Origin of the sequence: Nocardia arthritidis (assembly GCF_011801145.1) — a bacterium.
Classification (GTDB): Bacteria; Actinomycetota; Actinomycetes; order Mycobacteriales; family Mycobacteriaceae; genus Nocardia; species Nocardia arthritidis_A.
Window position 1 is genome coordinate 6,022,637 of the sequence record NZ_CP046172.1, and the last position, 57,055, is coordinate 6,079,691.

At 67.7% G+C, this 57,055-nt stretch carries 55 protein-coding genes (2 of these 55 cut by a window edge); 32 read left to right on the top strand and 23 right to left on the bottom strand.

The genetic code is table 11. From position 1 onward, the window contains the following. Both F5544_RS27025 and F5544_RS27030 read left to right on the top strand, forming a co-directional pair. On the top strand, positions 1-1,987 hold the 3' portion of the coding sequence (locus F5544_RS27025) for a TIGR02680 family protein (protein WP_167475782.1). It extends 2,201 nt beyond the left edge of the window; 1,987 of the gene's 4,188 nt are visible here — the last part of the coding sequence; the start codon falls outside the window, past its left edge; it ends in the stop codon at positions 1,985-1,987. A gap of 32 nt (positions 1,988-2,019) precedes the next feature. Then, positions 2,020-3,357, top strand: a complete 1,338-nt coding sequence (locus F5544_RS27030; RefSeq protein WP_275106968.1) for an MFS transporter — start codon at positions 2,020-2,022, stop codon at positions 3,355-3,357. On the opposite strand, the gene F5544_RS27035 is transcribed toward F5544_RS27030, so the two are convergent. Continuing rightward, the gene (locus tag F5544_RS27035; protein ID WP_167475783.1) at positions 3,264-3,935 is read right to left on the bottom strand and encodes a TetR/AcrR family transcriptional regulator; all 672 of its coding nucleotides are present in this window, start codon (positions 3,933-3,935) and stop codon (positions 3,264-3,266) included. The two genes, F5544_RS27030 and F5544_RS27035, sit on opposite strands and share 94 nt — an antisense overlap. 158 nt (positions 3,936-4,093) lie before the next feature. On the opposite strand from F5544_RS27035, the gene F5544_RS27040 reads away from it, so the two are divergent. The 5 genes from F5544_RS27040 to F5544_RS27060 all read left to right on the top strand — a co-directional run bounded on the left by F5544_RS27040 (position 4,094) and on the right by F5544_RS27060 (position 9,385). Further along, entirely contained in the window at positions 4,094-5,260 is a 1,167-nt protein-coding gene (locus tag F5544_RS27040) for a hypothetical protein (RefSeq protein ID WP_167475784.1), read from the top strand. Between the two features lie 256 nt (positions 5,261-5,516). Further along, the gene (locus tag F5544_RS27045) at positions 5,517-6,920 is read left to right on the top strand and encodes an amino acid permease (protein ID WP_167475785.1); all 1,404 of its coding nucleotides are present in this window, start codon (positions 5,517-5,519) and stop codon (positions 6,918-6,920) included. Next, entirely contained in the window at positions 6,917-8,014 is a 1,098-nt protein-coding gene (locus F5544_RS27050) for an alpha-hydroxy acid oxidase (RefSeq protein WP_167475786.1), read from the top strand. The genes F5544_RS27045 and F5544_RS27050 overlap by 4 nt, the downstream gene beginning before the upstream one ends. Beyond that, positions 8,011-8,355, top strand: coding sequence for a RidA family protein (locus F5544_RS27055; protein WP_167475787.1), 345 nt, complete (start codon positions 8,011-8,013; stop codon positions 8,353-8,355). Before F5544_RS27050 ends, F5544_RS27055 begins: the two co-directional genes overlap by 4 nt. A 25-nt stretch (positions 8,356-8,380) precedes the next feature. Beyond that, on the top strand, positions 8,381-9,385 hold the full coding sequence (locus tag F5544_RS27060) for a hypothetical protein (RefSeq protein ID WP_167475788.1): 1,005 nt from the start codon (positions 8,381-8,383) through the stop codon (positions 9,383-9,385). Positions 9,386-9,457: 72 nt separating this feature from the next. On the opposite strand, the gene F5544_RS27065 is transcribed toward F5544_RS27060, so the two are convergent. The 3 genes from F5544_RS27065 to F5544_RS27075 all read right to left on the bottom strand — a co-directional run bounded on the left by F5544_RS27065 (position 9,458) and on the right by F5544_RS27075 (position 12,838). Beyond that, positions 9,458-9,991: a M15 family metallopeptidase gene (locus F5544_RS27065; protein WP_167475789.1), complete on the bottom strand. Its 534-nt coding sequence runs from the start codon at positions 9,989-9,991 to the stop codon at positions 9,458-9,460. Between the two features lie 554 nt (positions 9,992-10,545). Then, positions 10,546-11,001 carry a hypothetical protein gene (locus tag F5544_RS27070; RefSeq protein ID WP_203217361.1) on the bottom strand — a complete coding sequence of 152 codons (456 nt, stop codon included), beginning with the start codon at positions 10,999-11,001 and terminating at the stop codon, positions 10,546-10,548. 160 nt (positions 11,002-11,161) lie between these two features. Beyond that, entirely contained in the window at positions 11,162-12,838 is a 1,677-nt protein-coding gene (locus F5544_RS27075; protein WP_167475790.1) for a fumarate hydratase, read from the bottom strand. 236 nt (positions 12,839-13,074) lie between these two features. Between F5544_RS27075 and F5544_RS27080 the strand changes: the two genes are divergently transcribed. Beyond that, positions 13,075-13,548 (top strand): MarR family winged helix-turn-helix transcriptional regulator, encoded by a 474-nt coding sequence (locus tag F5544_RS27080; RefSeq protein ID WP_167475791.1) that lies wholly within the window; start codon positions 13,075-13,077, stop codon positions 13,546-13,548. Between the two features lie 20 nt (positions 13,549-13,568). Here F5544_RS27080 and mftD read toward each other — a convergent pair whose 3' ends face one another. After that, a complete protein-coding gene (gene mftD, locus F5544_RS27085; protein WP_167475792.1) occupies positions 13,569-14,741 on the bottom strand; it encodes a pre-mycofactocin synthase MftD in 1,173 nt (390 codons plus the stop codon). Further along, the gene (gene mftE / locus F5544_RS27090) at positions 14,738-15,436 is read right to left on the bottom strand and encodes a mycofactocin biosynthesis peptidyl-dipeptidase MftE (protein WP_167475793.1); all 699 of its coding nucleotides are present in this window, start codon (positions 15,434-15,436) and stop codon (positions 14,738-14,740) included. The genes mftD and mftE overlap by 4 nt, the downstream gene beginning before the upstream one ends. 65 nt (positions 15,437-15,501) lie before the next feature. Here mftE and mftR point away from each other — a divergent pair, with 65 nt between their 5' ends. The 7 genes from mftR to F5544_RS27125 all read left to right on the top strand — a co-directional run bounded on the left by mftR (position 15,502) and on the right by F5544_RS27125 (position 22,192). After that, positions 15,502-16,149, top strand: coding sequence for a mycofactocin system transcriptional regulator (mftR, locus tag F5544_RS27095; protein ID WP_167475794.1), 648 nt, complete (start codon positions 15,502-15,504; stop codon positions 16,147-16,149). 74 nt (positions 16,150-16,223) lie between these two features. Further along, on the top strand, positions 16,224-17,129 hold the full coding sequence (locus F5544_RS27100) for an STAS domain-containing protein (RefSeq protein WP_167475795.1): 906 nt from the start codon (positions 16,224-16,226) through the stop codon (positions 17,127-17,129). Positions 17,130-17,141: 12 nt separating this feature from the next. Further along, positions 17,142-17,534, top strand: coding sequence for an STAS domain-containing protein (locus F5544_RS27105; RefSeq protein ID WP_167475796.1), 393 nt, complete (start codon positions 17,142-17,144; stop codon positions 17,532-17,534). Then, a complete protein-coding gene (locus tag F5544_RS27110; protein WP_167475797.1) occupies positions 17,524-17,937 on the top strand; it encodes an anti-sigma regulatory factor in 414 nt (137 codons plus the stop codon). The genes F5544_RS27105 and F5544_RS27110 overlap by 11 nt, the downstream gene beginning before the upstream one ends. Then, positions 17,930-18,565 (top strand): SpoIIE family protein phosphatase, encoded by a 636-nt coding sequence (locus F5544_RS27115; protein WP_167475798.1) that lies wholly within the window; start codon positions 17,930-17,932, stop codon positions 18,563-18,565. The genes F5544_RS27110 and F5544_RS27115 overlap by 8 nt, the downstream gene beginning before the upstream one ends. Further along, complete coding sequence (locus F5544_RS27120; protein ID WP_167475799.1) at positions 18,562-20,817, top strand: SpoIIE family protein phosphatase; 2,256 nt, start codon at positions 18,562-18,564, stop codon at positions 20,815-20,817. The genes F5544_RS27115 and F5544_RS27120 overlap by 4 nt, the downstream gene beginning before the upstream one ends. A gap of 1,036 nt (positions 20,818-21,853) precedes the next feature. Beyond that, entirely contained in the window at positions 21,854-22,192 is a 339-nt protein-coding gene (locus tag F5544_RS27125; RefSeq protein ID WP_167479511.1) for an STAS domain-containing protein, read from the top strand. 4 nt (positions 22,193-22,196) lie between these two features. On the opposite strand, the gene F5544_RS27130 is transcribed toward F5544_RS27125, so the two are convergent. After that, the gene (locus F5544_RS27130; RefSeq protein ID WP_167475800.1) at positions 22,197-23,234 is read right to left on the bottom strand and encodes an LLM class F420-dependent oxidoreductase; all 1,038 of its coding nucleotides are present in this window, start codon (positions 23,232-23,234) and stop codon (positions 22,197-22,199) included. A 147-nt stretch (positions 23,235-23,381) separates the two neighbouring features. Here F5544_RS27130 and F5544_RS27135 point away from each other — a divergent pair, with 147 nt between their 5' ends. Beyond that, entirely contained in the window at positions 23,382-24,011 is a 630-nt protein-coding gene (locus F5544_RS27135) for a cyclodeaminase/cyclohydrolase family protein (protein ID WP_238846687.1), read from the top strand. Between the two features lie 126 nt (positions 24,012-24,137). On the opposite strand, the gene F5544_RS27140 is transcribed toward F5544_RS27135, so the two are convergent. Further along, complete coding sequence (locus F5544_RS27140; RefSeq protein ID WP_167475802.1) at positions 24,138-25,031, bottom strand: NADP-dependent oxidoreductase; 894 nt, start codon at positions 25,029-25,031, stop codon at positions 24,138-24,140. A 67-nt stretch (positions 25,032-25,098) separates the two neighbouring features. Here F5544_RS27140 and F5544_RS27145 point away from each other — a divergent pair, with 67 nt between their 5' ends. Both F5544_RS27145 and F5544_RS27150 read left to right on the top strand, forming a co-directional pair. Then, positions 25,099-25,515, top strand: coding sequence for a winged helix-turn-helix transcriptional regulator (locus F5544_RS27145; RefSeq protein ID WP_167475803.1), 417 nt, complete (start codon positions 25,099-25,101; stop codon positions 25,513-25,515). Between the two features lie 81 nt (positions 25,516-25,596). Further along, a complete protein-coding gene (locus F5544_RS27150) occupies positions 25,597-26,349 on the top strand; it encodes a L,D-transpeptidase (RefSeq protein WP_167475804.1) in 753 nt (250 codons plus the stop codon). A gap of 1 nt (position 26,350) precedes the next feature. Here F5544_RS27150 and F5544_RS27155 read toward each other — a convergent pair whose 3' ends face one another. Further along, positions 26,351-28,108 (bottom strand): ABC transporter ATP-binding protein, encoded by a 1,758-nt coding sequence (locus F5544_RS27155; RefSeq protein ID WP_238846688.1) that lies wholly within the window; start codon positions 28,106-28,108, stop codon positions 26,351-26,353. A gap of 85 nt (positions 28,109-28,193) precedes the next feature. Between F5544_RS27155 and F5544_RS27160 the strand changes: the two genes are divergently transcribed. Next, a complete protein-coding gene (locus tag F5544_RS27160; protein WP_167475806.1) occupies positions 28,194-28,625 on the top strand; it encodes a MarR family winged helix-turn-helix transcriptional regulator in 432 nt (143 codons plus the stop codon). Positions 28,626-28,705: 80 nt separating this feature from the next. Then, positions 28,706-29,932 (top strand): cytochrome P450, encoded by a 1,227-nt coding sequence (locus F5544_RS27165; RefSeq protein WP_167475807.1) that lies wholly within the window; start codon positions 28,706-28,708, stop codon positions 29,930-29,932. Positions 29,933-30,002: 70 nt separating this feature from the next. Here F5544_RS27165 and F5544_RS27170 read toward each other — a convergent pair whose 3' ends face one another. Then, complete coding sequence (locus F5544_RS27170; protein ID WP_167475808.1) at positions 30,003-30,473, bottom strand: DUF6194 family protein; 471 nt, start codon at positions 30,471-30,473, stop codon at positions 30,003-30,005. A 128-nt stretch (positions 30,474-30,601) separates the two neighbouring features. On the opposite strand from F5544_RS27170, the gene F5544_RS27175 reads away from it, so the two are divergent. After that, positions 30,602-31,315 carry a MerR family transcriptional regulator gene (locus F5544_RS27175; protein WP_167475809.1) on the top strand — a complete coding sequence of 238 codons (714 nt, stop codon included), beginning with the start codon at positions 30,602-30,604 and terminating at the stop codon, positions 31,313-31,315. 11 nt (positions 31,316-31,326) lie between these two features. Here the strand turns inward: F5544_RS27175 and F5544_RS27180 are convergent, their stop codons facing one another. From F5544_RS27180 to F5544_RS27210, 7 genes are all read right to left on the bottom strand, one after another. Then, positions 31,327-32,466: a mandelate racemase/muconate lactonizing enzyme family protein gene (locus tag F5544_RS27180; RefSeq protein ID WP_167475810.1), complete on the bottom strand. Its 1,140-nt coding sequence runs from the start codon at positions 32,464-32,466 to the stop codon at positions 31,327-31,329. Next, positions 32,463-33,827: an aldehyde dehydrogenase family protein gene (locus F5544_RS27185; protein WP_167475811.1), complete on the bottom strand. Its 1,365-nt coding sequence runs from the start codon at positions 33,825-33,827 to the stop codon at positions 32,463-32,465. The genes F5544_RS27180 and F5544_RS27185 overlap by 4 nt, the downstream gene beginning before the upstream one ends. Continuing rightward, the gene (locus F5544_RS27190; protein WP_167475812.1) at positions 33,824-34,414 is read right to left on the bottom strand and encodes a thiamine pyrophosphate-dependent enzyme; all 591 of its coding nucleotides are present in this window, start codon (positions 34,412-34,414) and stop codon (positions 33,824-33,826) included. The genes F5544_RS27185 and F5544_RS27190 overlap by 4 nt, the downstream gene beginning before the upstream one ends. Before the next feature lie 2 nt (positions 34,415-34,416). Continuing rightward, positions 34,417-34,959 (bottom strand): thiamine pyrophosphate-binding protein, encoded by a 543-nt coding sequence (locus F5544_RS27195; RefSeq protein WP_167475813.1) that lies wholly within the window; start codon positions 34,957-34,959, stop codon positions 34,417-34,419. Positions 34,960-35,078: 119 nt separating this feature from the next. Then, positions 35,079-35,801, bottom strand: coding sequence for a GntR family transcriptional regulator (locus tag F5544_RS27200; RefSeq protein ID WP_167475814.1), 723 nt, complete (start codon positions 35,799-35,801; stop codon positions 35,079-35,081). 93 nt (positions 35,802-35,894) lie between these two features. After that, the gene (locus F5544_RS27205; protein ID WP_167475815.1) at positions 35,895-37,220 is read right to left on the bottom strand and encodes an MFS transporter; all 1,326 of its coding nucleotides are present in this window, start codon (positions 37,218-37,220) and stop codon (positions 35,895-35,897) included. 220 nt (positions 37,221-37,440) lie between these two features. Beyond that, complete coding sequence (locus F5544_RS27210; protein WP_167475816.1) at positions 37,441-38,280, bottom strand: bifunctional 5,10-methylenetetrahydrofolate dehydrogenase/5,10-methenyltetrahydrofolate cyclohydrolase; 840 nt, start codon at positions 38,278-38,280, stop codon at positions 37,441-37,443. Between the two features lie 218 nt (positions 38,281-38,498). Between F5544_RS27210 and F5544_RS27215 the strand changes: the two genes are divergently transcribed. Further along, positions 38,499-39,374, top strand: coding sequence for a YdcF family protein (locus F5544_RS27215; RefSeq protein ID WP_167479512.1), 876 nt, complete (start codon positions 38,499-38,501; stop codon positions 39,372-39,374). 87 nt (positions 39,375-39,461) lie between these two features. After that, positions 39,462-40,256: a putative protein N(5)-glutamine methyltransferase gene (locus tag F5544_RS27220; RefSeq protein WP_167475817.1), complete on the top strand. Its 795-nt coding sequence runs from the start codon at positions 39,462-39,464 to the stop codon at positions 40,254-40,256. Here F5544_RS27220 and F5544_RS27225 read toward each other — a convergent pair. The 6 genes from F5544_RS27225 to F5544_RS27250 all read right to left on the bottom strand — a co-directional run bounded on the left by F5544_RS27225 (position 40,250) and on the right by F5544_RS27250 (position 47,353). Further along, positions 40,250-40,756: a hypothetical protein gene (locus tag F5544_RS27225; protein ID WP_167475818.1), complete on the bottom strand. Its 507-nt coding sequence runs from the start codon at positions 40,754-40,756 to the stop codon at positions 40,250-40,252. The two genes, F5544_RS27220 and F5544_RS27225, sit on opposite strands and share 7 nt — an antisense overlap. A gap of 40 nt (positions 40,757-40,796) precedes the next feature. Next, positions 40,797-41,300 carry a hypothetical protein gene (locus F5544_RS27230; protein WP_167475819.1) on the bottom strand — a complete coding sequence of 168 codons (504 nt, stop codon included), beginning with the start codon at positions 41,298-41,300 and terminating at the stop codon, positions 40,797-40,799. 3 nt (positions 41,301-41,303) lie between these two features. Next, a complete protein-coding gene (locus F5544_RS27235; RefSeq protein ID WP_167475820.1) occupies positions 41,304-42,824 on the bottom strand; it encodes a hypothetical protein in 1,521 nt (506 codons plus the stop codon). 823 nt (positions 42,825-43,647) lie between these two features. Then, positions 43,648-44,820: an SPFH domain-containing protein gene (locus F5544_RS27240; RefSeq protein WP_167475821.1), complete on the bottom strand. Its 1,173-nt coding sequence runs from the start codon at positions 44,818-44,820 to the stop codon at positions 43,648-43,650. A gap of 120 nt (positions 44,821-44,940) precedes the next feature. After that, positions 44,941-45,768 (bottom strand): SDR family NAD(P)-dependent oxidoreductase, encoded by an 828-nt coding sequence (locus tag F5544_RS27245; protein ID WP_167475822.1) that lies wholly within the window; start codon positions 45,766-45,768, stop codon positions 44,941-44,943. A gap of 28 nt (positions 45,769-45,796) precedes the next feature. Further along, entirely contained in the window at positions 45,797-47,353 is a 1,557-nt protein-coding gene (locus F5544_RS27250; RefSeq protein WP_167475823.1) for a succinic semialdehyde dehydrogenase, read from the bottom strand. A 122-nt stretch (positions 47,354-47,475) separates the two neighbouring features. On the opposite strand from F5544_RS27250, the gene F5544_RS27255 reads away from it, so the two are divergent. From F5544_RS27255 to F5544_RS27295, 9 genes are all read left to right on the top strand, one after another. Continuing rightward, positions 47,476-48,153 (top strand): TetR/AcrR family transcriptional regulator, encoded by a 678-nt coding sequence (locus F5544_RS27255; RefSeq protein ID WP_167475824.1) that lies wholly within the window; start codon positions 47,476-47,478, stop codon positions 48,151-48,153. Positions 48,154-48,230: 77 nt separating this feature from the next. Further along, entirely contained in the window at positions 48,231-48,590 is a 360-nt protein-coding gene (locus F5544_RS27260; protein ID WP_167475825.1) for a hypothetical protein, read from the top strand. 452 nt (positions 48,591-49,042) lie between these two features. Next, positions 49,043-50,092 (top strand): 3-oxoacyl-ACP synthase III family protein, encoded by a 1,050-nt coding sequence (locus tag F5544_RS27265; RefSeq protein WP_167475826.1) that lies wholly within the window; start codon positions 49,043-49,045, stop codon positions 50,090-50,092. Positions 50,093-50,100: 8 nt separating this feature from the next. Continuing rightward, positions 50,101-51,000, top strand: a complete 900-nt coding sequence (locus tag F5544_RS27270) for a hypothetical protein (RefSeq protein ID WP_167475827.1) — start codon at positions 50,101-50,103, stop codon at positions 50,998-51,000. Further along, on the top strand, positions 50,997-52,670 hold the full coding sequence (locus tag F5544_RS27275) for a fatty acid CoA ligase family protein (RefSeq protein ID WP_167475828.1): 1,674 nt from the start codon (positions 50,997-50,999) through the stop codon (positions 52,668-52,670). Before F5544_RS27270 ends, F5544_RS27275 begins: the two co-directional genes overlap by 4 nt. After that, positions 52,667-53,032: a hypothetical protein gene (locus tag F5544_RS27280; RefSeq protein ID WP_238846690.1), complete on the top strand. Its 366-nt coding sequence runs from the start codon at positions 52,667-52,669 to the stop codon at positions 53,030-53,032. The genes F5544_RS27275 and F5544_RS27280 overlap by 4 nt, the downstream gene beginning before the upstream one ends. Before the next feature lie 5 nt (positions 53,033-53,037). Next, on the top strand, positions 53,038-54,081 hold the full coding sequence (locus F5544_RS27285) for an NAD-dependent epimerase/dehydratase family protein (RefSeq protein WP_167475829.1): 1,044 nt from the start codon (positions 53,038-53,040) through the stop codon (positions 54,079-54,081). A gap of 27 nt (positions 54,082-54,108) precedes the next feature. After that, a complete protein-coding gene (locus tag F5544_RS27290) occupies positions 54,109-55,302 on the top strand; it encodes a peptide synthetase (RefSeq protein ID WP_167475830.1) in 1,194 nt (397 codons plus the stop codon). A 2-nt stretch (positions 55,303-55,304) separates the two neighbouring features. After that, positions 55,305-57,055 carry the 5' portion of an MMPL family transporter gene (locus F5544_RS27295; protein ID WP_167475831.1) on the top strand. Its footprint extends 376 nt past the window's final position, so only the first 1,751 of its 2,127 coding nucleotides appear in the window; the start codon lies at positions 55,305-55,307; its stop codon lies off the right edge, out of view.

Sequence of the window (57,055 nt, forward strand, 5' to 3'; positions counted from 1 at the left end):
GGCCACCGCCATCGAGGCGGCCGAGGCCGAGCGCGACGAGGCGCTGGCGGCCGAGGCCGCCGCCGAGACCGAGCTGGCGCGAATCTCGGCCGCCGCCAAGGCCTTACCGCGCCCCGGCGCGGTCATCTCGGCGCTGCGCGCGGTCTCGGAGACCGCGGGCATGATGCGCTCGCGCGCCGAGGCCGCCGCACAGGCCGAGCGCGATCTCGACCAGGCGGTCGCCGAGGCGACGGCCGTTGACAAGAAACTGCGCGCCGCGGCGGTCAAACACCGAACCCCGCGCGAGGCACGCGAACTCGACGCGCTGGCCGCGGCCATCCGGCATTTCGAGAACACCGGCACCGCGCTGCTGCGGCTGCGCGCCGACCACGAGCGGGAGCGCGAACGCGAACGCGAGGGCAGCGACCGGCACGACGAGGCCCGCGATCTGGCCGAGGCCTTCGCCGAGGAGGCCGAGGCCGCGCAGGCGGGTTATGACGAACAGCTGCGCAAGCTGGAGACGCTGCGCGAGGCGCTCGGCGCGAGCACGGCCGATATCGATCGCGAACTCGAACAGGCGCGGGCGCGGATCGAGGCGGCCAAGGCCGAACAGAAGGCGGCCCGCAAGGCGGCCAACGAGGCCATCGAGGCGGTCGGCGATGCCGAGGCCGCGTACCGCACCGCGCACGAATCGCTCGGCACCGCGCTCACCGAGGTGCTCGCCGACGTGAAAGCCCTTGCGCCCTATGCCCGCCCGGATCTGCTCTCGCTGCTCGGCGCGAATCCGGACAGCCGGTGGCCGAGCAGCGAGGCCGCCTGGTCCACGCCGGAGCAGCTGCTCTATCGCATCAGCGCGGCAGGCCCGGAACAGGAGCCGAGCGTGCTGCCGGACGAGGTCGCCGAACTCTTCGAAAATCTGTCCGCCGCAACGGCTTCGGTCAAGGCCACCGAGGCGAACCGGAAGTCGACGCGCAGCGCGGTGACCTCGGCGCTGCAGAAATTCGATGCGGCGCTGGCCGGTTCGGGCCGCGACTACCGGCTGCAGTGGGATGCCGCCGACGGGCTCACCGTCGTCCAGGTCACCGACGACAACGGCGTCGCGGCGCTCGCCGATTTCGCGGCCCGCATCGATGCCGCCCGCCGCGATCAGGAACTGCTGCTCACCGACGCCGAACGCCGCATCCTGGAGGACGCGCTGCTCACCGGCCTGGCCCAGCAGATCCACGAACGCACAAGCGACGCACGCGATCTCATCACCCGGATGGGTACCGAGATGAAGCAGCGGCGGATGTCGTCCGGCAATACCATCGGCGTGCACTGGGTGCTCGCCGATACGCTGTCCGAGGCCGCCCGCGCCATGTGCAAGCTGCTGGACCGGGACGCCTCCGCGCTCACCCCGGAGGATCTGGCGGCCATCCGAGCGCACTTCGCGTCCGAGATCCGCGCGGCGCGGGCCGCGCACCCGGAGCGGTCGTATCCGGAAATCCTGGCCGCCACGCTGGATTACCGCGCCTGGCGGGTGTTCTCGTTCACCATCATTTCCGGCGACGGCAGCGAGGACAAGCTCACCGTCGCCCGGCACAGCGCGCTGTCCGGCGGCGAGCAGTCGGTATCGCTGCACCTGCCGCTGTTCGCGGCCGCGCACGTGATGCTGGATTCGGCCGATCCGCAGGCGCCACGGCTGCTCGCGCTGGACGAGGCGTTCGCCGGTGTCGACGATAACGGCCGCAGCGAATTGCTCGGCCTCAGCGTGCAATTCGACCTCGACCTGTTCATGACCGGCTACGACCTCTGGATCACCTACGCGCATGTGCCCGGTTGCGCGCACTACGATCTGGCCCATTCGACGGCCGAGAACACCGTCAGCGCGACGCTGCTGGTGTGGGACAGCGGCGAACTGCTCGCCGAGCACGACGGAACGGATCTGAGCAAGGCGCTCGGCTCACCGAACCGCCGCCGGGTGGCGCACACCATCGAGGGCGGACTGACCCTGCAGAGCGTCGGCTGAACGGCCGGCGCCACAACACATTTGGAACGAGTTTGACTTACGCACTACCCCGGAAGGTCGCCGCGGCGACCGTGATCGGCACCACCATGGAGTGGTACGACTTCATGCTCTACGGCACGGCATCGGCGCTGATCTTCAACAAACAGTTCTTCCCGACGCTGAGCCCGGCCGCGGGCACGCTGGCCGCGTTCAGCACGTTCGCGGTCGGCTTCGGCGCGCGGCCGATCGGCGGGCTGCTGTTCGGCCATTTCGGCGACCGGATCGGCCGTAAGGCGACGCTGGTGGTCTCGCTGCTGCTGATGGGTGTGAGCTCGACGCTGATCGGCGCGGTGCCGAATTACGCGAGCATCGGATTCTGGGCGCCCGCACTGCTTGTCGCGCTGCGGTTGCTCCAGGGCATCGGGCTCGGCGGCGAGGGCACGGGCGCGGTGGTGCTCTCGATGGAGCATGCGCCGCACGGCCGGGTCAACCGGTACGCGAGCTATCCGCAGCTGGGCACGCCCGCCGGTTTGATCATCGCCAATGCCGTCTTCCTCGGCACCAGCGCGCTGCTGCCGGATGCCGCGTTCCTGGACTGGGGGTGGCGAATCCCGTTCCTGCTCAGCGCGATTCTGGTGGGGCTCGGGTTGGTGGTGCGCCTCGGCATCGACGAATCGCCGGTATTCGCGACCGCCGCCGAACGCGGTGAGCTGGTGGCCTTCCCGCTGCGGGATTCGTTGCGGCTCGGCGTGGTTCGGCTCGTCCTCATCTCGCTGGCGACCATCGCGACCGGTGCGGTGGTCTACCTGTTCATGGCGTTCACGCTGACCTACGGCACCAAGGCCATCGGATACAGCCGGAATTTCCTGCTGCTCGCGGTGATCATCGCGTCGATCGTCTGGTGCGCGACCATGCCGCTGTGGGGTGCGCTCGGCGACAAGTTCGGCACCAGAAGGGTTTTCGCATTCGGCATGGCCGCGCTGCTGGTGTGGTGCGCGGTCTACTTCCCGCTGCTGAACACCGGTAATGCGGTGGCGGCGTATATCGCGCTGCTCGGCATGGGTGCCGTACTGCCGATCGGGCACAGCGTCGGCGGGATCATCGTCGCCGAGCTGTTCCCGGCCGCGGTCCGCTATTCCGGCGCCTCCCTGGTGATTCAGGTCTCGGTGGCGCTCGGCGGCGGTTTCGCGCCGTTGATCGCGGCGGCGCTGTGGGATGCCACCGGCGGCTCCGGCGGCGTCACCTGCTACGCGATGGGGCTCAGCGCGCTCAGTTTGATAAGCACGGTACTGCTGGCTCAGACCGGAAGGCCGAGCGCGCCCGCCACCGCCGCGGTGAGCCGGTCGGTGACCCGTTCCGGCGACCAGCCCCGGCACACCGTCAGGTCGTAGATCACCCGCTCGTCGAAGACGGTGATCCACAGCAGCACCGCGTAGGTCGCCTCGAAGGATGCGGCTTCATCCTGTGCCACAAGGGATCCCAGTACATCGGCGAGGATGTCGTGCAGCGCGGTGATGGATTCGTCACCCGCGTCGAGTCGCTCGATGAAACCCTTGTTGCTGCGGATGTGCCGCACCGCGGGCCCCCAGCGCATCGCCTCGGCCACCCAGACTCGGCAGAAGTCGTGGAAGCGCGCCGTCGGCTCGGCGGCGGGGTCGATCGCCCCGAGGGCCGCGACCAGCTGTTCGATCGCCCGCCGATGGAAGGCCTGCATGGCATCGAGCGGTGTCGGGAAATGCCGGTACGCGGTCGCGACGCCGACCCCGGCCGCCCCGGCGAGTTCCGGGACGGAGAAGCCGAGGCGGCCGGATTCGAGCAGGCCGCCGACGGCGTCGATCAGCATCGCAATGCTGCGCTGCGCGTCACTGCGCGTCTTCGCCGGTCCGCCGCCGCGGGTGGTCTCGCCGGTCGAGAGTGCCACTCGACTCAGCCGCCGGGCCGGAGGTTCGATGCCGGTCGTATCCGGCATATCCGCACGAAGTCAGCTGTCACGTTGGCAACCACCCGACCATCCTCCCTCTCGGCATGGGTTGTGCCACGCAGACCACACCTTTCGCCGTTGAGTAGAGAAGATATTCTCAATTGTTTATGCTACAGGCGAGAAGATCTCCTCAGTTAGGAGGGCGGATGCGCGCGACGGCCCCGGGTGTCCTACTCGTGCTGATCATGGCCCAGCCGAATCTGGCGACGGGCATGATGCCGTACTACCGCCACGCCTGGGGGCTCGCGCCACTGCTTATCACGGTGATCTTCGCGGCCTACCTGTTCGCGCTGGTCCCGACGCTCGCGCTGCTCGGCACCCCGCCGTCGCGCGCGGGCTGGTGGTGGCGCATCGGACTCGGCAGCGGCTGCGGCATCGCCGCGGATATCGCGATGAGCCTCGCCGATTCGGCGGCGCCCGCCTGTGTCGCGCGGATATTCGCCGGGCTGTCGGTCGGGCTGGTGACCGGATCGCTGGCCGGGCTGATCCTGGAGCGGTCCGGGGAACGCGGGCGCACCGCGATGGCCACCGCGACGGTGCTCGGCTCGGCACTCGGCACCATCGGGGCCGCCTGGGCGGCGCAATATCTGCCCCGGCCCGGCGTCACCGCATACGCCGGTCATGCCGTGTTGTTGGGAATCGTTGCGGCCGTTGTCGTTTCGAGCCGCACACCGATCGAGCGCGCACCGATCGACGCGGCGCGTACCGCACCCCCGAGCACCGAACCGCCGATCGCCGGATATCTCAACGGAATCGCCGCATGGGTTTCGGCCGGATTGGTGGTGGCGCTGCTGCCGAGTTACGGCGCGGAACTGCTCGGCACCGGCAATCTGGCGCTGCTCGCACTGCCGGTGACCCTCTACCTCGTCAGCGCCTGGGTGGTGCAGCGGGCCGTGCCGCCGAATGTCCTTCCCGCCGAGCCGATTCTGGGTCAGCTCAGCATTATCGGCGGCATCGCGCTCGCGGCCGCGGTGGCGCTGGCGCCGAATCTGTTGCTGCTGCTGGCGGGCGCCGCGCTGGCGGGCTGCGGGCAGGGCATCGCCTATCGCACCGGGCTGCGCATCGTCAGCGCGGCGACGCCGCCGGATCGGCACGCGCGGGTCGCGGCGCGCTACGCGGCGGTCGCGTACCTGTGCGCGGCCGTCGCCACCATCGGCTTCGGCGTCGTCGCCACGGCGGGCACCATGCCGCTCGCCGTCGTCGCGGCGGCGATCGTGCTGTGCGCGGTGGCCGCGGCGACCGTACTCGTCCGCGGGCGTGCGACGGCGCGCGTCCCCGTCGATTCCCCGGCACCGACTACGACAACCGCATAACCGGACTCGATCCGCATTACGCCCGAATTCCGGCATTCGCCGGATAGGGCGCGAATATTCGCGATTCGGCACATCGGCCCCGATCGCGTATTTCGCATGCCTAATTCCGGTGCCGCATAATATCTTTCATCTCGAATCCGGAAACAGGCTCGTTACTTTCGTTCATCGCGGGATAAAGACCCGATGTTTCACTTGAATACGGCCGAACGAAAAGTATTTTCGGCCTTGCTTATTCGGATAGTGAACGGACCCCGCCATGGCCGCACCGACTCGACTCGGCCCGAACAATCCCGCAGCCCCCGGCGCACCGCCGACGGCGAATAACGAACTCAAACGCTCACTCGGGCGATTCGACCTGATCGCCATGGGCGTCGGCACCATCGTCGGCGCGGGCATCTTCGTCACCACCGGTGTCGCCGCGGCCACCAAGGCCGGGCCCGCCATCGTCCTGTCCTTCGTGCTGGCCGGGCTGATCTGCGTACTCGTCGCGCTGTGCTACAGCGAACTCGCCGCCATGACACCGTTTTCCGGCAGCGCGTACACCTACACCCGGGCCACCATGGGCGAGACGCCCGCCTTCCTGGTCGGCTGGAATCTGCTGCTCGAATACGCGGTCGCCGCGGCGGCGGTGGCCATCGGATGGTCCGGATTGTTCGGTGCGGCACTGCATTCCCTTTTCGGTGTGACATTGCCGCACGCGATAAGCGCCGGACCGTCGGACGGCGGTGTACTGAACCTGCCCGCCGTGCTGATCACCGCCGCGATCGTCGCAATTCTGGTGTTCGACGTGAAAGTCACCGCGGTTGTGGTGAAAACGCTCGTCGCGGTCACCATCGGGGTGCTGGTTCTCGTTATCGCGGTCGGCGGCCCGCATATCGAACCCGGGCGCTGGTCACCATTTCTTCCGTTCGGCGTCAACGGAATCGCCGCGGGCGCGGCACTGGCCTTCTTCGCCTATCTGGGCTTCGATATCGTCGCCACCTCCGCCGAGGAGACGCGCAGGCCGGCGCGCGATCTGCCGTGGGCCATCATCGGTTCGGTCGTGGTGGCCACCGCGCTGTACGTCGCGGTGAGCGCGGTGCTCACCGGTGTCGCGCCCTACGAGAGCCTGGACAATGCCGCGCCGGTGGCCACCGCACTGGCCGCCATCGGTGCGGGCTGGATCGGCAAGGTCATCCTGGTGGCCTCGGTCGTCGCGCTCACCAAGGGTCTGCTGATGCTGTTCTACGGGCAGACCCGGCTGATCTTCGCGATGAGTCGCGACGGCATGCTGCCACCGGTCTTGTGCCGCACCAGCTCTCGCGGTGTTCCGGTGCGCACCGGCCTGGTGCTCGGCGTGATCATCGCGGTGGTCGCCGGGCTGCTGCCCATCGCAACCGTCGCGGAGCTGGTGAATATCGGCGCGCTGTTCGCCTTCGTCACCGTGGCGATCGGCGTGGTGGTGCTGCGCCGCACCGCGGCCGATCGGCACCGGCCGTTCCGGGTGCCGTTCATGCCGGTCGTCCCGATTGCCGCCGTCGCGGGATGCGCCTGGCTGGCAACCACTTTCGAGGCACTCACCTGGCTGCGCTTCGCCGTGTGGAGCGCGGTGGGCGCGGCCGTCTATTTCGGTTACGGCCGTGGTCATTCCGTGGCGGCCCCGACGAAAGGTCGAGCGTGACAGCGCAATTGGACAGCATGTATCCCACCCGGGTGGATTTCGGCACGGTCGAGGAGATCCATCGGGCAGCGGCGGCCGCACTACCGCCGGACGTCTTCGATTTCGTCGAGGGCGGCGCCGGACGGGAAAGTACGCTGCGCGCCAATCGGGCGGCCTTCGAGCGCTGGCGCATCCTGCCCGAGCCGATGAGCGGCGTCGCGGTACCCGACACCCGCACCGCCCTGCTCGGTATGCCACTCGAAATCCCGGTGCTCACCGCGCCGTTCGGCGGTGACGCACTCTTCAACCCCGCCGGTCATCCGGCCGTGGCCACGGCCGCCCAACGGCACGGTGCGCTGTCGATCGTGCCGGAGGCGGGCAGCTTCTCGTATGAGCAGGTCCGAGCCGCCGCACCGGATGCGGCCCGGATCGCGCAGATCCACCCGTTCGCGCACGCGCCCGCGGTCGCCGAGCGGGTGCGCAGGGCCGGGTTCGCCGCGCTCTGTGTGACCGTCGACTGCGCGGTCGGCGGCTTCCGCACCCGGAATATGGGTAACCGCTTCGATCCGGATATGCGGCATTTCGGCGGCAATCTCACCGGGCGCGACGGCGCGCCCGGGGTCGCCGAGGTGTTCGGACATCTGCTGAAACACGGTGCCACCGCGTGGAATTGGGCCGATCTGCGGGCGGCCGCCGCGGAATTCCGGCTGCCGTGGATCGCCAAGGGCATCTTGACGCCCGCGGCGGCCGAAATCGCGGCGGCGGCCGGTGCTGCGGCCATCGTCGTCTCCAATCACGGCGGCCGCCAAGTGGATCCGGCTCCGGCGAGCCTGGAGATGCTGCCGTCGATCCGGGCAGCGGTGGGACCGGACATCCCGATCCTGTTCGACAGCGGAATACGCACGGGCAGCGATATTTTCATCGCCCTCGCACTCGGCGCCGACGCCGTGGTGCTCGGGCGCGCCACGATATACGGCCTGGCCGCCGCGGGCGAGGCCGGGGTGAGCCGGGTACTCGAACTGCTCACCGAGGAGCTGCGCACCCTGATGATCCTGTCCGGCGCGGCCACCATCGCCGATATCGACGGCTCTCGGCTGCTGGCGGTGCGGGAATGAACGCCCCGTTCCCCTCGGCCCGGCTCGGCTCCGGCCTGGTGTTCACCTCCGGACTCGCCTCGATCGACCCGGCCACCATGACGCCGAAACACACCGAATTCGCCGATCAGCTCGAAGACGTACTGCACCAACTGGATTCGGCGCTGATCGGGGCGGGCAGCTCGCGTGAGCGCACCCTCAAAATCGACTGTTATCTGGCGGATCGCCGCTGGTTCCCGGCCTGGAACGCCGCATTCGCCGCGTTTTTCGGGGCCACCGCGCCCGCCCGCACCACCACCGTCACCACGCTGCCCATCGACGGGCTGCTCATCGAAATCCAGGCCGTCGCCGTCGCGGGCTGACCATCGAAATACAGGAGAATCCACCATGACCGCAGCAACAACGATCGCACTGTTCAACCAGCCCGAAGCGCCCGGTCTCACCATTCGCGATGTGATCGAGGGCCAGACCGCCGCCCAATTGGTCGTCGCCGCCGACGACTGGGGTTGGTGGGCAACGCTTTTGAACGGCGACTCGATCGCGCCGACCAGCGGTATCCAGCACACCGTCACCGAGGGCCTGGTGCGCGCCGGATTCCTGACCCGGCGCGGGCACCGCTTCCAGCTCACCCACACCGGCCACGACATCGCGAAGAATCGCGGCTTCATCCGGGTCGCGACCCGCGGCTGGGAGCCGACGTTCCGGCAGCTGTCCGGCAACGGCGACCGGCCATACATACCCGCCGCCACCGAACCGGCCGAGGTGGCCCGCGGCTGCACCGATATCGCGCGGCGACGCCCGGAAATCCTGCAGGGCATCGGACGTGCCATCGCCGCGCGGGAACCGGGCTGCACCATCGATCTCGGCTGCGCGGGCGCCGGGCGGGTGCGGGCGCTGGCCGAGCTCGCGCCCGCCGAACGGTTCATCGGAGTGGATATCGAGGACGAGGTGATCGCCGCTGCCGCCGCCGAAATCGCGGAATCGGCGGCGGCCGACCGGATCCGGCTCTTCACCGGATCCGTGCAGCCCGGCGATGCGATGCCCGACTGGCTCGCGCTGATCGACCGCGACGCGGTGACCACCGCGATGTCGTTCTTCCTGCTGCATCAGCTGGCCAGCGACGGCGGCGGCATCCTGGCGGTGCTCGGCGCGTGGATGGACTGGTTTCCGAATCTGCGCCGACTCGTCGTCGGGGACGGATATCTGCTCGACGCGCCGCAGTGGACGGCGCAGCCGTGGTTCGCGCCGACCTACGAGATCTACCACACCATCACCGGTGTCCGGCTGTGGACGCGGGAGGAGTACGAGCAGGCCTTCCACGCGCTGGGCTGGTCGGTCGCGCGCAGCTTCGATGATCACACCATGCTGGTGACGACCATTCTGGAGCGCTGAACCACCGTTGCGCGGGTGCGCCGGCATCGCGCAGCGATTCGATGAGGGGTGGTGGTCGGGTGACGGGTGGGCCTAGCGGTCGTGCGCGTCCGGGCGCATCGGCGGGCAGGCGCCGCCGGGGATGGTCGCGCGTTCGAAATGCCACCACTCGTTGGCGTACATCCGGCACAGGCCCCAGCGGGTGCCGTTGGCCTCCAGCCATTGCGCGCCCGCCTGCGGGCCGACGTCGACCGCCTGCCCGGAGACGTGTGTCGATTCGCCGGGCGGCAGCACCCAGCGGCGGGCGGCATCGGGACTGCCGTAGGTCCGCACCCCGTCGTCCCAGAGTCGCTGCTGTTCGGCGGGGGTGCGGTAGCCGGAGGTGATGGACAGCGGCACACCCTCGGCGTGCGCAGCCCGCTCGGCGAGGGTGTACGCCACCGCGAGGCCGGGTTCCAGTCCCTCGGTGCCCGCCGCCGATCCGAGCGCCGCGCGCGGATCGATCGGTAGGCCGGGTGCGGCCTGCGCGGCGCCCGCCGCCACAGTGGCCGCGACCACCGCGGGCAGCAGGACCGTGGGCAGTCCGAGCCGAATCCGATTCGCCGAGCCATCGTTCGTCAGCAACATGGTGGCGATGTTAGCGGCACAGTCCACAATTCCCCAGGAAAGGTCGTTGTCCACAAACCTATTCCAGTGTTGTGGATCACCATGCACACGAAATGGACATATATGAGTAACCGGAAAACTCCTGTGCTTTCGCAATTTTCGTGTTAGTCGCGTCATCGAATCGGACAATCGAGCCCAATCCCTCGCCAACGGCGGCGTGTCGGTCTCGATCGGGATGTCCCACATCGCCGATACCGCGCAGGACCAGGCCGTATCCGCCGCCAAGCCAGTGGTCCAGGCCCGCACGGTTGCCAATCCTCTTGGCGCACAGGACTTATCGCAACGACCGAGATCGATCGGCTATTCCGCACTCCCCCAACGATTTCCGCCTCGCCCAGAATGGCTGGTAGCTGGCCGGACATGAAAGATCCGGCGAAACAGCGCAGGGCGGACATTCGAAACCGACCGCCCCGCTTCAAGATATCCACAGCTTGCGGAATTCCACAATTCACTCCCCAACCATGTGAAGAGTGAATACATCTGAATTGCCGGCACGTCGCACGGCAGCCCCCGTGCTACCCCTCCGCGCGCCCCTCGAGCGCATGTCTGCCGTACGTTTCGGCGGCAGGCTGCATCCGGGTGCCCAGCCCGCGCTGGGCCGTCTCCGTCGACTCCCGATTGCGCCCGATGCGCGCCCCGATCTCGCTGCCGTGCTCACGCGCGTAGGCGACCGCCAGCTCGATTTTGCGCGAGTGCAGATCGGACTGGGCGCTGAGCACCGCGATGCGGCGCTCCACCGGGCCGTCCAATTCCTGTAGGCGCGCAACGATTTCCCACACATCCGGACCCGCCGCCAATGCGGCGCGGCGATCGCCGATGGGTCCGCGGAAAACGATGCCAGGATGTTCCAGCTGCGCGACACCCTCGCGGATGAGGCGGTTCAGCAACACCTGGGCACTGGTACCTTCCCGGGACGCTCGCTCGGACAACCAGCGGCTGGTCGCGTCCGAGATACGAATAGACGTACTCATTACCCTCCTCGACCTCCATTGGCACTTCCTCGGCAACATGGGTTCGCCATCCAAGGGTGCCGCGAAAACGGCGATGCCGCCCCGGTGATCGGGGGTGACATCGCCGTGTCCGCACGGATGTCAAAGCGGTCGAACGCCCAGTTCAGCGGCCCGAAGCGGCTCAGACGCGCTCTTTGGACCGGGTGCGCACCCGCAGCGCGATCGGCTTCTGGGTTTCGGCGAAGAAGTCGTTGCCCTTGTCGTCGACGACGATGAAGGCCGGGAAGTCCTCGACCTCGATCTTCCACACGGCCTCCATGCCGAGCTCCGGATACTCCAGCACCTCGACCGATTTGATGCAGTCCAGCGCCAGCCGCGCCGCGGGCCCGCCGATGGAGCCGAGGTAGAACCCGCCGTGCTCCTTGCACGCCTTGGTCACCTGCGCCGAACGGTTGCCCTTCGCCAGCATGACGAACGAACCGCCCGCCGCCTGGAACTGATCGACATAGGAATCCATCCGGCCCGCGGTGGTGGGACCGAACGAACCGGAGGCATAACCCTCCGGCGTCTTGGCCGGGCCCGCGTAGTACACGGCCATATCGCGCAGGTAGTCCGGCATCGGCTCGCCGGCGTCGAGCCGCTCCTTGATCTTCGCGTGCGCGATATCGCGGGCGACCACCAGCGGGCCGTTCAGCGAAAGGCGGGTCTTCACCGGGTATTTCGACAATTCGGCGCGGATCTCCGACATCGGCCGGTTCAGATCGATCCGCACGACGTCACCGCCCAGGATGGCGTCGGTCTGCTCGGGCAGGTACTGCGCGGGTTCGCGCTCGAGCTGTTCGAGGAATACGCCCTCCGGAGTGATCTTCGCCAGCGCCTGCCGGTCCGCCGAACACGAAACCGCGATGGCCACCGGACAACTCGCGCCGTGCCTAGGCAGGCGTACGACGCGCACGTCGTGGCAGAAGTACTTACCGCCGAACTGCGCACCGATGCCGAAGGATTGGGTGAGTTTGAACACCTCCTCCTCCAGCTCCAGATCCCGGAAGGCATGGGCCGCAAGGGATCCCTCGGTGGGCAGGTGGTCCAGGTAATGCGCGGACGCGTATTTGGCGGTCTTCAACGCGAATTCGGCACTGGTGCCGCCGATCACCACCGCGAGGTGATAGGGCGGGCAGGCCGCGGTGCCGAGCGAGCGGATCTTCTCGTCCAGGAATTCCAGCATTCGCGCCGGATTCAGGATGGCCTTGGTCTCCTGGTACAGAAACGACTTGTTGGCCGAACCGCCGCCCTTGGCCATGAATAGGAATTTGTATGCCGGATGCGCGGGATCGCCCGGGGTGGAATACAACTCGATCTGCGCGGGCAGATTCGAGCCGGTGTTCTTCTCATCCCACATGGTGATCGGCGCGAGCTGCGAATAGCGCAGGTTCAGCTTGGTATAGGCGTCGAACACGCCCCGGCTGATCCATTCGGCGTCGTCGGCGCCGGTGAGCACGCCCTCGGACTTCTTGCCCATCACGATCGCGGTGCCGGTGTCCTGGCACATGGGCAGGATGCCGCCCGCGGAGATGTTCACGTTCTTGAGCAGGTCGAGCGCGACGAAGCGGTCGTTGCCGCTGGATTCCGGATCGTCGATGATCTTGCGCAACTGGGTGAGGTGCGCGGGCCGCAGGTAGTGGCTGATGTCGTGCATCGCCTCGGCGGTGAGCAGCCGCAGCGCCTCCGGCTCGACCTGCAGGAAGGTGCGGCCGTTGTGCTCGAACGTGCTGACGCCCTCGGTGGTGAGCAACCGGTACGGGGTGTCGTCGGCGCCGATCGGCAGCAGATCTGAATAGCGGAACTCCGGGGTCGTCACGGGTCGCGCACTCCTTCGGGGTGGGTCGGTGGGCTCGCGCCCGGCGCGGCCGGAACCGAAATCGGCCCGCTGGGACAGAGCACAGCGAGCGTATCCGGCCATTAACCGCACCAGCTTGCTTAGGCAAGCCTTATCGACGCCGCGGAATGTCCGCGGCTGGGACCCGTCACAAAAGGTTGCACGTTCAACCCCGGGGGTGTTACCTCTTACCTGACACGTCAGAGTTTGGAGCGACCGTGACAGAACCCCACTGGCTCGATGACGTCGAAATGCGTGCCTGGGTGGGTTTCGTGCGCACTCGGGATCTGATCGCCGCCGCCGTCGGTCGCGACTCCACCCGCGAGTCCAACCTCACCTATATCGAATATTCCGTTCTGGCGAACCTGGCGAATTCCGCCGACCATCGACTCACCTTCGCCGACCTGGCCGCGCGACTCGAATGGTCGCAAAGCCGGTTGTCCCATCAGATCACCCGGATGGAGAAACGCGGATTGGTGGTGCGCGAACCGATTCCGGATGACGCCCGCCGCACCGCCGCCCGGCTCACCCAGCGCGGAACCGATGTGCTGACCGCGGCCGCGCCCGCGCACGTGCTCAGCGTGCGCAGGCACATGATCGATGTGCTCGACCGCGAACAGCTGGCCGCGCTCGCCGATATATACGACGCGCTCCTCGCACACCACCGCGGCACCGCGACCGGAAACGACTGAGGCCCGGAAACGACTGGGGTTCAGGGCAATCCGAGCGCGCGCTCGAATCCGTCGGGCACCACGATATCGCCCCGATCCAATTCCGCCACCGTGGTTTTGCGCAGGCCCAGCAGCGCCGAATCGATTCCGCCGCGCAGGATGTCGAGCACATTCTCGACGCCCGCCTGGCCGTTCGCGGCCAGACCCCACAAATAGGCCCGCCCGATCATGACCGCGCGTGCGCCGAGCGCCACCGCCTTGACCACATCGCTGCCGCGCCGAATTCCGCCGTCCAGCAAGACTTCCAGCTGCCCGCCGACCCGATCGGCCAGCACCGGGAGCGCGCGGATCGCCGCCGGTGTCCCGTCGAGGTTGTTGCCGCCGTGATTCGATACCGAGATCGCGGCGGCGCCCGCGTCGACCGCGCGCAGCGCGTCGTCCACCCGCATCACGCCCTTGAGCATGACCGGGCCGTCCCACTGTTCGCAGATCCAGCGCACATCGGACCAGTCCGGCGGCGGGGTGCCCATCCATTCGCCGTACGCGCCGAAAAAGCCGGGCGCAGGTCCGTCGCCGACGGCCATATTCGGCGCGGTGAGATCCGGAATATGCCTGGCGCGCAGGTACGTTGCCAGCCAGCGCGGCTTCGCCACGGTCTGCGGCGCGAATTTCAGCATGGTGCGCAGGTCCAGCTTTTCGGGAATCACCGGGCTGCCCCAGTCCCGGCCGTGTGAGAAGGACCAGTCGAGGGTGAGGATGAGGCCCACCGCGCCCGCGCTTTTCGCGCGCGACATCCGCTGCAGGATCTCGTCTTTGCCGCCGCACCAGTACAGCTGGAAGAAGGTGGCCGGGTTCGCGGCGATCACCTCCTCGACCGGTTTGCTCGCGAACGAGCTGAGCCCCATGGCGATTCCGCGCGCGGCGGCGGCCCTGGCCACCGCGACCTCACCGTCCGGGTGCACCGCCTGCACGCCGGTGGGCGAGATCAGCACCGGCATCGAAAGCTTTTGTCCCAGTACGGTGGTCGATTGGTCACGGTCGCCGATCGGGCCCGCGATGTGTGGGGCGAAGCCGAGTTCGGCGAATGCGCGCTGATTGTCCTCGATGGTCTGGCCGCGCTCGGAGCCGGCCACCAGCGCGCCGTAAACCGATTTGGGCAGGCGCTTTTTCGCGCGCCGCTGCGCCTCGGCGACGGATTCGAACCACGGGTTCATCGGGGATGTCCTTCCGCGAGTGTGTCCGGCCACGACCGCCGGATATGTGCGACGAGGTCGGCGGTCAGCCGATCGAGCAGCTCGCGGCCCTCGATCGCGCAGGCGCCCACCGGATCTCCGAGCACGCCGTTCGGGCTGACGGCGCGCACGCCGCCGGACCGCAGCAGCGGCATGATCTCGGAAAGGGCTCTGGTGTCGCCCTTTTCGGCACGCTCCAGGCGCACCCTGGCCGGGTCGATGGCCAGTTGCAATGCGGTCTCGGACCGGCCCGCATGCGGATCACCCTGCCAGCGCGGTAGATACAGCCGGACGTCGCGAGATTCCCCGCGCAGCACCGCCACCGCCCGGTCGAGCGGTTCCAGGTTGCCGCCGTGCCCGCTGACCAGCAGGATGCGCTCGAATGTCGCGGTGGCCGACCGGCACAGCTCGACCACCAGCAGCTCCAGCGCCGCCTGCCCGATCGAGACGGTGCCGGGAAATCCGGCGTGCTCACCGCTGGCGCCGTACGGAATGGCCGGTGCCACAAGGACATTCGAATATCGCCCGGCCACCCGGCGGCAGAGTTCGACGGCGATGTCGGTATCGGTGGACAGCGGCAGATGGGGGCCGTGCTGTTCGGTCGCGCCGAGCGGTACGAGCAGCACCGCCGCGTCCAGGGCGTCCGCCTCCGGCCATGTGAGATCCGCCACCAGCATGCCGGGAGATTATCGTCAGTCGCTGACATAATCAATATCCGGCAATCGCGCCATAATCATCAGCTGTGACGGCAACGCGCGGCCGCCCCCGCGGCACCACCAAACGCGAACTCGAACTCATCGCCATGCGGCTGTTCACCGAGCAGGGCTTCGACGAGACGACGGTCGATCAGATCGCCGCGGCCGCGGGTATCAGCGGGCGCACCTTCTTCCGTTACTTCCCGACCAAGGCCGAGGTGCTCTGGTATCAGTTCGACGACGAAGTAGCGTCATTGCGCGCGGCCTTCGCCACCGTGCCCGACGATATTCCGATGATGACCGCCGTGCGCCGAGTCGTGGTGAACGCCAATCGATATCGCGCAGAGGACGTCCCCGAGCTGCGCACCAGGATGCATCTGGTGAGCGCGGTGCCCGCCCTCGCGGCCACCGCGGGTGCGCACTACGACGCCTGGGAGCGCGCCGTAAGCGCCTTCGCCGCGCGCAGACTCGGCGAACCCGCGGACGCGCTGATCCCGCTGGCCGTCGGCCGGACCACCCTGGCCGCCGCGCGGGCGGCCTTCGACGCGTGGCTGGCCCGCGCCGACGCGGACCTCACCGTCTATCTCGACGCGGCGCTGGCCGCACTCGCGCGCGGCTTCGACCCGACCGACGCCGAAACCGATCAGCTATCGGAGCTACCGGAAGGTTTCGGCGGCAAACGGCTCGGGGTATGACTAGGCTCGGTAACGGCTCGCAGCCGACAAGCACGAACGACCCGACAGATCCGTCGAAAGGGGCAGGAATTTCCATGTCCGAGGTTTCCATGAGCGTTTCGGCGGATTCGCTGCCGGCGGGCCCCGTCGACAACCTGCTCCCCGAACTCGTCGAGCATCTGCGGCAGAACCGCACCGCGCTGCGCGAGGAATGGGCCCGGCGCATCGGCGACGCCCAACTGCTCACCGCGATGACCCCGGAGGAAATCTTCTCCGAGGCGACCTCCATCTACGACAACTACGTCGAGGTGCTCGAGACCGGTAGCGCCGAGGCCCTGCAGGCCTACGCGCGCGACCTGTCCGAACGCATCATCCCGAGAGGCGTCGAGATCGAGGAGGTCATCGGCATCGTGCTGCTGCTGCGTGACGTGCTCGCCCGCTCGCTGTTCGAGAAGTACCAGGCCGATTTCGAATTGCTCAACGCGGTGCTCGACGCCTACGAGCCCGCCGCCAACCGCATCGCCAACACACTGGCCGTCTCGTTCGTGCAAGAGCGCGAACGCGTTATCCGCCAGCAGCAGGAGGCCATTCGCGAACTCTCGACTCCGGTGTTGCAGGTGCGCGAGCAGCTGCTCATCCTGCCGATCATCGGCGTGCTGGACGGCCAGCGCGCCCGCCAGCTCACCGAGCAGCTGCTGCGCGCGATCCGGGCGAACCGCGCCAAGGTGGTCGTCATCGATATCACCGGTGTGCCGCAGATCGATTCGACGGTGGCCAACCACCTGGTGCAGACGGTGGACGCCTCGGGCCTGATGGGCGCCAACGTCATCATCACCGGCCTGTCCTCGGAGATCGCCCTCACGCTGGTGACCATCGGCCTCGACCTGTCCAAGATGAACGCCGTCGGCGACCTCCAGGGTGGTATCGAGGAGGCGGAACGGCTACTCGGATACGAAGTTTCGCGGGTCACCGAGCGTGCCGGCGAGCGTGACGGTCGCTGATCAGGCGGGCTCATGCCGGTTCCTATTCTCAAGCAGGGTAACTATCTCATAGCGTCGGTCCAGTCAGCATTGACCGACGCCGATACCGAGCGCCTGCAGGACGACCTGATGAAGCAGGTCAGTAGATTTCGCGCACAGGGGATCATCGTCGATGTCACCGCGATCGACGTGATGGATTCCTTCGCCGCGAGATCGCTGCGCACCATCGCGCATATGACGCGGCTGCGCGGCGCCGATACGGTAATCGTCGGGCTGCAACCGGAAGTCGCGTTCGCGATGGTGCAGCTCGGGTTGACGTTCGAGGATATGCACACCGCCCTCGATCTCGAAGAGGGTCTCGCGTGGCTGAATCGCAAGACGCCGACCCGCCGCGCGCAGCGAGACGGTCGTGACAGTGGCCGCTGAGAATGTGGTGATCGCGGTGCAGGTGTCGGGTGACATCGTGACCGCACGTCAAGCCGGACGTGAACTGGCAGCCAAACTCGGTTTCTCGCTGACCGATCGCACCATGATCTCCACCGCCATCTCCGAAATAGCCAGGAATATCACCAGTTACGCGGGCAGCGGCGAGATCCGGCTGCTGGTCGACGATCGCGAGGGCCGCCAGGCGCTGGTGGTCCAGGCCGAGGATCAGGGTCCCGGCATCCGCGATATCGCGCGGGCGCTCGAGGACGGCTACTCCACCGGGCGCGGGCTCGGCCTCGGATTGCCCGGCGCGAAAAGGCTGATGGACCGGTTGACCATCGAATCCTCGCCTGGCCGAGGCACGTTGGTGGAGATGTGGAAGTGGGTACCCAACGGTGCATGAGGACGGGTTCATCGGCCGAATCGAATGGGCGGTGGCCGGTCGCGCACTGCCGGGTCAGCGGGTCTCCGGTGATCGCGGGGTCGTTCTCGACGCCGGTGGCGGTTCGGTGCTCTTCGCGGTGCTCGACGGGCTCGGGCACGGTGCGCCCGCGGCCGACGCGGCCGACCGGGCCGCGCAGGTGCTCGCGGAGAACCGGGCCGAACCGCTGGACGTACTGATGGTGCTCTGTCACCGGGCGATGGCCGATACCCGCGGCGCCGCGGTGTCTTTGGCGCTGTTCGGCTCGGGCGATACGGTGCACTGGCTCGGGGTCGGCAATGTGGAGTCCCGGGTGCTGACGGCGGGGCCGGTCGGCCTGACGGTGCGCGCGAGCGCGCTGCTGACCGGCGGCATCGTCGGCTATCGACTACCGCAGAACCTGCAGACACAGACCGTTCCGGTGCGCCCGGGCGATCTGCTGCTGATGTCCACCGACGGCATCGTCCCCGAATCCGCCGACGGCATAGATCTTTCCAAGTCGACCGCGGAGATCACCTCGGAGATTCTGGCCAGGCACGCCAAGGACACCGATGACGCGCTGGTGCTCGCGGCCCGCCACCGGGGCGGAACGGTCGCGGTGCCGTCATGAGCGAGGTCTTGGCGGCGTTTCTGGAGGATTACGCGAAAGCGCTACGGCGCCATCTGGATTCGCCGTCACAGGCCGGACTCGGTGAGGGTTACGAACTCGGCAGGCGGGCGCTGGTGGAGGGCATCAGCCTGCTCGATCTCACCGAAAACCATTACCGGGTAACCCATTCGGTGGGCGGGCTGGATCCGCGGGTGACCGAGACGGCGCTGGAATTCCTGTTGCAGACGCTGGCGGCCCTCGATATCGCCACCCGCGGCTACCTCGACGGCGCCCGCCGCTACGAGCAACAGCGCACGCGCGCGGACGATCTCGCAGACCGTGACGCATTCCGCACCGCGCTGGTGGAATCGCTGCAGGACGGCTTCTTCGTCGCCGACGCGCGCGGCACCATCGTCGAGGTCAATTCGGCCTTCGGCGCGCTGACCGGCTACGGCCCGGCCGATGTGCCGTATCCGCTGCCGCATCCGTGGTCGGTGCCGGATGGGCCGCGCTATCCCGACCTCGTCACCGCGGCACAGCGTTTCGTGCTGCCGATCCGGCACCGGGACGGGCGCCCGGTGTGGCTCGCGGTGAGCACGAGCGCGCTGATCAAACCGGAGAACAACGAGCGGATCTTCGTCGGCACCATCCGCGATGTCACCGCGGAACACGATGCGCAGGCCCGGGATCAGGCCGCGTCCCGGCTGGCCACCGCGGTGGCCTCGGCGACGAGTGTGGTCGAGGTGCTCGCGGTCGGCCTGGACGAATTGCGGCGCACCGTCGGCGCGCAGAGCGCGGTGGTCTCGGTGTGGCCGAACCGGCACACCGGGCCCGAGGTGTATGTCTCGGGCACGCAAGAGGATTCGGGTGACGCGGCTGGCGCCGGGCTCAGCGCGCGGGCGCGCGCGCTGCTCGACCGGGCGCGCAGGCAGCCGGGCCGCAGCCTGTTCGCGATTCCGGAGGGCACCGATTTCTCGGAGGGCATCGTCGCCCCGCTGGGCGAAACCGGCGATGCCGCACTGTGGTTGCGCTTCGCCGCGCCGCGCGCGATCAGCGCCGCCGACTGGACCCTGTTCTCGCTGCTCATCGGGCATCTCAGCCTGGCGGTGCAGCGGGCGCGCAACTTCGATCAGGCGCGGTCCACCTCGCTGACGTTGCAGCGGGCCATGCTCGGCCCGATCGAACTGCCGCCGCGCTTCTCGGTGCACTACGAGCCCGCGCTGCCGCCGCTGGAGATCGGCGGCGACTGGTACGACGTGGTGCCGCTGAAGGACGGCACCATCGGCGTCGTGGTCGGCGACTGTGTGGGGCGCGGCCTGTCCGCCGCCGTGGTGATGGGTCAATTGCGCACCGCGGCAAGGGCTTTACTGCTGCGCGGCGCCGGGCCTGCACAGCTGCTCGCCGAACTCGACACCGTCGCGTCGCGGATACCCGGCGCGATGTGCACCACGGTGTGCGCCGCCGTACTGGATCCGGTGCGCGGGCTGGTCCGCTACAGCAGCGCCGGACATATGCCGCCGATCCTCGCCGATGTGAATTCGACCGGCAGGCTGCTGGAGGGCGGGCGTTCGGTGCCGCTGGCCACCTTCGATCCGCCGCGGCGGCCCGAGGCCACCACCGCGCTGTCGCCCGGTTCGACGCTGGTGCTGTTCACCGACGGCCTGGTCGAGCAGCGCGGCGTCGATATCGATGACGGATTCGCCAAGATCGCCGCGGTGCTCGCCGACACCTCGGGCAAACTGCCGCGCGAGGTGGCCGATGCGGTGCTGTCGCGGCTGCGCCCAGCCGCGGGCTACGACGACGATGTCGCGATGGTGGTGTATCGGCAGCCGCCCGCCCCGCTGCATCTCGACGTGCCCGCCGAGGCGCGGCAGCTGGCCGGGCTGCGCCGCAGGCTGAAGGCGTGGTTCGCGGCGGCCGCGGTGCCACACGAACTGGCCGCCGATCTGGTCGCCGCGGCGAATGAGGCGTGCAGCAACTGCATCGAACACGCCTACCGCGACGGCGCCGCGATAGGAACCGTTGTGCTGCATGCCGAATGCGATACCGAGAAGGTGGTCATCACGGTCGTCGACACCGGGTCGTGGAAGCCGCGCGCGGCGGATCCCGGCCATCGCGGCCGCGGCATCGATATGATGCGGGCGCTCACCGAGGAACTCGATATCGACCACACCGGACCGGGCACCCGCGTCCGCATGTCGGTCACCTTGCCCGCCATCGCGTTTCCGGTGGCCAATCCACTGCGCGGGACGGGTCGGCGGGTACCCGGGTAATCCGAGCTATCGAACGACGCTCCCGAGGCCGGGAATACCGGCCTCGGGAGCGTCGACCAATTCGGAACTACTCTGCTACGCGGACTGCGACAGCTGCTCGAGTATCTTCAACAAAAACATGAATGTGGACGAACCACTATCGATGCCCGCACCGATCATCATATTGTACAAAGAGTGCATTTTCGCTCCTAGCCATCAGTGCTTCGAATCGTTGCCACGATTCCGTTCAGAAATGCTAGAGCTAAGTGAAGCATGTCACAGTCACAATTAGATGTGATGTAAGTCACTCATTCTCCGTAGTACGCATAACTTAGTCAGCCGAACGTCGCACCGCGGATTCCTGCCGGTCGCAGGCCGGAACTTCCCTGCGGGCCAGCATATTTCAGTCGCCAACGGCGACCGCGGCCACACCTCGGTCCGGCGACGGGAAGGGCAGGCAATGTCGCAGCAAAGCATTCTTCAGCAAATTTCGAGAATTTCATCGACCTGAAGTAAGCCGCTGGCGAAAACCGCACCGCGTACCCATTTGCCAGAAATAAGCGAGTACCGGGAAGAATTTTCGGCCACCTGTGCGACAACTCCCCCGACCGGGCGAAATACACATCTATTGCGCGGATCGAGCCACCCGAGTTTGCGAGCTCGACGCGGCCTCGACCGAATGACCCGAGTGCGGGCGAGGCTCGATGCGGCGACACCCCGGACCACGACGTGACAACCGTCCACGATGGACAGGCGTCGTATAGGTTCGGTTACGGTGAGTGTGGCACGGTCGGTGCGTAGCCAGCGGTCGACAGGCTGTCCACCAGGCCCGAAGCCATGAGACGGATGGAGGAGATGCGGAAATCCGGCGCCGCGCCGACTGGAACGCCCCGGTTTCACCGGGATCGGACAGCGATCGGCATATGCTCGAAAGATCTTGTCGCGCAGGCTGTTACGACGGAATATCCCTGGTTGGGGCCGTTTTCGTGAACCATCAATAGTAGATTGGGATGCTGTGACCAACACTTCCGGAGATGCGTATCCCCTGGCGGAAACGATGACCACCTCGGTGGTGGAGCACGAGGGCGCGACCGTACTCGCGGTAGCAGGCGAGGTCGACCTGGCGACGGCCCCCGCACTGGAGAGCGCGATCGAGGGGATCCTGAGCGGTAAACCCGCTGCGCTGATCATCGACCTGAGCGCCGTCAGCTTCCTCGCCTCGGCGGGTATGGCGGCGCTGGTGGCCGCGCACAAGCGGGCGGGCGCCGCCACCGTGATGGCGGTGGTCGCCGAGGGACCGGCGACCAGCCGTCAGCTCAAGATGACCAGTCTCGATCAGGTCTTCGCGCTACACGCGACCCTGGACGATGCGCTCGCGGGGCTGCGCTCACGCTGATCGTTCAGCACAATTCCCGCAACTGCTCGACCAACTTCACCCGATCGGCCGGGGTGGCCGCCATGGGGACGACGTTCAGCGTGGTGACACCCGCTTCGGCGAAGGCCGCGATCCGCTCCTTGACGTATCCGGCCGGGCCGACCAGCGAGATGTTGCGGACCAGTTCGTCCGGCACCACCTTGGCCGCCTCCTCCTTCTTGCCCGCCAGGTACAGCTCCTGGATGCGGTCGGCCTCGGCGCCGTAGCCGTATTTCGTGGCGAGGGTGTGATAGAAGTTCTTGCCCTTCGCGCCCATGCCGCCGATGTAGAGCGCCAGATGCGGTTTCACGAATTCCAGCAGCGGTTCGACATTTTCGCCGATGGCCAGGGCCGGGCCCGCGAAAACCTCCAGCTCGCCGAGCTGCGGGTCGCGCTTGGCCAGGCCGGCCTCGAGCGCGCCGCCCCAGATCTCCTTCGCCTTCTCCGGCAGGAAGAAGATGGGCTGCCAGCCCTCGGCGATCTCGGCGGCCAGCTCGACATTCTTCGGGCCGAGCGCGGCGAGCAGCACCGGAATGCGTTCCCGCACCGGGTGATTGATGAGTTTGAGGGCCTTTCCCAGACCGGTGCCGCGCTCGGCGGGCAGCGGGATCTGGTAGTACTTGCCCTGGTATTCGAGGCGTTCACGCCGCCACACCTTGCGGCAGATCTCCACCAGCTCCCTGGTGCGGCCGATCGGTGCGTCGTAGGGCACGCCGTGGAAACCCTCGATCACCTGCGGGCCGGAGGCGCCGAGGCCGAGGATGAACCGCCCGTCGGAGACGAAATCCAGACCCGCGGCGGTCATCGCGGTGAGCGATGGCGTGCGGGTGTAGATCTGCAGGATGCCGGAGGCCAACTGCAGCGTGCTGGTCTTCGCCGCGAGGTACCCGAGCGCGCTGACGGCGTCGAACGAGTAAGCCTCCGGGACGAAGACGGTGTCCAGACCGGCCCGTTCCAGGTCGGCGACCTCGGCCGCCGCTTCCTTGAAACCGCCCGAATAGTTGATGCCCAATCCGATCCGCATAACCGCGGAGTCTAATTTGCCGCGTTGTCCCGCAACCGCCGGTACCGGCCGACTCTCCGGACTCACCGGACGCGCGGGCGGGGTATGGATCGGGAACCGGTAGCGTGGAACGGCATCCGACGTCGCACTCCGAAAGGCAAACCACCCGTGTCGCAGTCGTTCGCCGAGGCCACCCTCGCGCAGTACCTGTCCGATCTGGCGGCGAAGGTGCCCGCGCCGGGCGGGGGCGCGGTGGCCGCACTGCACGCCGCGCAGGGTGCGGCGCTGGTCGCGATGGTGGCCCGCTACACGACCAGGGCCAAGGACGCCGACAACCGTCCCGTGGTGGACCGGATCATCGAGGCCGCCGACGCGGCCCGGCAGCGGGCGCTCGCGCTGGCCGACGCCGACGCCGCGGCGTTCACCGCGGTCGGCGCGGCGTACAAACTGCCCAAGGACACGCCAGAGCAGGTCGCCGCCCGCACCGCCGCGATCAACGACGCGCTGGTGCAGGCCGCCAAGGTGCCCGCCGCCGTGGTGGACGAGGCCGACGAAATCCTCACCCTGGCCGCCGAACTGCTGCCGATCGGCAATCCGAACGTGGTCACCGATATCGGCGCGGCCGCCGACGCCTGCCGCGCCGCCGCGGGCAGCTCCCAGCTCAATATCGAGATCAACGTCGGCTCGCTGCCCGCGGCGGAGGGCGACCGCTTCGCCCCGGTTCTGATTCGCATCGACGAACTGCGCGCCCGCGCCGACGCGCTGCACGCCGACGTCCTGCACGTCGTACGTAGCTGAAAGGCGTTGCGGCACAGGCTCGGTCCTGTCACGGACGCGGCCGGTCCGGAGCGGCCGAAAGGCGTTGCGACACATCGACGACCTTGCTACGGCGGGTCCAGAACTCGCCGGGTCGATCGAAAGGTGTTACGGCACAAGCACGATCTTGCCGCGTACCTGCCCGGATTCGCTGAGGCGGTGTGCCTCGGCGGCCTCGGCGAGCGGCAGGGTCCGATCGATTTCGGGGCGCAGAACGCCCTGGTCGACGAGGTCGGCGATGGTTTCCAGGTCGGCACCGGACGGGTTGACGTACAGGCGTTCATAGCGCGGGTCGGATTCGGCGTCGTTGCCCTGCGCGTCGATGAGCCTGCCGCCGGGGCGCAGCACCTTCAGTGAGCGGGAACCGTATTCGCCGCCGACCAGGTCGAAGACGATATCGATATCGCCGGTGACCTCGGTGAAATCGGCGGTGCGGTAATCGATCAGCTCGTCCGCGCCGAGGCCGCGCAGGAATTCGTGCTTCGCCCCGCTCGCGGTGCCGATCACATGCGCCCCATGGTATTTCGCGATCTGCACGGCGAGATGGCCGACGCCGCCTGCCGCGGCATGGATCAGGATCCGTTGTCCTGGAAGCACATTCGTGAACGCCTGCCATGCGGTGAGCACAGCGGTCGGCAGCGCCGCGGCATGCGGATGGTCCAGGGTCTTCGGCTTGGCCGCGGCAAATTCCGCAGGGACGACCACATATTCGGCGTACGCGCCGCTGCGACTGAACACCATCGAATACACCTCGCCGCCGACCGCGAACCGGTCGACGCCCGCACCGAGCTGCGCGACCACCCCGGACACGTCGAAGCCGAGGGTGAACGGCGGCTCGCCCATCTTCCGGATCTCGCCGGAGCGCAACTTCCAATCGGCGGCATTGACGCTGGTCGCGGCGACCCGCACCAATAACTCACCGGCCGAGGGCGTCGGCCGCTCCACCTCGGCCAGCCGCAGCACCTCGGGACCACCGAACACATCTTGCGTAATCGCGAACATGACGACGATTCTCCGGTGACCTAGTATCCATTGGAAATAAGGCACTTTTATGATACCGAGGTACCTGATGGATACCGTCTGCGGCTGGGTCGAGTCCGACAACCTGGTCGAAAGCTATGTGAAGCAATGCCCGGCCCGGGAGGTACTCGGCGTACTCGCCGACAAATGGGTGCTGCTCGTGCTCGGCACGCTCCGAATGAACGGCGGCCCGATCCGCTTCAACGAGCTGCGCCGCAGGCTCGACGGCATCACCCAGAAGATGCTCACCCGCACCCTGCGCAATCTGGAACGCGATGGGCTCATCCGGCGCACCGTCTATCCGACCGTGCCGCCGCGCGTCGAATACGCGCTCACCGAACTCGGCGCCAGCCTCGGCGAGGTCAGCCACGCGATGGGCGTTTGGGCGGTGCGGCATCAGGGTCAGATCTTGGCCGCGCGCAACGAATTCGACGCGCGCGCGGAGCTGGAGCCGCAACCGCTCTGAGATCTTTGCCCAGGTCGGCGCGATCATGGACGGCGTAAACTGGAGTTTTGCGTACCACACCAGCTCAAAGGGGTGGAGCCAATGAGGAGCGCTCTCCGAAATCTGTTTCTCGCGACCGCGGTCGTCGCGTTCGGCGTCTTCGGATCCGGTGCGGCAACGGCAGCCATGATCGATGCGCCACCCGGCCCCGCGGTGGTCGGTATCGCACCGTCCGCCGGTCAGACAGTGGGCATTGCCGCGCCCGTGACGGTGACATTCGCCGCCGCCGTCCAAGACCGGGCCCGCGCCGAACACGCCTTCACCATCAGCGCGCCGAAACCGGTGACCGGAACCTTCAGCTGGATAGACGACCGCGACCTGCGCTGGAATCCCAGCGGCTTCCTGCCCGCCGACGCCAGGATCAATGTCGGACTAGGACCGGTGCACACCCAATTCCAGACCAACGGCGGCGTCTCCGGTGAGGGCGATATGTCCGCACACACCTTCAGCATCCTGATCGGCGGACAGGTGGTGCGGACCATGCCCGCCTCCTACGGCAAACCGGGTTGGGAAACACCGCCCGGCACCTGGCCGGTGCTGGAGAAGGCCCGCAGCGTGGTATTCGATTCCCGCACCATCGGCATCCCGCTCAGCTCGCCGCAGGGCTACATCATCAACGGTGAATTCGCCGAAAGGCTCACCTGGGGCGGCGTTTACATCCATTCGGCACCGTGGTCGGTCGAGCAGCAAGGTAATTCGAACGTCAGCCACGGCTGCGTGAACCTGGCGCCCGGCGACGCCGAATGGGTTTACAACACCATCAACGTCGGCGATCCGGTGAACCTGCACTGGTGATTCAGGCCGCCACCCGCACCGCGTCGTCGCGGGAAACCAGTGCGGCGTAACGACCTTCGCGGGCCAGCAGCTCCTCGTGGGTGCCGCGTTCCACGATGCGGCCGCGGTCGAGCACCACGATCTGGTCGGCGTCACGGATGGTGGACAACCGGTGCGCGATGGTGATCGTGGTGCGGCCCGCCGACAGCGCGTCGAGCGCGGCCTGCACCTCGTGCTCGGTCTGAGTGTCGAGCGCGCTCGTCGCCTCGTCCAGCACCAGGATCGGCGGATCGCGCAGGATCGCCCTGGCCACCGCGAGGCGCTGCTTCTCACCGCCGGAGAAGCGGTAGCCGCGCTCGCCGACCAGGGTGTCGTAGCCGTCGGGCAGGCTCGCGATGTGATCGTGTATCCGCGCGGCCTTGGCGGCGGCGTGCAATTCCTGGTCCGTCGCATCGGGTTTCGCGAAACGCAGGTTGTCGGCGACCGAGGCGTGGAAGAGGTAGGTCTCCTGGGAGACCACGCCCACCGCTGCCGCCAGATCCGCGAAACTCAGGTCGCGCACGTCGATTCCGTCGATCGTCACCCGGCCCGAGGTCACATCGTAGAGGCGGGCCACCAGGTAGCCGAGAGTCGTTTTCCCGGAACCGGTTTCGCCGACCACCGCGAGGCTCGTACCCGCCGGGACCGTGATATCGATATCGGTGAGCACCGCACCGGTGCCGCCGCCGTAGCCGAATCCGACGTGGTCGAACGCGATCTCGCCTTTAATATCCGGCGCGGGCACCGGGTCGGTGGGTTCCGCGAGATCCGGTCGCAGATCGAGATATTCGAAGATCCGGCCGAACAGCGCCAGCGAACTCTGCACCTCGACGCCGGTCGAGAGCAGCTGCACCATCGGGCGCAGCAGGCTGGTCTGCAGGGTGGTGAACGCGACGAGGGTGCCGATGGAAACCAGCGGATGCCCTGCGGCAACGGTCATTCCGGCCGCCCAGTAGATGACGGCCGGCATCGCGGACATGATTATCTGGATCGTCGACTGCCGCCACCGGCCCGCCATATTCGACCGGATCTCCAGATCCACCAGGCCGCGGGATTCCCTGGTGAAATCGCCGACCAGTTCGGGTGCGCGACCCATGGTGCGCCCCAACAGGATTCCGCTCACCGACAGCGATTCCTCGACGATCGCCGACATGCTCGCCAACTGCTGCTGGCGCCGGCCGGTGATCCGGCGGCGCTCATCGCCGACCCGGCGGCTCACCCAGACGAAGAAGGGCAGCATCACCAGCGAGATGATGGTCAGCCGCCAGTCGAGCGCGACCATCGCGACCATCGCGGCGATGACGGTGGTGAAATTCGAGACCAGCGAGGTCGCGGTGGAGGTCACCGTCGACTGCATGCCGCCGATATCGTTGGCGATCCTGGACTGCACCTCACCGGTGCGCGTTGTGGTGAAGAACGCCAACGGCATTCGCTGCAGCTGCGCGTAGACCCCCGAGCGCAGGTCGTGCATCACCTCCTGGCCGACGGCGGTCGAGAGGTAGGTCTGTAGCACGCCGAACACGCTGGTGAGCGCGGCGACACCGATCATGCCCGCGGCGAGCAGGGTGAGCAGACCGGTGCGGCCGTGCGGCAGCGCGTCGTCGAGTATGCCGCGCAACATGAACGGTGATGCCAGGGCCACCACCGAGGACAGGCCGACCAGTGCCGCGACCACGGCCAGTCGGGCGCGATAGGGATGGAAGAGCCGGACGATCCGGCGGAGTTGATGCGGTGACTGCACGGGCGCCTCCTTCCGCGACGAGTTATCCCATAAAACTGAGTATTGCTCATAATTGTCCCCCAAACAATGAGCTATGCTCAGAAACATGGACACCGCTCCCGACCTACCCGAGCTGTTCCTGCGCACCGCCCGCCGCATCCGCCGCAACCAGATGACCAGGCTCGCACCCATCGGCATCACCCCGGGGCAGGCCCGAGCGCTGCGCATCATCGGGCATCAGGACGAACCGCCGCGGATGGCGGCGCTGGCCGAACGCCTCGGCATCGTCCCCCGCTCCGCCACCACCGTCGTCGACGCACTCGAGGCCGCGGGACTCGTCACCCGCGCCGCCGACCCGAACAACCGGCGCTCCACCCTCGTCTCGCTCACCGCAGACGGCCGGGAAGCGCTGCGCCGGATCGACGGAGCCCGCCGCGCCGCGGCCGAGGAGATCTTCGCCACGCTGTCCGAGAACCAGCGGGAGACCTTGCGAAACCTCTTGGCCGCCTTGGAATCCGTCGAATTGTCTCGCCCCTGACACCATGTCAGGACCGTGTCGGTCCCGTGTCAGGGCCGTCGCCGATCGTGGCGTAACAACCAGCCACGAAAGGTAATTCGATGACTCAGACGGTTCCCGTCCCACAGGGCCTGCCCATGGCGCGCAACGCCGGTCCCTTCGTTCCGCCGCTGGAAATCACCCGGCTACGCGCGGCGCGCCCGGTCAGCCCCATGGTGTTCCCCGATGGTCACGAGGGCTGGCTCATCACCGGGTACGAGGAGGTCCGCCAGGTGCTGGCCGACACCCGGTTCAGCTCCCGCCAGGACATCGGCATCATCCACGTGCCGTTCGAAACCCCCGGCATGCCAAGACCCACCGAACCATCCCCGCAGACGCCGGGCCTGTTCGTCGCCATGGACCCGCCGGACCACACCCGGCTGCGGCGCAAGCTCACCGGCGCCTTCACCGTCAAACGCATGAAGGAGCTAGAGGAGCACATCGTCGAAATCGCCGAGCGGCAGCTGGACGCGATGACGCGGATGACCCCGCCGGTCGACCTGGTCAAGGAGTTCGCGCTGCCGGTGCCCTCGCTGGTGATCTGCGAACTGCTCGGCGTCCCCTACGCGGACCGGGCGAACTTCCAGGTCAACTCCGCCAAGTTCCTGGAGCGGGAGGTGACGCTCGAGGACAAGATGGCCGCGTACGGCGCGATGACCACATACCTGGCCGGACTCGTCATGGGCAAACGCGCCGAACCCGGCGAGGACATCCTGTCCGACCTGGCCCGCGATGACGATCTCGGCATCGATGAATTGGTCGGCATCGCCTTCCTGCTGCTGCTCGCGGGGCACGAGACCACCGCGAACATGCTGGGGCTCGGCACCTTCGCGCTGCTGGAGAATCCGGAACAGCTCGCCGAACTGCGCGCCGACCCGGACCTGTTGCCGGATGCCGTCGACGAACTGCTGCGCTACCTGTCCGTCGCCGACATCTTCTATCGCTACGCCACCGAAGATATCGAGCTCGGCGGCGAGACGATCGGCAAGGGATCGACCGTCGTCATCTCGCTGCTGGCCGCCAACCACGACCCCAAGCGCTTCCACGACCCCGACACCCTCGACATCCACCGCAGGGCCCGCGGCCTGGTGGCCTTCGGACACGGCATACACCAGTGCCTGGGCCAGCAATTGGCCCGCGTCGAGATGCGCGCCGGATTCGCGGCACTGCTGCGCCGCTTCCCGACCCTCGAGCTCGCCGTCCCCGCGAACGAGGTGCGACTGCGCACCGATATGAATATCTACGGCGTCCACGAATTGCCGGTCACCTGGACGGAAACGGCCCAGTAGACGACGCCGAAGCATCAACCCGCACGGCCGATTTCGATCGAATTCGGCCATCCGGATCGGCGGCTGCGGATTACGCGGTGGCGGGCCTGCGGCGGAGCCAGTTGGTGTGTTTGCGGACCGCGAAGTCGTAGGCCTCGGCGAGGAGGGGGCGCAGGGTGGGGAACGTTTCGGCGGCGGGGTCGATGATGGCGACCCAGTGCTGGGCGGCGTAGAAGGGGTTGGGTATCAGGGTGTTTCGAGCCTTGTAGTCGTAATCGGTGATGAGGACGCCGTTTTCGTCGCGCTTGGTCGGGGCCGGGCCCAGCAGGGATGTGTAGGTTTCCTTGGTGAGGCCGATGTTCAGGCGGTAATCGCCGGGAGCGGTCAGTGCGGAGACATTGTCGTAGTGGTCGCCGGTGACGATCGTTGCGAACGGCTGCTGACGCTTGGGCGGCAGATCACCGGCCGGGTCGTAGATGAAGAAGCTGTCGCCGAGATTCGTCGCGACGGTCGTTCCGGGGAATTCGTCGGCGATGTACTGCTTGATGATTTCGGGGTCCATACCGGAATCCTTTCTTCGAAATATCGACGATTAAATCTTCTCATTGAATTGCTTATTGAGACTTTTCGGCGATATCACGGAATAAGGTCTCGGAAACACTCAAATCCGGTAGCAGCTATGGTTGAGGGGTGAGCGCACGGGCGACGCGGCGGTGGCGGGTGACGGAGCTGGCCAGGGCGGCCGGTGTCTCGGAACAACAGGTACGCAACTATGTCGACGCCGGGGTGCTGCCGCCGGTCGAGCGCACCGCGGCCGGATACCGGGTATTCACCGATCAGCACGCCGACGCCTTGGCCGCAGCGCGGGCCATGGCCATCGGATACGGCTGGACATGCACTCGAAAAGTGTTGAGCGCCATACACGATGACGACCTGTCTGGCGCACTGGCCGCGCTCGACGAGAGCCACGCCGAGCTGGCGCGGGAGCGCGACAGAATCGCCGCCGCACTCGCCGCGTTCACCAAGGCGGCGAAAAGCCAAGCGCCACAGACCCGCAAGACCGCGCACATCGGACAGGTCGCCGCCGATTCCGGGGTGCGAACGCCCGTGCTGCGGCTGTGGGAGCGGCGCGGACTACTGCGCCCGCAACGGGATCGGGCCACCGGCTACCGCACCTACGACCCGGTCGAACAGCGCGCCGCCCACCTCGTCGCGGTGCTGCGCCGCGGCGGCTTCGCCTTCCCGGATATCACCGCCGCGCTCGACCACCTACGCACCAACGGCAGCGTCGAGAAGGCCCGCACCGAACTCGCCCGCCGCGAACATCAGGTGACCGAGATCAGCCTGCAACGCCTGCGCGGCTCGGCGGCGCTGCACAGCTATCTCGAAAACCATTACGTCTGATCGACCGAGACCTATGCCGCCTCGACGAGGTACTTGGCCACCGCCGCCTCGTCGAGCTCGATGCCGATGCCCGGACGCTCTGAAATCCGAACCTTGTTGTCCCCATATGTCATTCGCGTTTCCGGGGTGAGCAGTTGCTCGAAGTTGTAGATCCCCTTGTCCAGCGCGAAGAATTCGACGACGAGGGTGTTCTGGGTGGCGCCGCACAGGTGGACGTGCAGGTTGTGATGCCAGTGCGGTGCCATTCGCAGGCCGAACGAGTCGGCGGTGTGCGCGATGCGGACCCATTCGGTGACACCACCGACGACGCCCGCATCGGCCTGCAGGATCGCGGCGGCCCCGGATTCGATGAGATGGCGGAATTCCCAACGGGTTTGGTGGATCTCTCCGGTGGCGACCGGGGTGCGGATCCGCCGGGCCAGCTCGGCATGCCCCGCGACGGCGTCCGGGGTGAGCGGTTCCTCGAACCACCAGATGCCCGCATCGCCCGCCGCCCGCTCGAAGGCCTCGATCGCCGACTGCGCCTCGGGCACGGATCGGTAGGCGTTGTTCGCGTCGAGCGCGAGTCGCCCCGTGTCGCCGATGGTTTCGATGGCGGCGGCGACCCGGCGGGCGTCCTCGGCGACCGAGAGCCCGCCCACTTTGATCTTGTGGTCGGTGAACCCCTGCGCGGCGTTGAACCGGATCTCGGCGCGCACGGCGTCGGTCCACGCGCCGTCGTCCGGGCGGTAGTAGCCGCCGGACGCGTACGCGGGCAACGCGGTCACCGCGCCGCCGAGCAGATTCACCAGCGGCAGCCCGGCGCGCTTGGCGCGCAGATCCCACAGCGCGATATCGATCGCCGACAGCGCGCGCAGCACCGCGCCGCGACGGCCCGCGAGCAGGGTTTCCTGATAGGCGCGGCCCCACAGCCCGTAGACATCGTTGACATCGGCGCCGAGATATACCGGCGCGAGCAGGTCGTCCACTGCGCGCTTGGTGAGCGCTCCCCCGGTGACGCCCGCGTAGGTGTAGCCCAGACCCGTTGCGCCCGAGTCGTCTTCGAGTTCGACGAGCAGATATTGCCGGTCGTTCAGTTCGCGGTTGGACATCCGGGTCGGCCGGTCGACCGGAATCGCGACCACGCGGGTGCGGATTCGGGTGATGGTCATGCTCTGCTCCTCGGAACCTGGGCGGTGCGCACCGCCTGGATATTGGCGAATTCCAGCGCGCCGTAGGCGCTCAGCTCGCGGCCGTAACCGCTGGCCGCGACGCCGCCGACGGGCAGCCGCGGATCGGATTCGGAGATCCGGTTGATGAATACCGATCCGGCCGTGACCCGGTCGGCGAGCCGATCGATCCGCGACCGGTCGGTCCCCCAGATGGCGCAGCTGAGGCCGTAGACGGACGAATTGGCAACGGCCAGCGCATGTTCTGCGGAACCCACCGGGAACACCGCACCGAGCGGGCCGAACGTCTCCTCGCGGAAGGCCGGGCAGTCCGGACCGGGCACCTCGATCAGCGTCGGGGTGAACCAGGCGCCGGGACGGTCATCGAATTCGCCACCGGACAACACCTTCGCGCCCGCCGCTACTGAAGCGTCGAGCTGACGGCGCAATTCGTCGCGCAGATCGATTCGCGCCATCGGGCCGATGAACGTCTCGGGCAGCGCCGGATCGCCGTAGGCCAATGTGCCGAGCGCACCGGTCAATTCGGCGACGAACTCGGAAAATACAGAGCGCTCCACGATGATCCGTTTGGCGGCGAGGCAGCTCTGCCCGTTGTTCAGATATCGCGACCGGGCCGCGGCCGCCGCGGCCAGTGGCACGTCGGCATCGGCGAGCACGATGAACGGATCGGATCCGCCGAGCTCCAGCACGGATTTCTTCACCGCCCGCCCGGCCCGCGCCCCCACGACGGCGCCGACCCGATTGCTGCCGGTGAAGGCCACGGCCGCGACGGCGGGATCGTCGATGAGCCGTCCGATCCGCTCGGGTTCCAGCCGGACGCCGGTCAGCACGCCGGGGCCGAATGCCTCGTCGAACAGTCGCTGGACCGCGACCGCGCACCCGCTGACATTGTCGGCGTGCTTGAGCAACACCCGATTGCCGATGGCGATGGCGGGCGCCATCGACCGGAACACCTGCCAGAACGGGTAATTCCACGGCATGATCGCCAGAACCACACCGAGCGGCCGCATTCGGATGCGGCCGGTGTCGGGCAGTACGTCGACCGATTGCGGCGCAAGCAGTTCCGCCAAGTGGTCGGCGTAGTACTCGCAGGTGACGGCGCACTTCTCGAGTTCGGCGGCGGCCTGGGTGATCGACTTGCCCATCTCCGCGGTGATCAGCGCGGCCAGCGACACCGATTCATCGCGGAGCCGAACCGCCAACCGCCGCAGGCCGTTCGCGCGTTCATCCACCGATAATTCGCGCCGCACCGCCAGCTCCAGTGCGGCCGCGAGTTCCGCATCGGTGGTGAAAGGGTAAGTGTCCAAAGGCTTCCCGGTGGCCGGGTCGATCGTGGTGATCACCGGACCTCCGCGGAATCCGTCCGCGCGGCGAGCCAGTCCTGGAATCGCCTGCCCAGCACCACCGGATGCTCCAGCAGCTTCGGCACATCCGGCGCGTTGCCGACGGCCAGCCGCACATGGAGCAGCACCGGTCCGTCGATCGTCAGCACCTCGCGCATGCCCCGCTCGAGCTCCCGCTCGTCCGCGGCCCGGCGCACGGTCCAGCCCGCCGCTATCGCCAACTCCCCCAGGTCGATTCGCGAACCGTAGGTCGGCAGGTTCGCGGTGGCGCCGTATACGCCGTTGTCCAGCAGCACCAGCACAAGTTTCGCCGGGCGCAGAAAGCCCGCCGTGGCAAGCACATTCGGATTCATCAGCAGCGAGCCGTCGCCCTCGACGGTGACCACCTTGGGCACCGGCCGGTCGGCCAGCCCGAGCGCGATACCGGTGCCGACCGATCCGGCCAGACCCATCGAATCCAGCAGATAAAGGTGATTCGGCCGGTCGGCCACCGCCGCCAGTTCCCGGCTCGACGCCGCACAGGTGACCACGACCGGCAGGTCCGCGGTGTGCGCGGCGATAATGCGCAGCGCGTCTATGCGTTTCACGATCAGGCCGCCTTTCCGTCGGTGGACCAGAAGTGCGCGAGCACGACGACGGGCCGGAAGGTCATGCGCGCGTGCACGCCCGCCTCGGTGACCACCGCCCGCCAGTCGGATGGCCCACTGCGCCGGTCCAATTCGAAATATCTGATGCCGAGTTCGTCGAGCAGGCCGGGCACATGCTGGCTGAACGTGTGGATCATCGAGTTGTACTCACCGAGCCCGCCGCGGGTGTTGGCGACGATCAGCAGCGGCAGCTGATAGGCGACGTTGAAGGTGGTCAACGCGGTCAGCGCATTTCCGAAACCATTGTCCTGCATGATGATCGCGCCGAATCGGCCGGTCAGCGGCAGCGCGCCGAGCACGCCCGCGGCCTCCTCCTCACGGGAGAGCGGGAAGACGGTGGCCGATTGCCCGTCGCGCCCACCGCTGGTTTCCACCAGCGCCGAGATGACGGGCGCGACGCTGACCGACGGAACGTAGCCGACCAGATCCACCCGCGCGGCCCACACACCCTCGGCGACCGCCGCCGCGTACGCATTGGAATTCACGAAAGCCCCTTCGCCGGAACCGACTGGTGATAGCCCACCAGGTGATAGAAACATACTACCTATCCTGAGTAGCATGCAACTAGCAGATAGCAGCGAATTCCCAAGCGCCGAAACGCGGTTCAGTAGACGATCTGCTCCCCCGCAGGCACCGATATCGATACCCAACGCCGCCACTCGGCGACCAGCCCCCGATTGTCCTCGCTGCTGTGCGCGACCAGCAGATCCCCCGAACGCACCAGATGGATGCGCATCGCGCGCTCGGCGGCCACCCCGTCGCGGGCGCGTAGCGCATCGATGATCGCCTTGTGATCGCCGAGCGCCGTCTCCACCGACTGATATTTCGGCACGCTGTAGCGCCCGTCGAGGGAGAGCGTCTGGCGTAGCTCGGCGACGAATTTGGCCAGCCGCCGATTGCCGCTGGCCCGCAGGATCAGATCGTGCAGCCGCTCGTCGGCGGCGAAGTATTCGGCGCTGCCGTCGGCGGTGGCCGCCATGATGTCGTACTGCTCCCGCAGCTCGGCGTCGTCGCGGCTGGTCAGCACCGCGGCGGCGCTGCGGCAGGCGGGCGGTTCCAGCAGCACACGCAGGCTGCACAGGTCGACGATGCCGCGGCCGTCCTGCCCGAGCACCCTGGCCCCGCGATTGCGCTCGATCCGCACCAGGCCCAGATCGGCGAGCTTGAGCAGCGCCTCGCGCACCGGCGTCCGCGATGCGCCGAAGCGCTCGCCGAGCTCGCGCGACGAATAGAGCACGCCGCGTTCGAGCCGACCCTGCCGGATCGCGTCCCGGATCTCCTGGGCGATCTGCTCGGATTTGCTGTCTACCGACTCATCCTGGGACAAGACACCTCTTCATGGACCCGTGAGCAAGCGGAAATCGCCCGTGGCACAACCGCCCCGGGCGATTCCTCAGCATAGTCGCTCGGCGAGCCGCCCTTAGGCACCCGCCCGCACCGCGTCGCGCGCCCGCCACCGCAGCCCCAGGATGACCAGCAGCGCACCGACATTGGCCGCGATCATCACCCCCATCGCCAGCCCGGTGTCACCGCCCGACGCGTCCTCGATCCAGCCGAACGCGTACGGGCTGACAAATCCGGCCGCGTTACCGAGCGAATTGATCAGCGCGATGCCGCTCGCCGCGCCCGCGCCGGCGAGGTAAGCCGTTGGCACCGACCAGAACAGCGGTTTCGCGGTCTGCGCCGCCATGGTCGCGATGCTGATCGCGATGAACGCGACGGCCGCGGTGTGCAGATTCCCGGCGGTGACCACGAAGGCGACCACCGAGACGGCCAGTGCGACGAGAACCGGTTTGGCCGAACGCTCGTCGCGCACCAGCCGCCCGCAGACGTACATGCAGATCGCGGCGAGCAGGAACGGCACCGCCGACAACCAGCCGACCTGGGCGCCGGTCAGCCCGTGCCCGACATCCTTGATCACCGACGGCATCCAGTAGGTGAGCGGGTACGCGCCGCACAGCAGCAGGAAGTAGGCCAGGCAGAGGGCGATCACCCGCTTGTCGAGCAGCGCGGCCCGATGTCCGGCCGGCGCGACGAGTGCCCGCTCGGCCTCCTCCGCGGCGAGGGTGCGGCACAGCCAGTCCCGCTCCAGGTCGGTCAACCACTTTGCGTCGCTTGGCTTTTCGGTGAGCAGGAAGAAGAAGGCGACGCCGAGCGCGACCGCGGGCAGCCCGCCGACGACGAGTACCCAGCGCCAGCCGCTGAATCCGAGCGCACCGTCGAAGGCGTCGAGTATCCAGCCGTTGAGCGGGCCGCCGAGCACGCTGGCGATCGGGATGGACACCATGACGGTCGAAATCACTTTGGTGCGATGGTCGTTCGGATACCAGCGGGTGAGATGGACGATGATGCCCGGAAAGAAGCCCGCCTCGGCGACGCCGAGCAGGAAACGCAGCGCGTACGCCGTCGGCAGATTGGGCGCGAAAGCCGTTGCGGTGGCGATGATTCCCCAGGTCACCAGGATTCGGCTCAGCCAGAGCCGGGCGCCGACCCTGGTCATGATCACATTGCTCGGCACCTCGGCCAGCACGTATCCGATGAAGAAGATGCCCGCCAGGAATCCGTATTGGGTGGCGCTCATCCCGAATGTCTTCTCCATGCCGAATTTGGCGAAACCGATATTGATCCGGTCGAGGTAGCTCACGATGTAGCCGACCATCAGCAGCGGGACCATCCGCAGCGTGATCTTGCGAATCGCGTTCTCCTGCAACGGGTCCGCCGCGATGCGGGACGTCGCCTGATTCATCTTTCCTCCACAGCGCAGAGCCAGCCGTGTTGGCATGCAACCCTGTGAAGTGACATGCCTTATTTGATGTGTAGCATGCTACTTATGTTGTGACCTGGCGCACAAGGGTTTTCGCGAAGATCCCGGAACGCGGACATCCCCGCCGTCCCGGTTCAGCTCGGGACGACGGGGATGTCGTTGCGGTGTCAGCGGTTCCGTCGCGCGACGGAACCGGATGCGCTCAGCGTGACCGCTCCGCGGCGACCACCACATGCCGCAGCAGCAGCGCCGTGGTCACCGGGCCGATCCCGCCGGGCACCGGGGTGAGCGCGGAAGCCTTGCCGCGCACCGAATCCGCGTCGACATCGCCGACGATGCCGCCGTCGGCCGCCTCGTTGGTGCCGACATCGATCACCACCGCGCCCTCCCGCACATGCTTACCGGTGACCAGCCCGGCCCGGCCCGCCGCGGCGACGACGATATCGGCGGCGGTGGTGACGGCGGCCAGATCCGCGGTGCGGGAATGGCACACCGTGACCGTCGCGTCCTCGGCCAGCAGCAGCTGGGCCAGCGGCTTGCCGACTATGTTGGACCGCCCGACGACCGCGACATGCCGACCCGACAGCGGGATTTCGTAATGCTTCAGCACTTCGACGACGGCCTCGGAGGTGGCGGCGACGAAGCCCGGCAGACCCGAGGCGAGCAGGCCGAGCGACAGCGGGCTCACGCCGTCCACATCCTTGGCGGCGACGATCGCGGACGAGACATCGTTCAGGGTGACGCCCGCGGGCAGCGGGGTCTGCAGCATGATCCCGTCGGTCGCGGCGTCGGCACTGCGGGCCGCGAGTTCGGCGCGGATCGCTTCCGCGCTCGCGTCCGCACCGAGATCGACCGTGTCGCAAGCGATTCCGAGCCGCTCGGCGGCCTTGCGCAGCGAGTTGACATACCAGGCGCTCGCCGGATCGGCATTGGCGACGACCAGGGCCAGGCGCGGGGCCGGGTCGAGCGCGGCCGCGCGCTGCTTGGTATCGGCGTTGACGGCGGCGGCGAGTTCCTTGCCGGTGAGCGAAACGGTATCCACGTTGTCACACCTTATCCGGGGCCGCCGGACCGCGGGCACAGCGGATCGCCCCGGTTCGCCCGCTTTGTCGGCAATTCGAAAATTCATCCACCGAATACGGCGAGCAATTACGTGTTCATCGGGGTAACCGGTCGTATCGTGTTGGGTGCTGAGCCACCGGCTAACTGCCAGCTGACGTACCTGAAGATCGCTCCACGCTCGGAAAGGTGTCGACTGTAGTGAAGATCTCGGAGCATGTGAAAACCGTGGTCGCCGCCACCGCGGCGGCCATCGCCCTCACCGGACTATCCGGCCTGCCCGCTCAGGCCGCACCACCCGATACCGACGCCCTCTACAACTCCGCCCAGCGCAATTTCACCGACGGCGACGACGCCGCGGGCCGCGCCGACCTGCGCACGCTGCTCGGCGCCGATCCGCGCGACGCGGAGGCGCTTGCGCTGCAGGCCATCTGGTCCCACTACGCCAACGACCTGCCCGCCATGGCCGATGCGATGGCCCGGCTCAACGCGCTCGACCCGGCCATGGCCGCCGGAACCACCAACGTGCTCAACGCGATCGGCGCCGCCGTCGGCACACTGCCGAATCCGCTGCCCGCGCTGGTCGGCCCGCAGACCGGCATCGTGGTGCTCGGTTACGGGCTGCTGCCCGACGGCGCGCTGCGCCCCGAACTGGTGAACCGGCTGCAGGCAGCCTGGCTGCAGGCGGTCGCGTCACCGTTGTCCCCGGTGGTCGTCACCGGCGGCAATCCGCAGAACGGCGTCACCGAGGCCGAGGCCATGCGCGCCTGGCTGGTCGGGCACGGGCTGCCCGCGAACCGGGTGAGCGTGGAGAACCGGGCCGGATCCACAGTGCAGAACGCCCTGTACAGCGCCGGACTGCTGCGCGATCTCGGTGCGAGCAGCGCCGTCGTGGTGACATCGCCGAACCACATCCGCCGCGCCGTCGCCGATTTCATCGTCGCCGGGGTCCGGGTGGTGGGCGCGACGACCTCGCTGGACCAGTTGGTCTCGCAGCTTCCGCCGCCCGCCCGGCAGAGTCAGCGCGGCATCTACCTCGATGCCACCCGCACCTTCCGGTTGGCAACCGCTCGTTGATCCGCGTGCGTCGTGCGGGCGAGTCATCGCCCGCACGGCGCGTGTTAATGATTGGCGTCACCGGACGACGGTGGCGAGGATGTGCGGATGATGTCGACGGATGACGCCGCGGTGGTCGCGCGGCTGCGGGCGGCGGGGTGTGTGTTCGCCGAGGACGAGGCCCGGCTGCTGATCGAGGCGGCCGCTACCGGTGCCGAGCTGGAAAGTCTTGTCGCGCAGCGGGTTTCCGGGACGCCGCTGGAATATCTGGTGGGGTGGGCGGAGTTTCGCAAGCTGCGGGTCGCCGTCGCGCCGGGGGTTTTCGTACCGCGGCGGCGGACCGCGCTGCTGGTGGACGAGGCGGTGGCCGCGGTGACCGGTCGCACCGAGGTGGTCGCGGTCGATCTGTGTTGCGGTTCGGGGGCTTTGGGGATGGCGTTCACGACCGAGCTCGAGGGGATTCGCGTCGAGCTCGTCGCGAGCGATATCGAACCGGCCGCGGTGGACTGTGCTCGGCGCAATCTGGAACCACTCGGTGGGCGGGTCTACCAGGGCGATCTGTTCGCCGCGCTGCCAAGGGAACTGGCGGGGCGCATCGATATTCTGCTCGCGAACGTGCCGTATGTGCCGACCGCGGCGATCGCGGATATGCCGCCCGAGGCACGCGATTACGAACCGCGCATCACCCTCGACGGCGGGGATGACGGGTTGGCGGTATTCCGCCGGGTCGCGGCGGCGGCGCCGGACTGGTTGGCGCCGGGCGGCAAGGTGTTCGTGGAAGCCGGTGCGGCGCAGGTCGAATCGGCCGCGGCGTATCTCGAACGATGCGGATTGACCGCGCGGGTGGCGGAATCGGATGAGTACTACGCGACCGCCGTGATCGGCACTCGACCGAATCAGTAAGGGCCGAAACTTCTTTGGATTTCGGCGACCATCGCGAGTTGTTTGCGCACCTGGTCGAGCTGGGCGACATTGCCCTGGGTGACGGCCTCGGAGTACTGCGCGACACCGGCTTCGATCGCCTGCACCGCGTGCAGGGCGGTCATCAGGAGGTTCCCGCGCAGGGCGGGCGCGACGCCGTAGAGGGCGACGATGTGATCGTCCACCGCCAGCGCCGACTGTTCCAGATCGGCGCGTAGGTTCAGGCCCATTCCGTTGTCGAAGGGGATGACCGTGCGCAGCGCCGCCATCGCGTCGCGCAATCGACGGTGCAGCAGTGCCTCGCGTTCGTTGGAGGTCAGCCAGTGCAGCGGGGCGCGGGTGGGGCGGCCGGGGATGACCTCGTTCGCCTGGTTTGCCTGGGCCTGTTCGCGCTTCCTGATACCGCTTTTGCTCGCCACGATCATGATCACGATGAACGAAATGATCCCCACCGGTATAAGTGGGCCTAGCACGGCTTGCATGACCTACCTCCCCTTCAACGCACCGCGCGTCGCGACCGGATCACCGAGAGCCCAGGCTCTTCTCGATCTCGGCGATCAACGTCAGCTGGTCGCGCACCGCTCCCAGACCCGACTCCAACTGCGCGGTATCGGCCCTTGTCGCCGACGACGCATATTCTGCTACACCGGTCTCGACGGCTTCCACCGCCTTCGTCGCCGCGGCCAGCAACTCGGCCTTGTTCGCCTGCGGCAACCCGGAGATGGCGACGAGATGGTCGTCTATCGACAGCGCCGTCTGCTCCAGATCCGCGCGCAGCACGATGCTGGTGCCGTTGTCGATGGCGCTCACCGTGCGCAGCGCTGCCATCGCGTCGCGCAACCGGCGGTGCAGCCGCGCCTCCGGATCGTGCGAACCCGCCCAGGAGATCGGCGCGCGGGTCGGACGGCCGGGGACGACCTCGTTCGCCGCGGCCTGCGAACGCTGTTGGTTGCGCGAGAGCACGACCACCGCACCAACCACGCCCGCGATGATCAGCACCACCACGATCAGCAAGATCACGATCATGCGCTACCTCCTGGTATGCGTCGAATGACTGGTCGAATGTCCGTGTGCGCGTAAATAACTGAAGATCGCGATGGCGATGACGACGATCACGACAGCCGCGAGCACCGCGAGCGCGATCTTCACCTTGCTCCACGGCCGATCGCCGGACACCTGCCCGGTGAGACCGTTGATGTACACCTGGAACGGCTTCTCGTTGTATATCACCGTGAGCAGCCAGATCGGCAGCAGCAGATGTTTGAAACCCAGGTAGCGCCAATCGATTTGGAGATTGTGGATGCGCTGGTGGTCGCCGCCGATATCGGAGCGCACCGTCGATTCGATGGCGTGCTCCATCCGCTGCTGCGCCTCCGGCAGCGACTGCTCGGCATCCTTGTCGTAGGTGCGGCACAGGTGCCCGGCCACGAATTCCGGTGAATACGAACGGGCCTCGTCCACCGGCCACGGTTCCAGCGACGCGATCCGCTTGCGGTCCAGGTTCTCGCCGTCGTTGGCCAGCACCGGCAGATCCGCGAAATCATTGGCGACCTGCCCGGATACGTGATACCAGTTGGTGCGCGTCTCGTATATCGGATCGCCGTCGTCATCGGTGCCGACCCGCACCTGATAGTCGTCGCCGCGCTCACCCTCGTACCAGGTGCTGGTGTCGGCGTCATAGGTGAAGTAGGCGGTGTACAGGCTGGAGAACGCGCCGACACGTCGGTACTTCTTGAAATCGCTCGGCGCGAACCACCGCCTGGTGACCCACTTTTCGATGAGCTGCCTGGCCTGCTTCTCATCGATCCGGAACGGCACCAGGCCGTCCACCGGCAGGCGGGCCGGGGCGTTGTGCACATCGTCGCGCTGGATCGGCGTCGCGCAGTAAGGGCATTTGGTCGCGGTCAGGCTGCCGTTGAATTCGGTTTTACCACCGCAGTTCTGGCAGACCACCTCCCACTGCCCGCTCACCTGCGGACCGGATCGGTTCGCCTGCAGCTCCCGCAATTCCGCCATGGCCGAATACAATTCGCGCGTCTGCGGCGGCGTATTCGGCGCGGTGATCTCGGAATAGTTGCCGCAGTTCGGGCAGCGCAACTTCTGGCTGGCGATATCGAAGGCCAACTGCCCACCGCACGCCGAACACGGATAGGTGCGCGTCAACTCGGTGCGATGCAGCATCGCCCGATCCGCCACCTCCGGCGCGGACTGATCCTGTTCCTGTTGCCTGGCCGGAACAGGTTGCGGCGCAATCTGAATCCCGATCGCCGGAGCGACATTCGGCCCCGCTGTGGCGACCGGCGCAGCCGCGTAGCCCGGCTGTCCCGCGAACTGCGGCCCGCCCGACTGCTGCTGCGGCAACGGCGGCGGACCGGCCGGACGCAGCGGCGGCGGGCCACCCATCCCCGGACCGCCCTGCGGCGGCAGCGGCGGCGGACCACCCACTCCGACACCGCCCGGCGGCGATGGCGGCGGACCGGTTGGTCGCAGCGGCGGCGGACCACCCATCCCCGGACCGCCCTGCGGGGGCAGCGGCGGCGGACCGGCCACCCCGACACCACCCTGCGGCGATGGCGGCGGACCTGCCGGAACCTGCCCAATCGGCGGAGCGGAACCCGCACCCCCCGATTGCGCTGGCGGCAGACCATCCGACGACACGCCAACTCCCTGCGGCGGCAACGACATCGAACTGCCCGGATAAGGCATGCCCGACTGTGCCGGATCAGCAGGACCAGTGCCCATCCGCGGGGACGGCGGCGTCGCACCATACGGATCGGCCGATCGCGGCGGCAGCGGCGGTGGACCGGCCGGAGCGGCGGATCCAGCGGGCGGCGACATCGGACCGGCTCCGAAGTTCTGGGGCGGGTAGGGAGTTGCCGACGGCGGACCGGCTGGGGCCTGGCCTATCTGTGGGCCGGATCCCGGGAATGGCGGGCCATCGTTGCGAGGACCCGGCAGCGGCGGTGGACCGGAAGGGGTCCGGTCCGGGGCCGGGCCGGTGGGCGGCGGGTTACCCGGGAGTGGCGGCGGTTGCGGCGGTTGGTAATTCACGTTTGTTCACTGGTTCTGTGCGCGCGCCACATCGGGCGGGTGGTGCGGATTATGCTTGAGGGCCGGGTGCTCGACAGCGCCGCCGAGGACCTGGGCCGGGCGAGCCGGATGCCGCCGCGTCGGAGCGGGTAGCTCCGTCCGCGGAACCGTATGTTCTCCCCCTGACACGGATGTGTCTCCTTCGCGAACTGTTCGGTCCCGACTTCGAGCGAAACCCTCGGGATACGGCTGCTCGAGCTGCCATATCGCCGAATGGACAACGCTCGGCCCCGGAGCCGAATCCGTTGATATGCAACAAGATTCGACTCCGAGGGCCGAACACTCAGTGCGGCAGCGGCGGCGGGTTGCCCGGCAGCGGCGGCGGCGCGGCGAACAGCGTCTGTAGCGCGGGCACCGTCGACGCGGCGGCCCACCCGGCCATGCCCTCGCTCCACACATTGGTGTCGCGGGTCAGCTGATCGCTCGAAACATATTGGCGCAGTTGGTCGATCGGGAACGGCCCGGCCGCCTGCCCGTTCAGCTCGAAATGGAAGACCTGCTGCTGCGGCAGCGGCGGCGGGGCCTGCTGCGGCTGCGGCTGGTAGCCCTGCTGCTGGTACCCCTGCTGCGGGAAACCGCCTTGCACCGCACCCGCCATCTGACCGCCGAGCACCACGCCGAGCCCGGCCTGCATGGCCGCGCCCGCGACACCGCCGCCCTCGTTCTGCGCGGCGGCGAGCATGGCATCGGCCGCCCGCACCTGGGTCAGGCGGTTCACATCACCGATATTGTTGATGTAGCCGCTCTCCTCCAGACCGCGCGCGACACCGCGGGTCATGGCCTGCTGGATCTCCTCCGGCAGCGAGATGGTCATGGTGACCGCGTCGATGCCGAGCCCGAACGACTGCACCCGCTGTGCGACGAATTCGCGCAGCTTATCGGACAATTCGACCTGACGGCCCTGTAGGTCGATGGCGCCGAGCCCGCTGGCCATGACCATATCGGAGAAGGCGAGGGCGATATTGCGGCGGATCATCTCGGTGATCTGCTCCATATCGACAACGCTCTCGGTGCCGATCACCTGACGCAGGAACGTCGCCGGATCGATCACCTTCACGATGGTGGTGCCGTTGGCCCGCACCTGCACCATGCGGAAATCGGGGTCGCGAACCGTGACCGGTTGCGGTGTGCCCCAGCGCAGATCGGTGACCGGGCGGGTGTTGATGTAGTAGACCTCCGACCGGAACGGGCTGTTGAACCCGTACCGCCAACCCTGCAGCGTCGACATGATCGGCATGTTCTCGCTGGTCAGCGTGTAATGGCCGGGACCGTAGGTGTCGGCGAGCTGACCGCGGTAGACGAAGATGGCCTGCTGACCCTCCCGGACGATCAGCTCGGCGCCGTTCTTGATCTCGTTCTCGTAGCGGGGAAAGCGCCAGGCCAACGTCGTATTCGTATCATCGAGCCATTCGATGATGTCGACGAATTCGCCCCTGATCATGTCCATCAGGCCCATGTGTGTGTTCCGTCCTCCCTCGGGCACAGCTTACCCGCAGCGCCAGAGTAAACCACGGCGCGGTAAGCCTGCGCCCCTTGCGATGTCAGTATCCATCGGAGCACAGGCCGCGTTAATGTCTCATGAACGGGTGCGGCCGGTGAAGTCGTCCATCGAGTGGTATACGCCGACGCTGTTGAGGAACATATCGCGCAACTTGATGGGTAGCAGTCCGGAGATGGCGCGGTTCAGCCGCGAGGTCCACGGCAACACCACCAGCGGGGTTCCGTCCTTCATCTCGCGCCACGCGGTGTCGACCACCGAGTCGGCGTCCAGGATCGGGGTGAACAGGAAACCCTTTGCGCCGTCGAACATTCCGGTGTTGATGTAGGTCGGGCACACCGTGGTGACGGTGACGTGCGTATGCCCGGCCTGCTCCAGTTCGATGCGCACCGAATCGGACCAGCCGAGCGCGGCCCATTTGGAGGCGGCGTACACGCTCATCCTCGGGTTGGCCACCAATCCCGCCGAGGAGGCGATGGTGAGCACACAGGCGTCGCCGGTCCCGGCCACCATGGCGGGCAGGAATTCCAGCGTCACGTACATGGGTGCGAGGGAGTTGATCGCCATCGTCTTATCGATGTCGGTGCGATCCTTCGTCTCCCAGAAGTAGTTGTTGCCGCGCACGATTCCGGCGTTGTTGACCAGGATGTCGATATCGCCGACGTCCGCGCGCACCGCAGCGGCCGCCTCGGTGATGGCCTCGGGCCGCGCGACGTCGACGGTGTAGTGGTGCACAGTGCCGCCCCGCGCGGCGAGTTCGGCGGCGGTCTCGCGCAGCGCGACTTCGTTGATATCCCACAGCACGACGGCGGCCGCGTCCTCGCTCACCGCGCGCTCGGCGAACAGCCTGCCGAGACCCATCGCCGCACCGGTGATCAGAACCCGTTTGCCCGCAACCGTTTTCATTACGCTCCTGTTCGATGTGGTGGGAAGGCTATTTCTGGCGCAGCGTTTTCATCACGCCGAAGTAGGCCGTCATGGCCTTGGCCCACAGCTCCTCGGACATGCCGGGCAGCGGCGCGATCGGCAATACCCGTTGCACCGCAATGGTTTGCGTATCGATGTACTTGAGCAGCCCCTCCGGACCGTGCCTGCGCCCGGTGCCGGAGATGCCGAGCCCACCGGATGGCGCGTCGGCGCTGCCCCAAGCGGCGATGAAACCCTCGTTGACGTTCACCGACCCGGCGTTGATCCGGGCCGCGACCGCGCGGCCGCGCGCCGTATCCCGGGTCCACACACTGGCGTTCAACCCGTACGCGGTGTCGTTGGCCTGTTCGACGGCCTCGTCGTCGCTGCCGACCCGGTAGAGCGAGACGACGGGTCCGAACGTCTCCTCCCGATAGACGGTCATGCCGGGCCGGACGCCGGCGAGCACGGTCGGTTCGTAGAAATAGGGGCCGAGGTCGGGCCGCGCCTTACCGCCCGCGAGCACGGTCGCGCCCTTGGCCACCGCGTCGTCGACATGCGCGGCGACCGTGTCGATTTGGCGCTGGAAGGTGAGCGAACCCATATCGCTGTCGAAGTCGAGGCCGCCGCCGAGCCTGATTTCCTTGACGTTGGACACGAATTCGGCGGTGAACGCGTCGTACACCTTGTCGTGCACGTAGATTCGCTCGATCGATTCACAGAGCTGCCCGGCGGAGGCGAAGCAGGCGCGCACCGCGATCTTGGCGGCGCGGGCGATATCGGCGTCGTCGAGTACCAGCAGCGGATTCTTGCCGCCCAGTTCGAGCGAGTAGCCGATCAGCCGCTCCCCCGCCTGCCGCGCGATGGTGCGGCCGGTCGCGCTGGATCCGGTGTAGTCGATGTAGTCGGCGCGGGCGATCACCTCGCCGCCGATGGCCGAACCGCGGCCGAGCACCGCCTGCCACAGTCCGCGCGGCAGGCCGGCGCGCTCGGCGGCATCGATGGCCCACAGCGCGGTGAGCGCGGTCTGGTTGTCCGGGCGCGCCACCACGGCATTGCCCGCGATCAGGGCGGGCAGCGCATCGGATGCGGCGAGGGCGAGCGGATAGTTCCACGGCGAGATAACCGCGACAACGCCTTTCGGCCGGTGCCGCACATCCACCCGGGTGAGCACCGGGAGCACGCCGCGCGGCCTGCGGGTGGCCAGCAGCCGCCCGGCGACCGACGCGTAATACCTGGCGTTCACCGCGACATCGCCGACCTCGTCGAAGGCGTGCGCCCTGGACTTGCCGGTCTCGGTCTGCACGATATCGAGGATCGCGTCCTGTTCGGCCAGCACGATGTCGTGGAAGCGGCGCAGCACCGCGGCCCGCTCGGCGACCGGCGTACGGGCCCAAACCTGTTGCGCGCGACGGGCTTCGGCGAAGGCGCGGTCGATATCGGCGGTGGACGACTGGGGCAGGTCGACGATTTTGCGCCCGGTGGCGGGCGCGTACACCTCGACGGCGGGCGCACCGCCCGCGACGGCGTGCCGCAGCAGCGACGCCACCTCGGCGAGCGCCCGCGGTTCGGCCAGCTGGGTCATGGTTCCGCCCTCTCCCACAATTAACTGAACAGTGGTGTTAGATTAATGTGCCCGCCGGGATCCGTGTCAAGCTCTTCGGGTGCGGCACAGGTATGACAAGCTCCGGGTTGTGAGGCGCCACGATGGCAACTGATACCGCCGCACCGAAACGCGGCCGCCCGCCGCAGACGCCGGAACAGGCCGGCGAGGTGCGGGCCAGGATCGTGCTCGCCACGGCCGAGGTCTTCACCAGGGTTGGGTCGCGCGGGCTCAGCGTCGCACAGATCATCGAGCAGGCCGGTCTGGCGCGGCCGACCTTCTACCGCTATTTCGGCAATGCCACCGAACCGCTGCACGCACTGCTCACCGCGTCCAACGAGGGGCTGGTCGGCGGGATCAGGGAGGCGCTCACCGGCTCCGACGAACCGGTGCAGCTCGGCATCCGGCTCATCGACGCCTATCTCGACTGGGCCCGCGGGCACGGACCGATGCTGCGGCCGTTGTTCGCCGAACTCCACGACCCGGCCTCACCGGTATCGGCGTACCGCGAGCGGGCCTTCGACGATATACGCGCGCTGGTCCGCGAAACCTTCACCGCCCTCGGCCGTCCCGTGCCGAGCCCGCTGGATCTCGATGCGGCACTGCACGTCTGCGAATACGTGGTCTACCGGATCGCCTCCGGTGCGACGCCGGGCGGCGAGCCCGACGCGGAAATCGTTGCCGCGGCACGGCTCACGATGATCCGGGTGCTGCTCACCACCCTCGGCACCCGCGACGACCTCGCCTACGCGATGGAACTGCCCGGCATCTTCGCCGATTGAACCCCGGCCGCGCGATCCGCGTGATCTCAGGTGTGGCCGGATGAAAATGCCCGGCCCCCAATCGAATCGGAGAGATCATGGGCAAACGTGCCATGCCGCTGTTCGCCGCGGCGATCACCATCGCCGCGGGACTGCTGCTGACCCCTACCGCGAGCGCGTCGGCCGAGGCCCAGGGCTGCTCGGTCACCGCCAGTTGGGGCATGGTCGACGGGAGCCGGTCACGCCTGCTCCTGCACGGCAAGAACGTTTGTCCCCCAGGGGTAACGAACAATGTGATCAGCGCCCGCATCTTCGCCAACGGGGTGGAAGTAGCGCAACGGAGCAGCAGCACAGGCACTCTCGACTGGGTGCACTTCTGCACCGGAGCCCTGACCACCGACTGGAAAGCGGTGTGGAACAGCGGACAGGTCACCGAGGGCACCTTCGACTGCAACTGACGGCGCAGTGGGTCTCGTTGCGCCGCAACGGAGTTCATTTCCGTTCCGAAATGCGGGATGTACGCGAGAGTACGCGGACGAGCCGTAGTGAGGTCACTCACATCGATTCGCTATGACCACACCCCTAGGGCCACAGGCCCTAGGGGCACAACACCATTAGCCGCGCGTTCGCCATTGCGCGCCTTGCACCACGAAACTTGCATCGACGCGAACCACCGCACATGCTCCGAGCGGGCAGTGCCCGGATGCGAGCGCACGGTAAGCCCCATCATTGCCAGCAAACGCACCATTGGTGCGACTCGCTGAAACAGCTATCTCGAAAGGGTAACTGTCCCAGAAAGATTCGTCCGAGTTGTGCATAGCCGTTCCTAGTTACCGTCGGGTAGTGTCCGTCGCACCGACGATCAGAGACGATCCGGAACCGTAACAATCAACGATTCCCAGGAGCGCACGTGTCGCATTCTCGGTTCGAATCCATCGGTGCCTATCTGCCCGAGAAAGTCGTTACAACTCAGGAGTTGCTTTCCCGCCTGAAGGAGCCCCCTACTTTCGATCTCGAAAAAATCACGGGTGTCAAGGAACGTCGGGTGCACGCCACCGATCCGGACGATTACGAGGACTCCTTCGCCATCGCGATCAAGGCCGCGACGGACTGTCTGTCCAGGTCACGGTATGAGGCCGGGGAGATCGACGTGGTGATCTCCAGTTCGATCACGCGCAGTAGGCACGCGACCCGGATGTACATGGAACCGTCCTTCGCCGGGGCCATCGCCCGGCATATCGGCGCGAACAATGCCATTACGTTCGATATTTCGAATGCCTGCGCCGGAATGCTCACCGGCGCCTACATTCTCGACCGGATGATCCGTTCCGGCGCCGTCCGGAACGGTTTGGTGGTAAGCGGCGAGGCGATTACCCCTATCGCCGATACCGCGGTGGACGAGATTTCCGAGAAATACGATCTGCAGTTCGCCTCGCTGTCGGTCGGCGATTCCGGCGCGGCCGTGGTACTCGACGAGGCGGTCGACGAGAACGATGTCATCCACTACATCGAGCTGATGACCGCGGCGGAATATTCGCTGTGCTGCCTGGGCATGCCGAGCGATCGGACCCAGGGTATCGCGCTCTACACCGACAACCGCCGGATGCACAACGAAGACCGGTTCCTGCTCGGCACCGATGCGCAGCAGACCTTCCTGGCCTCGCGGGGGCGGGTATTCGCCGACGAGAAGTTCGACTACGTCATCCACCACCAGTTCGGCGCGGCGGCCATCCCGTGGATGAACGCCATCTGCGAGCGCGAATTCGGCAGCCCGATGCCACCGGACCTGCGGGTTATCGAGAAGTACGGAAACACCTCCACCACTTCGCATTTCATCGTGCTGCACGACCAGCTGAGCGAGCAGGCCATCCCGGCGGGTTCGAAGCTGCTGCTCATCCCCGCGGCCTCCGGCATCGTCACCGGATTCGTGTCAACCACCATCTCGTCGCTGAAGGTCTGAGGTCGATCATGGGCATTCGTATCGAATCCGTCGGGGTGAGCACCGGCAACGACACGCACAGCGCGGTCGAGCACGGTGGGCGCGCGGCTCGAAAGAGCTTGGAGCTGGCCGGAATCCGGCCCGATCAGGTGGGCGTGCTGATCAACGCGGGCATCTTCCGCGACTCGAATACGGTCGAACCGGCCGTCTCGGCGCTGATCCAGCGGGCGGCGGGGATCGGGCTGGAGTACGCCAAGGACGATCCGCGCACCTTCTCCTTCGATCTGATGAACGGCGCGACCGGTGTGCTCAACGCCGTCCAGGTGGCCGCGTCGATCCTGGAGACCGGCAGCGCCGAGCACGTCCTGGTCGTCTCCGGCGACACCCACCCGTCGCTGACCCGTTTCGCGGCCGCCGACGACTTTCCTTACCGCACAGCGGGTTCCGCGCTGCTGCTGGCGCGCACCGACGAGCCGGAGGGTTTCGGCCGGGTGCACACCGTGGCAGGCGAGGGCACCCCGGCGGTGCAGGCCTACGTCGACACCGCGACCATGGGTCCGATCGGTCGCGGCCTGATGACCGTGGAGCGGGAGCCGGATTTCGCGCAGCGGCTGCTCGACGTCGCGGTGCGGGCCGCGCGCGGCGTGCTGATCGATACCGACGGCGTCGCGCTCATCGCCTCGACGCCGACTGCTGAATTCCCGCTGCGGTTGGCGGAAAGCCTTGGTATCGAGGCGGATTCGGTGTTCACCCCGGATCTCACCTACGGTGACCCGCACACCGCCGCGCTGCCGCTGGCCTACGCGCGGGCGCTCGCCGGGGGTGGATTCGGTACGCACACGCAGGTGTTGTTCGTGGCGGCGGGCGCGGGTCCGGCCGCAGCCGCATCCCTCTACCGCCTTCCGGCGCTCGTGGGAGCCCCCGCGTGACAACGGGAACCTATTGGCAGGCCATCGACCGGTTCCGCGAGGTCGTCCGGAGCGAGCCCGACCGCGAGGCCGTGCTCTACCCGGACGGCACGAATCCCGATGGCCTGCCTGCCTACCGGGATATCACCTACCGCGAGCTCGACGCCTGGTCCGACGCCATCGCCGAACATCTGCGGGCCGCGGGCGTCGGATCCGGCACCCGCACCATCGTGCTGGTGCTGCCGAGCCCGGAGCTCTACGCGATCCTGTTCGGGCTGTTGAAGATCGGCGCGGTACCGGTCGTCATCGATCCGGGCATGGGTGTGCGAAAGATGTTGCGCTGCTTGCGCGCCGTCGACGCCGAGGCGTTCATCGGCATACCGCAGGCACATGCGCTGCGGGTGCTGTTCCGCGGCGGCTTCCGCCGGGTGCGCACCGCGGTCACCGTCGGCAGGCGGTGGTTCTGGGGTGGTGACACGCTGCGCGAGTGGGGCCGGGTACCCGCTGGGACACTGCCCGCCGCGACACCGGCGCCGGACGGCGATCTGCTCGTCATCGGATTCACCACGGGCAGTACGGGTCCCGCCAAAGCGGTGGAGATGACGCACGGCAACCTGGCCGCGATGGTCGAGCAGGTGCACGTGGCGCGCGGTGAGATCGCGCCGCAGACCTCGCTGATCACCCTGCCGCTGGTCGGAATTCTCGATCTGCTGCTCGGATCGCGGTGCGTGCTACCGCCGCTGATCCCGAGCAAGGTCGGCGCGACAGATCCGGCGCATGTGGTGCACGCTATCGAAACATTCGGCGTGCGAACCATGTTCGCCTCGCCCGCGGTGCTCATCCCGCTGCTGGCGCACCTGCGGCGACACCCGGCGGATCTGAAATCGTTGCGCAGCATCTATTCCGGCGGTGCGCCGGTGCCGGACTGGTGCATCGCCGGACTGCGCGAGGTGCTGCCCGAGGAGATCCTGATCTTCGCGGGCTACGGCTCGACCGAGGCGCTGCCGATGTCCACCATCGAATCCCGGGAACTGTTCTCCGGTCTCACCGAGCGGACGCACCGCGGTGACGGCACCTGCATCGGACGTCCGGCGCACCGGGTCGAGGCGCGCATCATCGCCGTCACCGACGATCCGATACCCACCTGGGAGCGGGTCGACGAGCTCGCGGCCGAGCTCGAAAAAACCGGTGGCATAGGCGAACTGGTCGTCGCCGGGCCGAATGTCAGCAGCAGGTACTACTGGCCGGAATCGGCGAATCTGTTCGGCAAGATCGCCGAGGGCGACCGGATCTGGCATCGCACCGGCGATCTCGCCTGGATCGACGACGACGGCCGGATCTGGTTCTGCGGGCGCAAGAGTCAGCGGGTGGTCACCGCGGCGGGGCCGATGTTCACCGTGCGGGTGGAGCAGGTCTTCAATGTCGTCGCGGGCGTCGCCCGCACCGCGCTGGTCGGCGTCGGGCCGCGCGGCGCGCAGCGGCCGGTGCTGTGTTTCGAACTCGAGCCGGGGGCCGATGCCGCCGCCGTCGAGGCGGCGCTGCGGGCGCGCGGCGCGGAATTCGAGCTCACCAGGACGATTTCGGATTTCCTGTGCCACCGGGAATTCCCGGTCGATATCCGGCACAACGCCAAGATCGGGCGTGAACAGCTCGCCGTCTGGGCGGCGAAGCAGCTCGGGGTCGCGCGATGAAAACCTATGCGCTGCGGGCGATTCCGGTGCTCGGATGGGTGTACCTGGCCGGTGGCGTCGCCGCCGCGGCCACCGGCAACGCGCCGGAGAGCAGGGTGCTGCGTGCGGTGTTCTGGATCGACGCGTTCCTCAGCGTCGTGGTGCACGCCGCGCAGATACCGGCGGCGCTGCGGGCGGCCCAAGGGTCGGGACGGCCGCCCGCACGCACCGCACTGCTCACGCAAATATTCGGAATGACTTGGCGGGCTGAGCACGACGACGCCTCGCTGGCGCTCGGCTTTCGTCGTGCTCAGCAGACGCTGGTCCGTTACCGGGGGCGCTTCGCTTCCCCGGTAAGCGTGGAGTCGGGGAAGGGAGCGTAGAGACGATGAGAGTGTTGGTAACGGGGGCGTCCGGGTTTCTCGGCGGGGCGTTGGTGCGCAGGCTGGTCGACGACGGCGAACACGAGGTGGCGATCCTCGTGCGCGGCAGCAGCAGGCTCGACGATCTCGGGCCCGCCATCGACCGGGTGCGGGTGATTGTCGGCGACCTCGCCGATCCCGCGTCGCTGGACCGCGCCACCGTGGACATCGAGACCGTATTCCACAGTGCCGCAAGGGTCGACGAGCGTGGGACGCGGGAGCAGTTCTGGTCGGAGAACGTGCGCGCCACCACCCGTCTGCTCGGCTCGGCCCGGGCCGCGGGGGCCGCGCGGTTCGTGTTCATCTCCAGCCCGAGCGCGCTCATGGACTACCACGGTGGGGATCTGCTCGATGTCGACGAGTCGCTTCCCTATCCGCATCGCTATCTGAACCTCTACTCGGAGACCAAGGCGGCTGCCGAGCGCGCCGTATTGTCCGGGAACACCGCGGGATTCAGCACCTGCGCGCTGCGGCCGCGCGCCATCTGGGGTGCGGGTGACCGGTCCGGGCCGATCGTGCGGCTGCTGAGCCGCGCCGCAGCGGGACGGCTGCCCGATTTGTCGTTCGGCCGACAGGTGTACGCCTCGCTGTGCCACGTGGACAATATCGTCGACGCCTGTGTCAAGGCGGCGGCCTCGGATGCGGTGGGCGGCAAGGCATATTTCGTCGCCGATGCCGAAAAGACCGATGTCTGGGAGTTTCTCGGACAGGTCGGCGCCGACCTCGGCTATCCGCCGCTCCGCCGCGAACCGAACCCGCGGGTGATCGCCGCCGTGGTGAACGTCATCGAGACGATCTGGCGGGTGCCCGCCGTCGCCACCCGCTGGTCGCCGCCGCTGTCGCGCTACGCGTTCGCGCTGCTCACCCGCAGCGCCACCTACGACACCTCTGCTGCCACAAGGGATTTCGGCTATCAGCCGATTGTCGACCGGGAGACCGGGCTCAAAAGCTTTTTGGACTGGCTGCAAACGCAGGGCGGCATCGCCGCACTCACCCGCGACCTGCGCTGAACCGCACACTCGCCGATCGGAGCACCGATGAGCACTGACACCGTTTTCCGCAGGCGGATCTCGCCGACCGAACGCATGTATCTGTGGGCGCGCGAACTCGCGCCGCCGTTCCTGATGCAGATAGTCATTCACGGCTCGGGTGACCTCGACCCGGGTGCGGTGCAGCGGGCCGTCGATATCGCCTCGGCGGCGAATCCCGGCTCCCGGCTGATCCGCGACGGCCGGTATTGGGTGGACAGCGGCCAGGCCGCCGCGGTTCGCGTCGTGCCGGGCGCGACGGTGAAATACCCGCTGCTGGAGGAGGATCCGGTGCTGACCAGCCCGATCGGACCGACCTCCGATCGCACCTGCGAGGTGCTGCTGCTCACCGGCGCGCCGGTCACCCTGGTGGTGCGCACCTTTCACGGCGTCATGGACGGTATGGGCACGGTGATGTGGGTGCTGGATATCTTCCGTGCGCTGCGCGGCGAGGAGCCGATCGGCGCGGCCGATCCGATCGCGGACGCGGAACTCGTCTCCCGGATCGGCGCGCCAGGCAAGCCGACGCCGATACTGCCGATCTATCCGGCCGCGACCGGTCACGGCAGGCAGCTGCCCGGTATGAAGCGACATCTGTTGCGGCAGCGGACCATCGATATCGCCGGGAAGAGCCCGCTCGCCCGGGTGGCCGCGATCCTCGCCGAAACCGCGGGCGCCACTTCACGTTTCATGATTCCGGTCGATCTGCGCAGGCACGCTCCGGAGCTGCGCTCCACCGCGAATCTGGCACTGCCGCTGTTCGTCGACGTCGCACCCGGCGAGGATTGGCGCGCGATCAACGCGCGGATCCGCACCGGGCTCGCGGAGAAGCGCGAGCTGAACCAGATGAACAACGGCGGCCTGCTGGCGTTCCCCGACGGCGTTGCGCACGCGATCATGCACGCGGGCAACTGGATCGGCGCACGGCTCGGCCGGAATATGGTCTCGGCCACCGTCAGCAATATGGGCCGCTTCCGCCTCGACGACCTGTCCGTGCCCGGCTGGCGGGCCACCGATATCCGGATGCTGCCGCAACACAGCGGGATGATGCCGCTGCTGTTCGGGGTCGCGGAATACGATGGCCGAACCCATATCACCGTATCCGCCCGCAACGGCGTCGGCGTCGAGGAGCGGCTGGAGGCGCTGCTGGACCGGATCGCCGCGACGCTGGAACGCGAATTCGCACCCGCCGCGGCGGACTGACCATGGTCACCTGGGCTCGTCTCGTCATCTCCAGGCCGCGCACGGTGCTGTGCATCGTCGCCGGCGTAATCACACTGCTCGGCCTGTTCGGCGCGGATACCGCGAAGCGGGTGAGCGCGGGCGGATTCATCGCTCCCACAAGCGAATCCGCGCAGGTGGATCGCCTGGTCAAGGAACACCTCGGACCACAGAATCCGGATGTGATCGCCATATACACCGCGCCGGACGGCAAATCGCTCGACGATATCGGGCCGGATATCGGCCGTGCGGTGGGCCGGATCGCTCCCGGGCTGCTGGCGCGGCCGGTCCAAACCTATTGGAACAGTGTGCCGCCGCTGCGGCAGTACCTGCGTTCGGCAGACAACCGGCAGGCGGCGGCGGTGGTCTTCCTGGCCGGTGACGACAGCCGCCGGGTCACCGCCTATCCGGATATCCGTGCGGCGCTGGATATTCCGGGCGTCACGGTGCGATTCTCCGGATACAGCGCGCTTTCCACCGAGATCACCGCGCAGTCGGAACACGATCTCGTTGTGGCGGAATCGATTTCGCTTCCGGTAACGCTGCTCGTGCTGGTGCTCGTCTTCGGCGGCGCGGTGGCCGCGGCGCTGCCGGTGGCGGTGGGTCTGCTCGCCGTATTCGGTGCGCTCGGGGCGCTGCGCGCGATCACCGAATTCACCGAGGTGAGCACGTTCGCGGTGAATATCGCCTCGCTGCTCGGGCTCGGCATGGCGATCGACTACGGGCTGTTCCTGGTCACCCGGTTCCGGGAGGAGATCGCCGACGGATATCCGGTGCCGGTGGCCATCGAGCGCACCTGCGCCACCGCCGGGCGCACGATCGCCTTTTCGGCGCTGCTGCTGATCTGCGCATTCGCCGGAACCTTCGCCTACCCGCAGGCGGTGCTGCGTTCACTCGGTTTCGGCGCCATCGCGGCGGTGGCGCTGGCCGCGGCGCTCTCGCTCACGGCGCTGCCCGCGCTGCTGGCGCTGTTCGGGGCGCGGGTCGGCCGCTCGCGGGTGTCGGCGCGGACCGAAAACCTCTGGGGCCGAGTGGTCGACGGGGTGCTGCGGCGGCCGGGGCTGGTCGCGATCGCGGTCGGTGCTGCGCTGTTGGCGCTCGCCACACCGCTTTCCGGCCTGCGGCTGGGCGATATCGATCAGCGCGCGCTGCCGCCCGGCAATGAAATGCGCACGACCGTCGAAGAACTCACCGCGAAGTTCCCGGCGGCGAGCAGCGGCGTCACCGCGGTGCTGCGCGGAACCGACGGCGCCGCACCGCAATCCGCCGCCGTGGACGCGGCTGTGCGCGAACTCGGCGCGGTTCCTGGCGTGCGTCAGGTGGCACAGGTGGGCCGGGCCGGCGATTTCGTTGTGCTGCACGGCTTCCTGGACGCCGCAGACCGCAGTGAACGGGCCACCGCGGCGGTCCATTCGATGCGCGCGCTACGTCCGCCCGCCGGAACCGAACTCCGGTTCGGCGGCGATACCGCCGCGACGGTGGACAGCGTCGATTCGATCGTCGCGCGGATGCCGCTGATGGTGCTGGCCATGGTCGCGGCGACCGTCGTCCTGCTCACCGCGGCCTTCCGCTCGATCGTGCTGCCGATCAAGGCCGTCGCCATGGCATTCCTCAGTCTCGCGGCCACTTTCGGCGTGCTGACCTGGATCTTCCGCGACGGTCACCTGGCCGGGCCGCTCGGCATCAGCCCTGGGCCGATCGCCGCCGGAATGATGGTGCTGATCATCGCGGTGGT

What these genes read in the sequence shown, in the direction of transcription:
- F5544_RS27035 (WP_167475783.1), bottom strand. Translation starts at nt 3,935, where the DNA reads ATGCCGGATACGACCGGCATCGAACCTCCGGCCCGGCGGCTGAGTCGA.
- F5544_RS27040 (WP_167475784.1), top strand. Translation starts at nt 4,094, where the DNA reads ATGCGCGCGACGGCCCCGGGTGTCCTACTCGTGCTGATCATGGCCCAG.
- F5544_RS27045 (WP_167475785.1), top strand. Translation starts at nt 5,517, where the DNA reads ATGGCCGCACCGACTCGACTCGGCCCGAACAATCCCGCAGCCCCCGGC.
- F5544_RS27055 (WP_167475787.1), top strand. Translation starts at nt 8,011, where the DNA reads ATGAACGCCCCGTTCCCCTCGGCCCGGCTCGGCTCCGGCCTGGTGTTC.
- F5544_RS27060 (WP_167475788.1), top strand. Translation starts at nt 8,381, where the DNA reads ATGACCGCAGCAACAACGATCGCACTGTTCAACCAGCCCGAAGCGCCC.
- F5544_RS27065 (WP_167475789.1), bottom strand. Translation starts at nt 9,991, where the DNA reads ATGTTGCTGACGAACGATGGCTCGGCGAATCGGATTCGGCTCGGACTG.
- F5544_RS27070 (WP_203217361.1), bottom strand. Translation starts at nt 11,001, where the DNA reads ATGAGTACGTCTATTCGTATCTCGGACGCGACCAGCCGCTGGTTGTCC.
- mftD (WP_167475792.1), bottom strand. Translation starts at nt 14,741, where the DNA reads ATGAACCCGTGGTTCGAATCCGTCGCCGAGGCGCAGCGGCGCGCGAAA.
- mftE (WP_167475793.1), bottom strand. Translation starts at nt 15,436, where the DNA reads ATGCTGGTGGCGGATCTCACATGGCCGGAGGCGGACGCCCTGGACGCG.
- F5544_RS27100 (WP_167475795.1), top strand. Translation starts at nt 16,224, where the DNA reads ATGTCCGAGGTTTCCATGAGCGTTTCGGCGGATTCGCTGCCGGCGGGC.
- F5544_RS27105 (WP_167475796.1), top strand. Translation starts at nt 17,142, where the DNA reads ATGCCGGTTCCTATTCTCAAGCAGGGTAACTATCTCATAGCGTCGGTC.
- F5544_RS27120 (WP_167475799.1), top strand. Translation starts at nt 18,562, where the DNA reads ATGAGCGAGGTCTTGGCGGCGTTTCTGGAGGATTACGCGAAAGCGCTA.
- F5544_RS27125 (WP_167479511.1), top strand. Translation starts at nt 21,854, where the DNA reads ATGACCACCTCGGTGGTGGAGCACGAGGGCGCGACCGTACTCGCGGTA.
- F5544_RS27130 (WP_167475800.1), bottom strand. Translation starts at nt 23,234, where the DNA reads ATGCGGATCGGATTGGGCATCAACTATTCGGGCGGTTTCAAGGAAGCG.
- F5544_RS27140 (WP_167475802.1), bottom strand. Translation starts at nt 25,031, where the DNA reads ATGTTCGCGATTACGCAAGATGTGTTCGGTGGTCCCGAGGTGCTGCGG.
- F5544_RS27145 (WP_167475803.1), top strand. Translation starts at nt 25,099, where the DNA reads ATGGATACCGTCTGCGGCTGGGTCGAGTCCGACAACCTGGTCGAAAGC.
- F5544_RS27150 (WP_167475804.1), top strand. Translation starts at nt 25,597, where the DNA reads ATGAGGAGCGCTCTCCGAAATCTGTTTCTCGCGACCGCGGTCGTCGCG.
- F5544_RS27160 (WP_167475806.1), top strand. Translation starts at nt 28,194, where the DNA reads ATGGACACCGCTCCCGACCTACCCGAGCTGTTCCTGCGCACCGCCCGC.
- F5544_RS27165 (WP_167475807.1), top strand. Translation starts at nt 28,706, where the DNA reads ATGACTCAGACGGTTCCCGTCCCACAGGGCCTGCCCATGGCGCGCAAC.
- F5544_RS27170 (WP_167475808.1), bottom strand. Translation starts at nt 30,473, where the DNA reads ATGGACCCCGAAATCATCAAGCAGTACATCGCCGACGAATTCCCCGGA.
- F5544_RS27180 (WP_167475810.1), bottom strand. Translation starts at nt 32,466, where the DNA reads ATGACCATCACCCGAATCCGCACCCGCGTGGTCGCGATTCCGGTCGAC.
- F5544_RS27205 (WP_167475815.1), bottom strand. Translation starts at nt 37,220, where the DNA reads ATGAATCAGGCGACGTCCCGCATCGCGGCGGACCCGTTGCAGGAGAAC.
- F5544_RS27220 (WP_167475817.1), top strand. Translation starts at nt 39,462, where the DNA reads ATGATGTCGACGGATGACGCCGCGGTGGTCGCGCGGCTGCGGGCGGCG.
- F5544_RS27225 (WP_167475818.1), bottom strand. Translation starts at nt 40,756, where the DNA reads ATGCAAGCCGTGCTAGGCCCACTTATACCGGTGGGGATCATTTCGTTC.
- F5544_RS27230 (WP_167475819.1), bottom strand. Translation starts at nt 41,300, where the DNA reads ATGATCGTGATCTTGCTGATCGTGGTGGTGCTGATCATCGCGGGCGTG.
- F5544_RS27240 (WP_167475821.1), bottom strand. Translation starts at nt 44,820, where the DNA reads ATGGGCCTGATGGACATGATCAGGGGCGAATTCGTCGACATCATCGAA.
- F5544_RS27245 (WP_167475822.1), bottom strand. Translation starts at nt 45,768, where the DNA reads ATGAAAACGGTTGCGGGCAAACGGGTTCTGATCACCGGTGCGGCGATG.
- F5544_RS27250 (WP_167475823.1), bottom strand. Translation starts at nt 47,353, where the DNA reads ATGACCCAGCTGGCCGAACCGCGGGCGCTCGCCGAGGTGGCGTCGCTG.
- F5544_RS27255 (WP_167475824.1), top strand. Translation starts at nt 47,476, where the DNA reads ATGGCAACTGATACCGCCGCACCGAAACGCGGCCGCCCGCCGCAGACG.
- F5544_RS27260 (WP_167475825.1), top strand. Translation starts at nt 48,231, where the DNA reads ATGGGCAAACGTGCCATGCCGCTGTTCGCCGCGGCGATCACCATCGCC.
- F5544_RS27270 (WP_167475827.1), top strand. Translation starts at nt 50,101, where the DNA reads ATGGGCATTCGTATCGAATCCGTCGGGGTGAGCACCGGCAACGACACG.
- F5544_RS27280 (WP_238846690.1), top strand. Translation starts at nt 52,667, where the DNA reads ATGAAAACCTATGCGCTGCGGGCGATTCCGGTGCTCGGATGGGTGTAC.
- F5544_RS27285 (WP_167475829.1), top strand. Translation starts at nt 53,038, where the DNA reads ATGAGAGTGTTGGTAACGGGGGCGTCCGGGTTTCTCGGCGGGGCGTTG.
- F5544_RS27290 (WP_167475830.1), top strand. Translation starts at nt 54,109, where the DNA reads ATGAGCACTGACACCGTTTTCCGCAGGCGGATCTCGCCGACCGAACGC.